This is a genomic window from Stutzerimonas sp., assembly GCF_982611455.1.
In genome coordinates this window covers 1-45,795 of sequence record NZ_CEXBBO010000035.1, presented here as the reverse complement: position 1 = coordinate 45,795, position 45,795 = coordinate 1, and the positions used below count along the sequence as shown (strand labels likewise).

Genomic DNA, 45,795 nt, shown 5'->3' with positions numbered 1-45,795 from the left:
AGCGGGTGGAATCCGGGTATTTTGCCAAAATCTGGAAGTCTTCTTCAGAGTTTCCATAGGTGCATTCCCTCCCTCTCTCGCTGAACAACAAGCCATCGTCGAAGCCCTGAGCGATACCGATGCACTGATCGAATCACTGGAGCAACTGCTGACCAAAAAGCACCAGATCAAGCAGGGCGCGATGCAAGAACTGCTCACTGGTCAGCGCCGCCTGCCGGGGTTTAGTGACGGGTGGAAGATCAAGCGGCTGGATGAGATTTGCGAAATGAAAAGTGGAGAGGCAATAACCTCTTTAGATATAGACGAGCACTCTTTATTCCCTTGTTTTGGTGGCAATGGATTGCGAGGGTTTACCTATAGATTTACGCATGAAGGCACCTATGTTCTCATAGGCAGGCAAGGCGCTTTATGCGGAAACATTCAGATTGCTGAAGGGAAATTTTTTGCTTCGGAGCATGCAATCGTTGTTTCTACAAAAGATGGCGTAGATGCGCATTGGCTTTCCGGGGTCTTGGCTCGGATGAACTTGAATAAGTACACGGAGTCATCTGCGCAGCCAGGCCTCTCCGTGTCCAAAATATTAAAGTTTACGTGCAGCGCTCCCTCTTATGCAGAGCAGATCGCCATTGCCTCCGTACTTTTTTCAATGGACAACGAAATCACCAGCCTCGAAACCCAACTCCAAAAAGCCCGCCTTATCAAACAAGGCATGATGCAGGAACTTCTCACCGGAAGGATTCGATTGGTATGAGTGAACACCAGCAGCGGGAATGGAAGGCCGCGTGGCGCGACGAGTATCTGAAATGGATATGCGGTTTCGCCAATGCCGAGGGTGGCGTGCTGGAAATTGGCCGCAGCGATGACGGCGCGCCAGTGGGCGTGGCCGATGCGGCCCGGCTACTGGAAGAGATCCCCAACAAGGTGCATGACGTGCTGGGCATCATGGTGGATGTGAGCCTGCGTGAAGAAGCAGGCAAGGCGCTGCTGGAAATCGTCGTACCGGCCTACCCCAGCCCAGTCAGCTACAAGGGCGAATATCACTACCGCAGCGGCAGTACCAAGCAGGAACTGAAGGGCGCGGCGCTGTCGCGCTTCTTGCTGCGCAAACAGGGTTTGCATTGGGATGGCGTGCCGCTGCCGGGGCTGACGCTCGAAGATTGCCGGCCCGCTGCGCTGCAAGGGTTCCGTACCCGCGCCGCCAGAAGTGGCCGGGTGGACGAAGCGGTACTCGAAGACAGCGATACCGCGCTGCTGGCCAGCCTGCAACTGGAAGAAGGCGCATATCTGAAACGCGCCACCGCGTTGCTGTTTGGCACCGAGCCGGAGCGTTATGTGCCCGGCGCCTATATCAAGCTGGGTTTTTTCGTCACCGATGATGATCTGCGCTATCAGGATGAAATCCACGGTGACCTATTCGCCCAGGTTGAAAAGGCTTTGGAGCTGCTGCATAGCAAATACCTCAAGGCGTATATCCGCTATGAAGGCATCCAGCGTGTGGAGCGTTATCTGTTCCCCTTGCAGGCCCTGCGCGAGGCGCTGCTCAACGCGGTGATCCACAAGGATTACGCCAGCGGCATTCCGATCCAGATCAGTGTCTACGAGCATCAGATCGTTATCTGGAACCCCGGCCAGTTGCCGGAGCGCTGGACGCAGCAGCAATTGCTGGCCAAACATCCGTCGCACCCGTTCAATCCGCTGCTGGCTTCGGCGTTCTTTCGTGCCGGTTATGTGGAGTCCTGGGGGCGGGGCATCGAGAAGATCCTGAGCGAGTGCCATAAGCACGACATTCCGCCGCCGCTGTTCGATACCAGCCTGTCGGGACTGATGCTGACCTTCTGCGCCGACCCGGCGCAACTGGCCGAGGCGTTGGGGGGTGCGGCGCGTCCAGTGCTGGGGGAAACGCTGGTAGAAGCGCCGGTAGAAGCGCAGGCAGAAACGCCGGTAGAAACACCCCTCAAAACTCCGGAACGTATTCTGGCGGCACTTGGCGCCAACCCGGAATGGACGCTAGAGGTTGTGGCACAAGCGATCGGTAAGTCCACCAGCGCGGTCGAGCGCGCAGCAGCCAAACTGGTCAAGGAGGGTCGTTTGAGGTTTGTCGGCCCGCGCAAAGCAGGACATTGGGAAGTACTCAAATGACCGACATAGGCAAAGCCGAACGCGTGACACAAAACCGCGTAGCCAAGCTGTTTACCGAGGAGCTGGGCTATACGCACATCGGCGACTGGTCCGAGCGGGCCAACAACAGCAATATCGAAGAGGATTCATTGCGCGGCTACCTGAGCTGTGCGGGCTATAGCTCAGGGCAGATCGGTGCCGCGCTGTACAAGCTGAAGACCGACGCAGGCCACCCTGAGCGCAGCCCGTACGGCAATAATCAGGCGGTTTATCAGTTGCTGCGCTACGGCGTGCCGGTGAAGACCGAGGCCGGAAAGGTGACCGAGACGGTACACCTGATCAACTGGGCGGAGCCGCAGAGCAACCATTTCACCATTGCCGAGGAAGTCACCCTCAAGGGCAAGTTCGAGCGCCGGCCGGATATCGTGCTGTACGTCAACGGCATCGCCATCGGTGTTCTGGAACTGAAGAACAGCCGCGTCAGCCTGGGCGACGGCATTCGTCAGAGCCTGTCCAACCAGCAGCCGGAGTTCAATGCCTGGTTCTTCAGCACCGTGCAGTTCGTTTTCGCCGGCAACGATTCCGAAGGCTTGCAATACGGCACCACCGGCACGCAGGAAAAGTACTTCCTGACCTGGAAGGAAGACGAGGCGGACAACAGCCGCTACAAGCTGGACAAGTACCTGCTGAAAATGTGTGAAAAGACTCGCCTGATCGAGCTGCTGCATGATTTCGTGCTGTTCGACGGCGGCGTGAAAAAGCTGCCGCGGGTGCATCAATACTTCGGCATCAAGGCTGCGCAGGTGCATGTCCAGCAGCGCCAGGGCGGCATCATCTGGCATACCCAGGGTGCTGGAAAAAGCATCCTGATGGTGTTGCTGGCCAAGTGGATTCTGGAAAACAACCCGAACGCCCGCGTGGCCATCATCACCGACCGTGACGAGCTAGATAAACAGATCGAACGGGTATTCAACGATGCCGGTGAAGCCATCTGTCGCACCGGCAACGGGCGGGAGCTGATGCGTCAGCTCAGCCAACCCCGGCCACGCTTGCTGTGTTCCCTGGTGCACAAGTTCGGCGGCTCGGCCAAAGGAAAGGATGACAAGGCCTTCGAGGCGTTCATCGAAGAGTTGCAGGCCCAGCCCAGTCCGACCGTGGGCGAGGTGTTCGTGTTTGTCGACGAGTGCCATCGCACGCAAAGCGGCCGGCTCAACCGGGTGATGAAAGCACTGATGCCCAACGCAGTATTCATAGGATTTACCGGCACTCCCTTGCTGAAAAAAGACAAGGCCACCAGCCTGGAGGTGTTCGGCGGCTACATCCACACCTACAAATTCAGCGAAGCGGTGGAAGATGGTGTGGTGCTCGACCTGCTCTATGAGGCGCGGGACATCGATACCCGGCTGGGCTCCTCGGACAGGATCGACCAGTGGTTCGAGAACAGCACCAAGGCCTTGAACAGCTGGCAGAAGGACGAGTTGAAGAAACAGTGGGGCACCATGCAGAACGTGCTCAGCTCCAGGTCGCGCATGGACCGTGTGGTGGCTGACATCATCTTCGACTTCAGCACCAAGCGGCGGCTCTCCAGCCAGCGCGGCAACGCGATTCTGGTAGCTTCCAGCATCTATGAAGCCTGCAAGTACTTCACTCTGTTCAACAAGACAATGTTCAAGGGCAAGTGCGCGGTCATCACCTCCTACAATCCGCTGGCCAGGGACGTGACGCTGGAGGAGACCGGCGCCAATACCGAAACCGACAAGCAGTTCATATACAACACCTACACCGAGCTGCTGGAGAACCTGCAAACCAAGCCGGGCATGTCCAAAACCGAAACTTATGAAGAGCGTGCGAAGGCGCTGTTCATCAGGGAGCCGGCCAACATGAAGCTGCTGGTGGTGGTGGACAAGCTGCTCACCGGTTTCGACGCACCGCCGTGCAGCTATCTGTATATCGACAAGTCGATGCAGGACCACGGCCTGTTCCAGGCCATCTGCCGGACCAATCGCCTGGATGGCGAAGACAAGGACTTCGGTTACATCGTCGATTACAAGGATCTGTTCAAGCGCGTCGAAAATGCCATTGCGGTTTACACCTCGGAACTCGATCTCAGCGCTGGCGGCGCTGATCCGGAGGTGCTGCTGCATGATCGCCTGAAGCAGAGCAAGGAACGCCTGGACGATGCCCTCGAAGCGCTGGAGCTGCTATGCGAGCCGGTGGCTCCGCCAAAGGATGAGTTGGCCCATATTCATTACTTTTGCGGCAATACCGAGATAGCGGACGACCTGCGGAACCGCGAGCCACAGCGCGTCGCGCTCTACAGAGCGGTGGTAGCCCTGCTACGTGCCTATGCAAACGTCGCCGACGAAATGGAAGCGGCGGGCTACAGCGCGGCACAAGTCGAGCAGATCAAACGCACGATGGAACGGTATCTGGCGCTGCGTGAGATCATCCGTAAGGCCAGCGGCGAGACGCTCGATATCAAGCCGTTCGAGGCGGACATGCGGCATTTGATCGATACCTATATCGAGGCCAGCGAGCCGCGCAAGATTTCCCCCTTCGACAACATCGGGCTGCTGGAACTGATCGTGAACACCGGAATCGCCGAGGCCATCGCTCAGAAACTGGGCGAGATGAAAGGCAATCCGGGCGCCGTTGCCGAAACCATTGAGAACAACGTGCGCAGTAAGATCATCAAGGAAAACCTGACCGATCCTGCCTACTTTGAGAAAATGTCCGCCCTGCTCGATGAGATCATCAAGCTGCGCAAGGAAAGGGCGATCGAATACGAGGAATACCTCAAACGCATCGGCGAGCTGGCGGCCAGGGTGCAGGCCGGCAAGGCCGAAGACACACCGCCATCGCTGAATACCGCTGGCAAGCTGGCGCTGTACAACAATCTCGCGCCTAACAGAGCCGCAGAAACAAGAGCGCCTTACGGTGAGCCCGCCGAGGATGCTGTGCTTGAGCTGGCGTTGAAGATCGACAGCGCAGTGAAACAGGCGCGACCGGATGGCTGGCGAGGTATTCAGGCCAAGGAAATGATGGTCAAACAAGCCATGTATCAAGTGTTGAACAGCGTGGAAGACGTCGAGCGGCTGTTCCCTGTCGTCGTTGCTCAGCAGGAATACTGATGGCCGAACATATTGATCTCGGTGGCATCCGGGTCGAGGTTCAGCGGAAGAACAACAAGCACGCGCATCTGTACGTCTACCCGCCCGAAGGCCGGGTGCATATTTCCGCGCCGATGCACATGGGGCTGGATGCACTGCGCGCATTCGCCATTTCCCGGCTGAGCTGGATCAAGGCGCAACAGCGGCAGATGCGTGCCCAGCCGCGCGAGCCGGAGCACGAGTATCTGAACCGAGAAAGCCACCAGGTGTGGGGCCGGCGGTATTTGCTAAAGGTGGTCGAAGTGGATGCTGCGCCAGCGGTCGAGCTGAAGCATTCCACCCTGATCCTGCAGCTCCGGCCGGGTAGTGACGAAGCTCGTCGACAAGCGCTGCTGGAAAGTTGGTATCGCGAACAGCTGCGGGCGAAGCTGCCGGCTCTTCTGGCCAAATGGCAGCCGCTGATGGGAGTCGAGGTCAGGCGCATTTTCGTGCAGCGCATGAAAACCCGCTGGGGTAGCTGCAACTCGGCTGCAGGCAGCATTCGGCTGAATACTGACTTAGCAAAAAAACCTCCAGAGAGTCTGGAATACATACTGGTGCATGAGCTTGCGCATCTGATCGAGCCGACTCACAACGCTCGTTTTCTGAGTTTGATGGATAGGCTCATGCCGAACTGGCGGCAGCTTAAAGACGCACTGAACCGCCTGCCTGTGCGGCATGAAGAATGGGAATGTTGAAGTGCGATGGTCGGTTAGCTTGCGCCGGTCAGCGAACTGGTAACGCTCGCCGGCTTATGAGCTAATCAATAAACGGCGCACTTCGCGCCAGCAGCGCGCTGACATCCAGCCCTCTCGGCAATGTCCCGTACACCCGGCCATGCCCTCCCAGCCGACTGGCGATAAAAGCGTCGGATACGGCCGCGTTGCCTGCTTCCAATAACAGCTTGGCCTGCAAGGTAACCGCGATGTCTTCGGTGAGCTGACGGGCGCGGTATTGGATGTCTTCGGGATCGCGGAAGACAGTTTTCAGTTTGGCTACCTGAGCCTGGAGGCGCACATCGCCATGGCCATCGCCGAGTTCGGCGAACAACACATCGAGCACGCCTGGCTCTTTCGACAGCGCACGCAGCACGTCCAGACACTGCACGTTGCCGGAACCCTCCCAGATGGAGTTGACCGGCGCTTCGCGATAGAGCCGCGGCATGATGCTGTCCTCGACATAGCCGGCGCCGCCCAGGCATTCGCTGGCCTCGGCGATCATTTCCGGCGCGCGCTTGCAGATCCAGTACTTGCCGATCGCCGTGACCAGCCGGGCGAACTTTTCTTCTTGCTCATCGAAGGGATTATCCAGCGCGCGGCCCATGCGCATGGTCAACGCCAGGGCCGCCTCGCTTTCCAGCGCCAGATCCGCCAACACGTTCTGCATCAGCGGTTGCTCAGCCAGCACGCGGCCACCGACATGGCGGTGCGCGCAGTGGTGCATGGCTTGGGTCAGTGCCTGTCGCATCAGCGAGCTGGAGCCGATCATGCAGTCGAAGCGGGTCGAGGAAACCATCTCGATGATGGTCGGCACGCCGCGCCCTTCCTCGCCGATCATCCAGGCCAGGGCACCGCGGTATTCGACCTCACTGGAGGCGTTCGACCAGTTGCCCAATTTGTTTTTCAACCGCTGAATGTAGAACTGGTTGCGGGTGCCATCAGGGCGATGCCGCGGCAGCAGGAAGCAGGACAGGCCCTTGTCGGTCTGCGCTAGGGTGAGAAAGGCATCGCACATGGGCGCCGAGCAGAACCATTTGTGCCCAACCAGCTCGTACAGCTGCCCCGGACCGCCAGCGCCCGCCGCATGCGCGCGCGTGGTGTTGGCGCGCACGTCGGTGCCGCCCTGTTTCTCGGTCATGGCCATGCCGATGGTGACGCCAGCCTTCTGCTCCATAGATACATTGCGCGGGTCGTATTCGCAGCTGAGGATCTTCGGCAACCATAGCTCGCCGACACTAGGTTGCAGGCGCAGCGCGGGCACGCTGGCATAGGTCATGGTCAATGGGCAGCTGCTGCCGGACTCGGCCTGGTTGTGCAGGTACATCAACGCCGCACGCGCCACCTGGGCGCCCGGCTGCGGGTCGGTCCAGGGCAGCGAGGGGATGCCGTGTTCGATCGCCGTGCGCATCAGCTCGTGATAGGCAGGATGAAACTCCACCAGGTCGATGCGATGACCGTAGCGGTCGTGACTCTTGAATGTCGGCTTGTTTTCGTTGGCGAGAAAGCCCGCGGTCATCAAGGGGCCGCCTGCCAGCGCGCCATAGGTATCGAGCCGCGATTCGGCCCAGCCGCCCTTATAACGCCGCACCCACTCCTGCAACGGCAGGTCGAGGCGATACAGGTTCGCATCATCGAGTGGCGGCACCTGATTCAGCACCTCATGGGTTTCGGCGTATTGATGCAGGCTCATGGCGGGTCTCCTCGGCAGGCGAAAGCGACAATCGGCCTGGCTGAAGACGCGCTGCGGTGCTACCTCGGATCGCTCCGCTCACCGCCTGGACATTGCCGGCCGACGCGGACCACCTCTCGTCACGATCCGCGAGGAGAAGTGAAGCACGCATGCTCGCATTGAAAAAGCGCGGTTTCGGCCAACCTGCGAAGCGCATACGCCTCGGCGCCCCTTGCAGCCGGGGCAATTTCCGGTCGAGCCTTCAGGGCAACTGAAACGGCAGGCGCACCTTGAAGCGACTGCCGCGGCCCGGCTCGGAATGGTAGGCAATGCTTCCGCCCTGCAATTCGATAAGCTGCCGACATAGTGAAAGGCCGATGCCGAGGCCACCGTACTGCCGGGTCATGCTGCCGTCCAATTGGCGGAAGTATTGGTAGAGCGAGTCATCGGTGGGCGCTTCGAAACCTACGCCGGTATCGATCACCTCTACCTCCAGCACGAACTGGGACTGCTCTTCTTCATGTCCAGTCATCGCCAAAGTCACGCTGCCCTGCAGCGTGAACTTGATGGCGTTGTCGAGCAGGTAGCCGAGGCTCTGCTTCAGTTTGGCAACATCACCCACCAAGGCATCGGGTAGGTGATTGCCCATCTGAAGATCGAAACTCAACCCGCGAGTCGCCGCACGGGCTCCGTAGAGCATGTACAGCTCGTCGATCATCGACCGCAGCCCGAACGGCTCCCTGCGCACCTGGAGCTTGCCGGCCTGCAGTTCGGTCAGGGCGAGTATGTCGTTGACCAGCCGCATCATGTCGCGCGCCGAACCCGTCGCGATGCGTTGGTATTGCTCCAGTTCGCTGTTCAGCTCCAAGGTTCGCATCAGGTCGAGACTGCCGAGAATGCCGTGCATCGGGGTGCGCAATTCATGGGTCACATTGGCAAGGAATTGATCCTTGAGGCGGTTGCTTTCAGCCAACTCACGGTTCATCGCCTCCAGTTTGCGGCCCGTCTCCTCCAGCATCATGGCGCGCTCTTCCTTCATCGCGTTGATCCGATCGGCCAACGCCAGCGACAGCAGTGCCACCTCGATGGCGGAGCCGATCTGCCCCGCGTACATGGTGAAAAACGTGTGCGGCAGATAACCCAGAACCATCAGGGTGTTGATTTGCCCACCGATCAGAAAAGTCGTCCAAGCGATCATGAAGTAGCGCGCAACGCGCATTCCCCGATACCAGGCAACGACGCCCGCGACGAAGATCGCCAGAATGAACCACAACGCTAAAAAGGTCGCCAGACGCAGCGCCAGGGCATAGCTGGAGATCAGCGACAACGCCATTGTCAGCACACCGAGCCCCATCAGTGCCATCAGCGTCCCGTCTATCCACGGACTGTGCGTGCGGGTGTGCAAAAAACTGCGGGCGAACTGGCACCCGAAGACGCCAGCCGCACCGATCAGAAACGGTGTGGAGGCATTGGCCCACCAAGGCGAGTCCGGCCAAAAATACTGCACACCCAGACCGTTGACCGAGACTTGGTAAAGCCCGAACGAGCCAATATAGAGAATGTAATAAAGGTAGCTGCGGTCACGGACACTGAGGTAGATGAACAGGTTGTAAACCAGCATCACCAGCAGCACGCCGTAGATGACTGCCAGTACGTAGATATGCGCCGATTGCTCTTCTAAATAGGCCAACGGCTCCCACAACGTCAGCGGCGCCTGGATCGAACCCTGGCTTTCCAGCCTCAGGTAGATGCGCTGCGGCTGATTGGGTGGCAGCTCCAGTTCGAACAAATGGTTGCGCTGCTTGATCTGCCGCTCACTGAACGGCAGTGCGTCGCCGCTTTGCTGAGCCAAGTAATAACCACCTTGGCCATCCGGCAGATACAGATCAAGGTGATCCAGCGGCGGATAAGCCAGCTCCAGCCACCAGCGGCTGCGCTCGCTGGATTGATCGGCGCGGTACTGCAGATCGACACGTAACCAGAAGGCCGAACGCGAATAGCCGGCGTTGAGCACGTCCTCATGATGGCTGACGAAGCGCCCGGCCGCATCGAGCGCGAGCACGTCCTCGATGCCGGCGTCCCGAGTGGGGTCTTCCAGCACAGCCATTACCTGCCCCAGCGGCAAACGCCGGGTGTTTTCGTCGAGCTCGACGGCGCTGACCAATGTCGGCAGCAGGCCGAGAATAAATATGAAGAAATGGCGCATAGCGATGGAAACCTGTCGAACCGCGTCAGGAAAATCCGGCTCCCCTGAAGACACGAGGCCCTAAAAAACTGGTGGCACTTTAGCATGACCCATTAGTCAACGAACCGACAGCACACTTCGTCCTGCCCAGCGGTCGAGCTTGGCCATGTGATCGACCGGTCCGTCCAAGCCGGCCAGGATGGATTGGTGATAAGCTCGCACGCCACGAAAATCTGGCTGTGCCTCGCCCCGGCCAATTCCACTACGCACACACTCGGGGAACCCTTTCGATGACCGGCCCTTGCTCACGCCCTGTCGTTCTTTGCCTTTCCGGCCACGACCCAAGTGGCGGTGCCGGGCTGCAGGCAGACATCGAGGCCCTGATCGCTCAGGGTTGTCACGCGGCCCCGACCGTCACTGCATTGACCGTGCAGGATACCGTCGATGTGAGCGATTTCCGTGTTCTCGATCGCGATTGGGTGCTCGCTCAGGCCAATGCCGTCATTACCGACCTGCCGGTTGCTGCGGTCAAGCTGGGGATGCTCGGCTCGGTGGAAATGGTCGAGACGGTACTTGAAATCATGCAGAAGCTGCCCGGCGTGCCGCTGGTTTGCGACCCGGTGTTGCGCGCTGGCGGGGGTGGTGCTCTGGGCAAAGACGAAGTCGGCTATGCCATGCGCGAGCGATTGTTTCCAGTGGCCACCATCGCCACCCCAAACCTTCCTGAAGCACGAATACTCGCGGACTTGCCTGAGGGCAGCGCCGATGAATGCGCCGAAAAGCTGCTGCCCTATATCCGCCATTTGCTGATTACCGGCGGACATGGCGACGAAACCGAGGTACACAACCGTCTCTATTCCCGCGACGGCAGCCGGCACGACTTCAGCTGCCAGCGTCTGCCGGGCAGTTATCACGGCTCCGGCTGCACCCTGGCGAGCGCCCTCGCCGGCCGCCTGGCCCTTGGCGAAGGGCTAGCAAGCGCGGTGAAATCCGCCCTCGATTACACTTGGCGCACCCTGCGCGACGCCGAAGCACCGGGCCGCGGACAGTACATACCTCGCCGGCTGCCGCTGGACTTGACCTGAGACTGCACATGAAAAACACCACCAAAATGCGCGGTCTCTACGCCATTACCGACAGCACGTTGCTCGCCGATGGCCGCCTGCTGCCATACACCGAAGCGGCCTTGAAAGGCGGCGCTTGCCTGCTGCAATACCGCGATAAGTCTGACGACGACGCCCGTCGCTTGCGCGAGGCCGAGGCGCTGCGTGAACTGTGTGAGCGATATGGCGCGCAGCTGATCATCAACGACGATGCCGAGTTGGCTGCGCGTCTTGGCGCTGGGCTGCATTTGGGGCAAGGAGACGGATCGCTTTCTGCCGCACGTGCCTTGCTCGGGAGGAAGGCGATCATCGGCGCGACCTGCCATGCGCAACTGGAACTGGCCGAACAGGCCGTTGGCGAAGGTGCCAGTTATATCGCCTTCGGCAGGTTCTTCGATTCCAACACCAAGCCCGGCGCTCCGGCCGCCACGCTGGACATGCTCGAGCAGGCACGCCAGCGTTTCAATCTGCCGATAACAGCTATCGGCGGCGTAAAACTGGAAAACGCGCCTAGCCTGATAGCCGGTGGTGCCAGTCTCGTCGCAGTGGTGCACGCCCTGTTTGCGGCCGAGTCGGCGAGCGAAGTCGAACGCCGCGCGCGCGCGTTCAGTGAGCTGTTCGTGAGGCATTGACCATTTGCCCGACTGCAATCGTCGCCCCCCAACAACCTGTATTCCCGTATTCCCGTATCGAGAGGCTCCGCATGTCCCGTTCCGAAACCCTCTTCGCCAATGCCCAGAACTACATCCCGGGCGGCGTCAATTCGCCGGTACGCGCATTCAAGAGCGTCGGCGGCACACCGCTGTTCCTCAAACACGCCGAAGGTGCCTACGTCACGGACGAGGACGACAAGCGCTATGTCGATTACGTCGGCTCCTGGGGTCCGATGATTCTCGGCCACAGCCATCCCGAGGTGCTCGACGCGGTACGCCGCCAGCTTGAGCACGGTTTGTCCTATGGCGCGCCGACCGCCATGGAAACCGAGATGGCCGAGCTGGTCTGCAGTCTGGTGCCGTCGATGGACATGATGCGCATGGTCAGCTCCGGCACCGAAGCGACCATGAGCGCAATCCGTCTGGCCCGCGGCTACACCGGGCGCGACAGCATCATCAAATTCGAAGGCTGCTATCACGGTCACTCCGACAGTCTATTGGTCAAGGCCGGCTCCGGCGCGCTGACTCAGGGCGTGCCCAGTTCCGCTGGCGTGCCGGCCGCGTTCGCCAAACACACGCTGACGCTGCCGTTCAACGATCTGGCAGCCGTCGAGCAGATGCTTGCCGAGGCTGGTAGCGATGTGGCGTGCATCATTGTCGAGCCAGTCGCCGGCAACATGAACTGCGTGCCGCCAGCGCCTGGCTTTTTGCAGGGGCTGCGCGAGCAATGCGACAAGCACGGCGTGGTGCTGATCTTCGACGAAGTTATGACAGGTTTCCGCGTCGCCCTCGGTGGCGCTCAGGCCTACTATGGCGTGACACCGGACCTGACTACCTTCGGCAAAATCATCGGCGGCGGCATGCCGGTCGGCTGCTTCGGCGGCAAGCGCGCAATCATGGAATGCATCGCTCCGCTCGGCCCGGTCTACCAGGCCGGCACCCTGTCCGGTAACCCGCTGGCGATGGCCGCTGGCCTCACCACCCTCAAGCTGATCAATCGCCCCGGCTTTCACGACGAACTCACCGATTACACCACCCGTATGCTGCAAGGGCTCAAGGAACGTGCGATGGCAGCAGGCATTGCATTCGTCACCACCCAAGTCGGCGGCATGTTCGGCCTGTATTTCAGCGAGGCAGACAATATCGTCACCTTCGACGATGTAATGACCAGCGATGCCGGTCGATTCAAGCAATTCTTCCATCTGATGCTCGAGGGCGGCGTCTACCTGGCGCCAAGCGCATTCGAGGCCGGCTTCACGTCTATTGCGCATGGCGACACGGAGCTTCAGCTGACCCTCGATGCCGCCGAGCGCGCCTTCGCCAAGCTGAAATCAGCCTGATGCCCGAGCTGTTGCAAGCGACACTGCTGACGCTGTTTGCGCTAGCCAGCGCGGTCTGGATCGGGACGTCCCGCCGCGGTTACGGCGAGCCGGACCAGCCCGCACTGTTCTGCGCCCTACTTGCCTTCAGCCTGGCAGCCGGGACCGGCGCCTGCGCTGTCGCCAGACTGGCGTTAGGCCTCGACACGCTCGAAGCAGAGCGCTGGTTGTTGCAGGCAACCCTGCTGCTCGGCCTGCCGTTGGTCGGCGTGGTCGCACTGACCCTGAGTCGCAAATGGATCTGGAGCCGGCCGACCTGGGGTCGCGCAGTGATCGGCCTGTGCGCCTTCTTCGAACTCTCTCGTCAGTTCGGCTGGAGCGTGCCCTACGCCTTTTCGCTGGGCTTGCTCAGTGCGCTGCTGGTGGTTTATGCAGGCCTGCTGCAATGGCCGGCGCGCCTGCAGCCCGCCGCTGGCGTGGCTGGCGGCGCTCTGATGCTGGCGCTGTTGCCCTGGACCGGCCTGCCGCTCGGCAGCAACCCACTCGGCCCCTATCAACAACTCTGCCTGGCGTTCGCCAGCCCGATCATCGCCTGGCTGTTGCTACATCTGCCTGGCAATCTCCGCGAGGAGACCCCTGCACCCGCATAAAAAGCTGGGCGCGGCCATCAAAGCCTTTGTAAGCCGGCGACGGCTTATCCATAATGTGATGGTCGGCTCGTTTTGCGCCGGACTTTCAGTCACCGCCCTGATCTTCGAGGCGCCTTGATTCATGACTCGCACCGGCCGCAGCCTCACCCTTGGCTGCCTGCTGCTCCTCACGCCCCTGCTGGCCATGGCGGGCGGCAATTCGTTGCTGATCCCGGCGACTTCCCGCTGCGCTCTGAATACCGCCCCGGAAGCGATGCATGAAGCCCTGCGCGCCTGTGAGCAGGCCGCCAGCGAAGGCGACCTACAGGCTGCCTATGAGCTCGGTGAGTACCATTACGACGGTCGCCGCACGCCTCGCGACCTGACCAAAGCATTGCACTGGTTCGAGCAGGCCTCGTTGCAGGGTCACGCTCTCGCCCAACACCGCCTTGGCGTGATGTTCTTTCGCGGTGAAGGCGTGCCGGCAAACAACGTACAGGCTTACGTGGTGCTGAAGATGTCGGCGGTCAACGGCGAAGAGGAAGCACTGGACACCGCTGATCGTGTCTCGGCGCAGATGCGCCGCGACGAGCTGGAAATCGCCACTCAGGTCCTCGGACAAATCTTTCGCGACTACCTGATGGACCTGCAAACGGCCGGTGAATAAAGGCTGGAGGCTGGACAGCGTTCGGCCCACCACCACTGATCCAGTCCAATCTTTTTTCTACCAACTCCAAGCCCCGGCTTCAGCTGCTTTCATCGTCCGACCTTCTAGCTTCCAGCGCTTTTAATCGTCTTTCGGCTTTTGCCGGCTTCCACTTTTATCGTCCACGTCCTGGCCGTATAATCGCCGGTCATTTTTTGCACAACGCCGGCCCGTAACATGACCCGCAAGCTCTATATCGAAACCCACGGTTGCCAGATGAACGAGTACGACAGCTCGCGCATGGTGGACCTGCTGGGCGAGCAGCAACCCCTCGAGATCACTGCAAATCCGGCAGAAGCCGACGTGATCCTGCTCAACACCTGCTCGATTCGTGAAAAGGCGCAGGAGAAGGTCTTCTCCCAGCTGGGGCGCTGGCGTGAACTGAAACTGGCAAATCCGCTATTGGTCATCGGTGTCGGCGGTTGCGTGGCGAGCCAGGAAGGCGCGGCGATTCGCGACCGTGCGCCCTACGTAGACGTGGTGTTCGGCCCGCAGACCTTGCACCGCCTGCCGGAAATGATCGACGCGGCACGCACCACAAAAAAACCGCAGGTGGACATCTCCTTCCCGGAAATCGAGAAATTCGACCACCTGCCGGAGCCACGCGTCGACGGGCCGACTGCTTTCGTCTCGGTCATGGAAGGTTGCAGCAAGTACTGCACGTTCTGCGTGGTGCCCTACACCCGCGGCGAAGAGGTCAGCCGGCCGTTCGACGACGTGCTGGCCGAGGTCATCCACCTGGCCGAAAACGGCGTCCGTGAAGTCACGCTGCTCGGCCAGAACGTCAACGGCTACCGCGGCGCCACCCATGACGGCCGCACCGCCGACCTGGCCGAACTAATTCGCGTGGTGGCAGCTGTCGATGGCATCGACCGCATCCGCTACACCACCAGCCACCCGCTGGAGTTTTCCGACGCACTGATCCAGGCCCACGCCGAGGTGCCGGAACTGGTGAAGTACCTGCACCTGCCGGTGCAAGCCGGCTCCGACCGCGTCCTCGCAGCGATGAAGCGCAACCACACGGCATTGGAATACAAGTCCCGGATTCGCAAGCTCAAGGCAGCAGTACCGGACATTCTGATCAGTTCGGACTTCATCGTGGGCTTCCCCGGCGAGACGGAGAAAGACTTCGAGCAAACCATGAAGCTGATCGAAGATATCGGCTTCGACTTCTCTTACTCCTTCGTCTACAGCTCGCGGCCCGGCACTCCGGCAGCGGACCTGATCGACGAAACGCCGGATGAGGTCAAGAAGCAGCGCCTGGCGATCCTGCAGCAGCGGATCAACCAGCAGGGCTTCGAGAACAGCCGACGGATGGTGGGCACGCAGCAGCGTATTCTGGTCACGGATTACTCTAAGAAGGACCCAGGCATGCTTCAGGGCCGTACCGAGCACAACCGTATTGTTAATTTCCGTTGTGACAACCCGCGGCTGATCGGCCAGTTCGTCGACGTGCACATCGACGACGCTCTACCGCACTCATTGCGCGGCACGTTATTGGAGTGAAGCGGCTGGAGGCTGGAGGCTGGAGGCTGGAGGCTGGAGGCTGGAGGCTGGAGGCTGGACAGTGTTCGGCCCACCACCGATTCCGTCCAATTTCTCTACCTCCAAGCTTCCGGCTTCAGCTGCCTTTCATCGTCCAGCTTTACAGCCTCCAGCGCTTTTAATCGTCTTTTGGCTTTTTTGCAGCTACTCCAGAGCGCTGCTTTTTTCGCTGCGCGGCGCTATTCTCACCAAACCCTTATGCAGAGCAGGTCAAACAAAAGCCCTTGAACGCCCCCATAGAACCTCATCGTTTCACCCTCGAACCTTTTGAAGCCAACCGCTTCGCCAATCTCTGCGGTCAGTTCGACGAGCATCTGCGTCTGATCGAACAGCGCTTGGAGCTGGAGATCCGCAACCGCGGCAATCAGTTCGAACTGGTCGGCCCGACCGATGTGGCTAAATCTGCGGAAAACCTCCTGCGCCGCCTGTACCGCGAGACCAAGAACACCGAGCTGTCGCCTGGTATGGTCCATCTGTTCCTGCAGGAATCAGGCATGGAGGAGTTGGCCAATCCGTCCACCACGCCGAACATTTCGCTGCGCACGCGCAAGGGCAATATCCGCCCGCGCGGCGCCAATCAGCAGCGCTACGTACAAGCCATCCTCGATAACGACATCAACTTCGGCATCGGCCCGGCCGGTACCGGCAAGACCTATTTGGCCGTTGCCTGCGCCGTCGACGCACTGGAGCGCGAACAGATTCGCCGCATCCTGCTAGTGCGTCCGGCCGTCGAGGCCGGCGAGAAACTCGGCTTCCTGCCCGGCGATCTGGCGCAGAAGATCGATCCCTATCTGCGTCCGCTGTACGACGCGCTCTACGAGATGCTCGGTTTCGAGCATGTGGCGCGACTGATCGAGAAGCAGGTCATCGAAATCGCCCCACTGGCCTACATGCGCGGTCGCACGCTGAACAACAGCTTCATCATCCTCGACGAAAGCCAGAACACTACGCTGGAACAAATGAAGATGTTTCTGACCCGCATCGGCTTCGGCTCGACCGCGGTGATCACCGGCGACATCACTCAGGTCGACCTGCCGCGCGGCACCAAGAGCGGGCTGGCGCATGTGATCGAAGTGCTCAAGGACGTCAACGGCATCAGCTTCACTCACTTCAAACCCAAGGACGTGGTGCGTCACCCGCTGGTGCAGCGCATCGTCGAGGCGTACGAGGCATTCGAAGGTAAAGAAGCCCAAACCAACAAGCGGGCGACTCAGGAAAACACCGGTGATTGAGCTCGATCTGCAATGCGCCAGCAACGGCGCAAGGCCTGACGAAGCAGAGCTACGCCGCTGGTGCGAACTGGCCCTGCGCCAGCGCGCCGCGGATTCGGAGCTGACCATCCGCCTGGTCGACGAAGCCGAAGGTCGCGAGCTGAACCACACCTGGCGGCAGAAGGATTACGCCACCAACGTGCTGTCCTTCCCGGCCGATGTGCCGGACGATTTGTTAGATATCCCGCTGCTCGGCGATCTGGTGATCTGCGTACCGGTGGTCGAGCGTGAAGCCGCCGAACAGGGCAAGGCGCTGCAGGCGCATTGGGCGCATCTGGTCATTCACGGCTGCCTACACCTGCTCGGCTACGATCACCTCGACGACGACGAAGCCGAAGAAATGGAAAGCCTCGAACGTCAACTGCTGGCGGAGCTGGGTCATCCTGACCCCTACGCCGACGAATAGCCCGAACGGGCAACTGCAAGGACCATTGAGTCAAAGACATGAGCGAAGACCGATCGAGCAACGGGCAAAAGTCCTGGTTTGGGAAAATCACCCAGGCTTTTGCCCATGAGCCGAAAAACCGTGAGGAGCTGCTGGAAGTATTGCGTAGCGCCCACCAAAACAAACTGTTGGACAACGAAGCCCTGGCGATCGTCGAGGGCGCCATCCAGGTCGCGGACCTGCAGGTGCGCGACATCATGGTGCCGCGCTCGCAGGTGATGAGCATCAGGGCCGATCAGTCACCGAAAGAGTTTCTACCAGCGATCATTTCCGCCGCGCATTCGCGCTACCCGGTTGTCGGCGACAGCCTCGACGAAGTGATCGGCGTGTTGCTGGCCAAGGATCTGCTGCCGCTGATTCTGCAAGATGAACAGCACAACTTCGATATCAAGGATCTGCTGCGTCCGGCCACTTTCGTGCCTGAATCCAAGCGCCTCAACGTGCTGCTGCGCGAGTTCCGCGCCAACCACAGCCACATGGCCATCGTCATCGACGAGTACGGCGGTGTTGCAGGTCTGGTGACCATCGAAGACGTGCTCGAACAGATCGTCGGCGATATCGAAGACGAGCATGACATCGAGGAAGACAGCTATATCCGCCCATTGCCCAGCGGCGACTTTCTGGTCAAGGCGCTGACGCCGATCGACAGCTTCAACGAGTTCTTCCAGAGCGAATTTCCCGACGAAGAATTCGACACCGTCGCCGGTCTGGTCATGAGTACATTCGGCCATCTGCCCAAGCGTAACGAGGTCACCGAGATAGACGGCTTCCGCTTCCGCGTACTGAACGCCGATAGCCGCCGCGTGCACATGTTGCGCCTGACCCGCACCGAACGCGAAAGCCGCTAGGCTGGAGGCTGGAGGCTGGAGGCTGGAGGCTGGAGGCTGGAGGCTGGAGGCTGGACAGCGTTCGGCCCACCACTGATCCAGTCCAATCTTTTTTCAACCAACTCCAAACCCCGGCTTCAGCTGCTTTCATCGTCCAGCTTTCCAGCCTCCAGCGCTTTTAATCGTCTTTCAGCTTTTTGTCGCCTTTAAGGATTTTTCCGATGCAGTGGATCACCCGCTCCGGCTGGCCGGGCAACCTGCTGGCGCTCGCCGCAGGGGCTTTGACTACGTTGTCACTCGCACCTTTCGACATCTGGCCACTGGCCTTGCTGTCGATCGGGCTGATCTATTTCGGTCTACGCGAACTGGCTCCGAAGCAGGCGGCTGGCCGCGGCTGGTGCTACGGGTTCGGCCTGTTCGCCTCAGGCGTCAGCTGGGTCTACGTCAGCATCCACGACTTCGGTGCTGCGCCGCCATTGCTCGCTGGCGCGCTCACGCTGGGGTTCGTCGCAGGTTTGGCGTTGTTCTTCGCCCTGCTGGGGTGGATCTGGTCACGCTGGTTGAGACAGACAGCGTCGCCCCTGCTCAACGCGCTGGTATTCGCTGCGCTGTGGCTCGTGCTGGATGCCTTACGCGGATGGGTGTTGACCGGCTTTCCTTGGCTGTATGCCGGCTACAGCCAGCTCGACGGGCCACTGGCTGGGCTCGCTGCCCTTGGCGGCGTCTGGCTGCTGAGCTTTGCGGTTGCGCTGACCGCGACCCTGCTGGTCGAACTGCCACGATTGCTGGCGCATAAAGGCGCGCTGATCGGCGCGTTGGTTCTGCTGCTTGCCCTTTGGGGCGGCGCACTGGGCATCCGACAGCATGCCTGGACAACCGCTAAAGCGGAGCCGATCACGGTCGCCGCGATGCAGGGCAACGTGGCACAGAGCATCAAATGGGACCCGAAGAAGCTCGAGATGCAGCTGTTGCTCTACCGCGACATGACCTTTCGCAGCCGCCCCGTCGACCTCATCGTCTGGCCGGAAACTGCCGTACCGATCCTCAAGGAGCACGCCGAAGGCTATTTGACGATGATGAGCCGCTTCGCCGAGGAGCGACAGTCGGCGCTGATCACCGGAGTGCCGGTACGCCAACCCAACGCTGATGGCGAGCTACGTTATTACAACGGCCTGACCACCGCTGGAGATGCCCAGGGCACCTATCTCAAGCAGAAACTGGTGCCTTTTGGGGAATACGTGCCGTTGCAGGATCTGCTGCGCGGCCTGATCGCCTTCTTCGATCTGCCGATGTCCGACTTTGCCCGCGGTGAGCGGGGGCAGGCTCTGCTGCAGGCTAAGGGCTACCTGATAGCGCCCTTCATCTGCTACGAGGTGGTTTATCCAGAGTTCGCCGCCAGCCTTGCGGCGCAGAGCGACATTCTGCTCACGGTCAGCAACGACGCATGGTTCGGTCATTCCATCGGGCCGCTACAGCATCTGCAAATGGCCCAGATGCGCGCGCTGGAAGCGGGGCGCTGGATGATCCGCGCCACCAACAATGGCGTCACGGTGTTGATCGATCCATATGGTCGCATCGTCGAGCAGATCCCGGCGTTCGAAGAAGCCGTACTCTACGGCGAGGTCACGCCCATGCAGGGACTGACGCCATTCCTGCAGTGGCGCTCATGGCCGTTGATCATCGTTTGCGTGTTGCTGTTGAGCTGCGCGGTTCTCAGGCGAAAAAGCCGATAACAGCACTAGAGGCTGGACAGAGTCGTAGGGCGGGTGGAAACCCGCCAGATTACGAGCAACCAGCGCCTCGGTGGGCAGCACCCACTTTGCGGCCAGCGCGACCTCTTCGTCCGGCCTCCAGCCTCCAGCGCTTTTAATCGACATTTCCTTCGTAAAGAATCGGATACACCAGCATCCCCACCGCCTCATTGAGCAGCAAGCCGTTCTGCCAGACGGCTTTCGACTCGGGCAGCCAGCCGCCGAACGGGCGCCCGTTGGGTACGCCCAGAAAGCCCATAGGCGCGGCGATCACTTGCAGACCGTTCTGCTCGAAACACCAGCGCGACCGCGGCATGTGCGAGGCCGAAGTCACCAGCACGATCCGCTCGACCCCGGCGGTCTTGAGTATTTCGGCGCTGTACAGCGCGTTTTCCCAAGTGGTACGGCTGCGCTCTTCCAACCAGCGTGTCGGCGTGGCGAAGTCGCGCTGCAACGCCTCGGCTGCCAACAGGGCTTCGCTCGGTGGCTGACCATAGTGCAGCCCGCCGCTGGCAAGAATCGGCAGGCCAGAAGCCTTGGCCAGCCGCGATGCGTAACGCAGCCGCTCCAGGGCAATATGGCTGGGCTGATCAGATCCCCAGCCAGGGTCGGCCTGCTCACGCCCGGCACCGAGCACCACGATGGCCTGCGCTGTCCGGTCCAGATCGCGCCAATCTGCCCGATCCAATGCCGCCTCGCTTTCCAGCGCGCGCGCCGCCCACTCCACGGTAATCGGCAAGCTCATCAGCCACAGCCCGCCGAATCCCAGCACAAAGCAGAGCGCCGCCAACCGCGGCGAGCGTCGCCGCAGCCACCAGGCGGCGAGCAACAGCAGTAACAGGCCGCCCGGCGGTAGCAGCAATTGTTTGAAGAAATAGCGAATCGGCATGCCCAGCTCCAGCGTGTCGGGGCTGCCACTCTACCTGCCGAAACGCGTGTTGTCGGGGCGAATAGGTCAGTGTTTGGGATAGGTATGCAGACGTTGCCGGGCACGAAGCAATTGCGAACCACAGACTGAACACCCTACCGCGCCGGCGCCTTCGGGCCAGTTGACGCTAGCGCCGCAAAGCGCACAACTCATTGCCTGCTGGAGCGACAGAGGAGCCTGTTTGCTCCTTTTAACCGGGTGATGGCGCAATACATTGCGCAAGGCTGGCCGCGTCGCCTGACGCACCAGCTGCGCCTGCTCTTCCGCGGCCGCGTGCCAGCCCGAAAGCCATTGCGAATCCTGCTGCAAATAGGCGCGGATCAGATCGAACTCCGCAGGCGTCAACCCGGCGACTTCCAATTCGGTCGCCGCGCTATCGTTTGCGTCGGTTGCTCGTTCTGCTTCTTCCAGAGCCAACGTCAGCCGCTGCAGCACACGTCCGTACAGGTTGCCCTCATTCGCTTGGCGCTCTCTACCCATGGTTCACCTCTTTGTTCGTCCCACCCCCAGTACAAGCGTAGCTCAGACTTGAACACTCACGCCGCCCGCGACCAACGGGGCCGCGCAGCGCCGGTAAATCAGGTTTCCCTCGGTCGCGGGGGGTCATGTATGCTACGGCGCTTCCATGCTTTCGCATCCAGCCCGTTGCGCCGCCGTCTTTGCCAGGTTTCGACTTGGCATTACCGCAGCCCGTCGCTGCTCTGCGAACAGCCAGTCTCTTTTTCAATGCCAGTAGCCATGCACGAACAGTATCAGCCCCGTGAAATCGAAGCCGCCGCGCAATCCCACTGGGACTCGCAGAAATCCTTTGAAGTGAGCGAACAGCCAGGCAAAGACACCTTCTATTGCCTGTCGATGTTCCCCTACCCCAGCGGCAAGCTGCACATGGGCCACGTGCGCAACTACACCATTGGTGACGTGATCGCCCGCTACCAGCGCATGCAGGGCAAGAACGTGTTGCAGCCCATGGGCTGGGATGCATTCGGCATGCCGGCCGAGAACGCGGCGATGAAGAACAAGGTCGCGCCGGCCAAGTGGACCTACGAGAACATCGATTACATGCGCACCCAGCTGAAAAGCCTGGGCCTGGCGGTCGACTGGACGCGCGAAGTCACCACTTGCAAGCCCGACTACTACCGCTGGGAGCAGTGGCTGTTCACCCGTCTGTATGAAAAAGGCGTGATCTACCGCAAGAACGGCACCGTCAACTGGGACCCGGTCGATCAGACAGTACTGGCCAACGAACAGGTCATCGACGGCCGCGGCTGGCGTTCCGGCGCGCTGATCGAGAAGCGCGAAATCCCGATGTACTACTTCAAGATCACCGCCTACGCGGATGAGCTGCTGGAGAGCCTGGACGAGCTGGACGGCTGGCCGGAACAGGTCAAGACCATGCAGCGCAATTGGATCGGCAAGTCGCGCGGAATGGAGATCAGCTTCCCTTACGACGTCGCCAGTATCGGCAGCGAAGGCGTGATGAAGGTATTCACCACCCGTCCGGATACGCTGATGGGCGCCACCTATGTTGCGGTGGCAGCTGAGCATCCGCTGGCTACCCTCGCCGCCCAGAATGATCCCGAGCTGCAAGCCTTCATTGACGAATGCAAGCGCGGCGGCGTTGCCGAAGCCGACATCGCCACCCAGGAAAAGAAAGGCCTCGCCACGTCCTTTCGCGTGCAGCATCCATTGACCGGCGAACTGCTGCCGGTGTGGGTCGCCAACTACGTGTTGATGAATTACGGCGAAGGCGCGGTGATGGCCGTGCCGGCCCATGACGAGCGCGACTTCGCCTTCGCCACCAAATACGATCTATCGATCAAACCGGTCGTACGCACCAGTGCCGGTGACGAGACGCCTGCACCGTGGAGCGACGCCTATGGCGAACATGGCGAGCTGATCAATTCAGGCGTGTTCGATGGCTTGGACTTCGACGGCGCGTTCGACGCCATGGAAGTCGTCCTGCAGAAAAAAGGCCTCGGCCAGGCCCGCACCCAGTTCCGCCTGCGTGACTGGGGCATCAGCCGTCAGCGCTATTGGGGTTGTCCGATCCCGATCATCCATTGCGAAGCCTGCGGCGACGTGCCGGTGCCGGAAGACCAACTGCCGGTGGTGCTGCCCGAAGACGTGGTCCCGGATGGCGCCGGCTCGCCGCTGGCGCGCATGCCGGAATTCTATGATTGCAGCTGCCCCAGATGTGGCACCGCAGCCAAGCGTGAAACCGACACCATGGACACCTTCGTCGAGTCGTCCTGGTATTTTGCGCGTTACGCATCGCCCCATTACGACCAGGGCATGGTCGACCCCGCTGCGGCCAACCATTGGCTACCTGTGGACCAATACATCGGCGGTATCGAGCACGCCATCCTGCACCTGCTCTACGCGCGCTTCTTTCACAAGCTGATGCGCGACGAGGGGCTGGTAAGTTCCAACGAGCCGTTCAAGAACCTGCTCACCCAGGGCATGGTCATCGCCGACACCTACTACCGCACCCTGGAAAACGGTGGCAAGGACTGGTTCAACCCGGCCGACGTCATCGTCGAGCGCGACGCCAAGGCCAAGGTCATCGGTGCCAAGCTCGCCAGTGACGGGCTGCCGGTGGAAATCGGCGGCACCGAGAAGATGTCCAAATCGAAGAACAACGGTGTCGATCCGCAAGCGATGATTGACACCTACGGCGCCGATACCTGCCGCCTGTTCATGATGTTCGCCTCGCCGCCGGACATGAGCCTGGAGTGGTCCGATTCCGGCGTCGAGGGCGCGAGCCGCTTCCTGCGCCGCGTCTGGCGTTTGGCTCACGCCCATGTCAGCGCCGGTGCGGTCGGCAAGCTGGACGTCACCAGTCTCGATGACGAGCAGAAGGCCGTACGCCGCGCCATTCACCTGGCGATCAAGCAGGCGAGCCAGGATGTTGGTCAGCACCACAAATTCAACACCGCCATCGCCCAGGTCATGACTCTCATGAACGTGCTGGAGAAGGCCGCAACGATCAGCGAACACGATCGTGCATTGATGCAGGAAGGACTGGAGGCTGTCGCCCTTTTGCTGGCGCCGATCACGCCGCACATCTGCCATGAGCTCTGGCGCAACCTGGGCCATGCCGGCGCGGTCATCGACGCACGCTGGCCGATGGTCGACGAGACGGCGCTGGTGCAAGACAACCTGACCCTGGTGGTGCAGGTGAACGGCAAACTGCGCGGGCAAATCGAGGTTCCAGCCAGCGCCTCGCGGGAAGAGGTCGAGGCTAGCGCGCGAGCCAACGAAAACGTAGTGCGCTTCACCGAGGGCCTGACGATTCGCAAGGTCATCGTAGTGCCGGGCAAACTGGTCAATATCGTCGCTAACTGATTTCGCCTGGCGCGCTGCGCCAAGGCTGGCAAGGGGATAACAAGATGATCAAACGCAATCTCATGGTGGCTGGCCTGGCCCTGCTGTTGAGTGCCTGTGGCTTCCAGCTACGCGGAACCGGCGACACCAGCTTCGCCCTCGAGGAGCTCAATCTGCAGGCACGCAACAGCTATGGAGAAACCGCCAAACAGCTCGAGGAGCTGCTCAAGGATAACGGCGTACGCGTCTACCCTGGTGCTCGTTACACCCTGGATTTGGTCCGCGAACAGAGTCGTCAGCGCACGGCCAGTTACACCAGCTCGGCGCGCAGTGCCGAATACGAACTGACCAGTATTCTCGATTATGAATTCCGCGGCCCGCAGAATACCGTTCTGCTGCAAGACAGCGTCGAAGTACAGAAGGTTTACGTACACGACAGCAGCAACCTGATCGGCTCCGACCAGGAAGCCAATCAGCTGCGCCAGGAGATGCGCCGTGAGCTCTTGCAACAGTTGAGCATGCGCATCCGCGGCATTACGCCTGCGCAGCTCGACCAGTTGCAGCAGACAGCCGAGGCGAAAAAACGCGCCGAAGCCGAGGCCATCGAAGCGCAGATACGCGAGCAGAGCTCGCAACCGCAGCAATCCCCAGTCGAACTGCCGATTCAGTGACGAACCGGGAGCTACCTTTGGTGGCTCTCGGTCTTCCGATGCCATGAAGCTCTCCCCTGCCCAACTCGCCAAGCATCTGCAAGGCTCGCTCGCGCCGGTCTATGTGGTCAGCGGTGACGAGCATTTGCTTTGCCAGGAAGCCTGCGATGCTATTCGCAGCGCCTGCCGGCAGCAGGACTTCAGCGAGCGCCAAGTGCTCAACGTCGAGGCCAGCTTCGATTGGGGACAACTCATCGAGGCCGGCTCCAGCCTTTCGCTATTTGCAGAGAAGCGCCTGCTGGAGCTGCGCATCCCTAATGGCAAGCCCGGCGACAAGGGTGCTTCGGCAATCATCAATTACCTCGCGCGGCCTGCCGAAGATACCGTGCTGCTGATCAGCCTGCCCAAGCTCGACGGCAACACGCAGAAGACCAAATGGGCCAAGGCGCTGATCGACGGCAAGCAGGTACAGTTCCTGCAGATCTGGCCGGTGGATGCCCAGCAGCTCCCGCAGTGGATTCGCCAACGTCTGTCCCAGGCCGGACTGGCCGCCGACCAGGAAGCCGTGGAGCTCATTGCCGCGCGCGTCGAGGGCAATCTGCTGGCCGCAGCGCAGGAAATCGAAAAACTCAAACTCCTTGCCGAAGGTGGCCAGGTGACTGCCGAGACCGTGCAGGCCGCCGTCGCCGATAGCGCCCGCTACGATGTCTTCGGCCTGATCGATGCCGCATTGCTGGGCCAACCCGAGCACATTCTGAGGATGCTCACCGGCTTGCGCGGCGAAGGTATCGAAGCGCCTGTGATTCTCTGGGCCGTGGCCCGGGAGGTCCGCCAACTGGCCAACATCGCCCAGCAGTACAGCCAGGGCATCCCGCTCGACCGCGCCTTCAGCCAGGCCCGCCCGCCCGTTTGGGACAAGCGCAAGCCGCTGGTCAGTAAGGCGTTACAGCGACACGACTCGGCAGGCTGGCAGCGCCTGCTGATGGATGCGCAACGCATCGACGAGCAGATCAAGGGGCAGGCCGAGGGTGATCCCTGGATCGGCTTGACCAAGCTCTGCCTGCAGCTGAGCGGTCAGCGCATCGGTATTTAATTACGTTGCGAGCGACAAGCGAATCTGCCCCGGAACTAATGTCGTCATGAGTCTGCTGGACATTTTTTGAGCAGCGCCTATGATGCGCCGTGCTGATCCATAGGCATGAGGGCGACAACCATGGCAAAGAATCGTAAGCGGCCGAACAAGGCCAAATCGCTGGTGGCACAACCTCTGTTCCGTAGCCGCCAGGAACAACCACAAAAAGGCAAAGGCAGCTACCGCCGCGGAGCCTCCCAGTCCACCAACTGGGAGGCTTCGGTCCTTCTGGCGGCTTAAAAAGCCAAGCAATTCAAAGCGTGTTAAGGTCACGTGCCGATGACTTGCCGAGTGTGGTGCATGCTTTACACCTTCGTTCCCGTACTGCTGCTGCGTACCTTGATTGCCGGATCAGCCCTGAGCATCATGGTTGCTTGCGCCGCCGAACGTCCAACCCAAACCACACCGAACCTGCCGCAGCAACAGGCAGCGTCGACCGGCACCGCGCTCGCTATATCCAACGAGCCGGACATTGCGGTTCCGCAGCAGAGCTTTGACGAATGGCGCGACAGTTTCAGGCTCGAAGCGCTGCAGGCTGGCATATCGGCGGAGTTGTTCGACCGCGCGCTTGCCGGCGTCACTCCTGACCCAAGCATCATTGCCGCCGATCGAAGCCAGCCGGAGTTCACTCGGCCCGTCTGGCAGTACCTGGACGGCGCTCTCTCGGAGCAGCGGGTAAATGGCGGGAAACAATTGCTGAATCAACACGCTGCGACACTGGACGGGGTGGAAACGCACTACGGCGTCGACCGCAATACGCTGGTAGCGATCTGGGGACTAGAGAGCAGCTTCGGGCAGATAATGGGCGACAAGTCAGTAATTCGCTCACTGGCCACACTGGCTCACGAAGGCCGGCGCCCGGGCTTCGCCAAAAGTCAGTTGTTGGCAGCATTGGAAATTCTTGAGCACGGCGACATCGTAGCCGATCAGCTGCGTGGGTCCTGGGCCGGCGCTATGGGCCAGACCCAGTTCATCCCAACCACCTATAACACCCATGCGGTGGATTTCGACGGTGACGGCCGCCGGGACATCTGGAACAGCTCAGCCGATGCCCTGGCGTCAGCTGCCCATTACTTGCACGCGTCCGGCTGGAAAGCCGGGCAGCCGTGGGGCTTCGAGGTCACGCTGCCAGCAGAATTCGATTACGCCCTGGCTGATAGCAGCATACGCAAGCCGTTGGCCGAGTGGCGCCGTCTCGGCCTGAGCGGGCTGCCAGCGGACTCTGACGAGGCGAATGCCAGCCTGCTGTTGCCCGCCGGTTATCGCGGTCCTGCATTCCTGGTCCTCGACAACTTCCGCGCAATTCTGCGTTACAACAATTCATCGTCCTATGCGCTGGCTATCGGTCTGTTATCCGAACGCTTCGACGGCGCCGGCAAGATCCAGGCAAGCTGGCCCCAGGGTGAGCAGCCCTTGAGCCGTTCCGAGCGTCTCGAACTGCAGGAGCGGCTATCGAACCAGGGCTTTGATCCAGGCGCTGCAGACGGCATCATCGGCGCCAACACTCGCAGCGCTATCCGCAGCTTCCAGCAACAGTTGGGCTGGCCTGCAGATGGTCATCCGACGCAGGAATTGCTGGGCCGGCTGCGGGCGGAGCCTTAGCGAGTATGGCCGAACCATTCGGCCATGCTCTGCCCGTCCCTTCTCTGCAGGCAGGTCACGTAGCTTCGGCAGCCCATATCGGCAGTACCGCCGCCTATTAATACATGTGAAGCGCTGGCCGGCAGGTCAGCTACGGGGGCATCGACCAGCCCATTGCCGGGTGGCGGGTGCGCCGCGCTCACTGTAGGTGCTGTTCCTGAAGCAGTTCGCCAGCCAGTTGCAAGAATGAACCCGCGTACGCTCGGCGGCTGGCCGCCGACCTGGACCGCACGAAGCTAGACGGACTGAACGGTCACAGTGCCTGTGATAAACTGCGTGGCGGCCAAGAGCCGCCTCGTCCACGGAGCCTCTAGCGGAGCCCAGATTGCCGATGTCCGATACCTCCCAGCCCAAAACCGTTGCCAGCGGCGAAAAATTCCGCACCATTCAGGGCATCACCGCGATCAAGGACGGGCAGAAGCGCCGCGCCTCAAGCGAACCCCAGGTGTTCGAACCCAAGCCCAAGTGGCTGCGGGTCAAGGCACCCAGCGGCAGCCGCTTCGAAGCGGTCAAGCGCAATGTCGGCGAACACCGCCTGAGCACCGTATGCCAGGAATCCCACTGCCCGAATATAGGCGAATGCTGGTCCAACGGTACCGCCACTATCATGTTGATGGGCTCGGTGTGTACCCGCGCGTGCCGCTTCTGCGCGGTGGATACAGGCAATCCCAACGGCTGGCTGGATCAGGAGGAGCCACAGAACACCGCCAAGTCGGTGGAGCTGATGGCGCTGCGCTATATCGTGCTGACCTCGGTGGACCGCGATGATCTGGAAGACGGCGGTGCCGCACACTACGCCGCCTGTGTGCGCGCCATCAAGGAGCGCACCCCGCAGGTGGTAGTCGAGGCCCTGACGCCGGACTTCGACGGCGACCTGCAAGCCATCGAACGCGTAGCGGACTCTGGCCTGGAAGTATTCGCGCAGAACGTCGAGACGGTCAAACGCCTGACCCATGAAGTGCGCGACCCCCGCGCCGGCTACGAGAAGACCCTGCGCGTGTTGGAACACGCCAAGCGCCATCGTCCAGAGATGCTCACCAAGACCAGCCTGATGCTGGGCCTGGGCGAAAGCGACGAGGAAGTGCTGCAGACCATGGATGACCTGCGCGCCATCGGCGTGGACATCCTCACCCTCGGCCAGTATTTGCAGCCGACCCGCCACCATCTGCCGGTCAAACGCTGGGTCAGCCCGGAGGAATTCAATCGTTTTCGCGATATCGGTTTAGGGAAGGGCTTTATGGAAGTCGCTGCCGGCCCGCTGGTGCGCTCCAGCTACCGAGCCGACCGGGTGTTCGAGAAGAACAACCTGGGCTTGTCCGCCCCGGTGCCGGTGCCGGGCCAGCCGTTCGACAGCAGCCTGATCCCGGCGCTCAATCTGACCTAATCTGGCGGAACAACGCCTGCCCTAGGCTTCACCTGGGAGCAGGCGTTTTATATCCGCCATGCCCCACGCCCACACTGGATAAGCAAGCGCCCGGCTTAGCCGTCTATTGCGCCCGTTAGCGCCTGCTGCTGCGCGTAGCCGAGGTGGTTGACCAGCTGTTCACGCAGGCGGGCACTGACCTCGGAGAACGTCATCGGCCCAGCGACCAAATCGGCCATCTGGGTCATGGTCATGCCGGCGTAGCCACAAGGATTGATCCGTCGAAACGGCTCTAGATCCATATCCACGTTAAGCGCCAATCCGTGGAAAGAGCGGCCATTACGAATACGCAGGCCAAGCGATGCGATTTTCGCGCCGTCGACATAAACCCCCGGCGCGTCAGGCTTGGCCAATGCCTGCACATCGTAGCTGGCAAGCAGATCGATCAAGCTCTGTTCGATACGGCTGACCAACTCGCGCACTCCGATGCCCAGCCGCCGAACGTCCAGCATCAGATAACACACCAACTGCCCGGGACCATGGTAGGTAACCTGTCCGCCGCGATCGGCCTGCACCACCGGAATATCGCCAGGTAATAACAGATGCTCGGCCTTGCCCGCCTGTCCCTGAGTAAACACCGGTAGATGCTGCAGCAACCAGATTTCATCATCAGTAGCCGGGCCGCGGCCATTGGTGAAGCGCTGCATGGCCTGCCAGACGGGCTGGTATTCGACCAATCCGAGCTCCCGTACGCCGAGCATAACCGCACTCATCGATGCATACCCAAGACGCACGAATTGTATACATGCCGCAATGTGATCGCGCGAAACTCAAATAAGGAAGCACTCATCAGAGCACCATATGCACGCGCCCAGTAGCCCGTAGATCGACGTGAATCGCCTGCAGCTGCTCGACGCTGGTAGCCGTGATCAGCACCTGCACGGAAAGGAAACGACCGTTGCGACTATCGCGAGTTACCAGCGTTGTTTCGTCAAAATCCGGCGCATATCGACGCATCACTTCTACGACCGCCTCGCTGAAGCCCTCACCAGCGTCACCAATCACCTTGATTGGATAGCGCTCGCAGGGAAACTCTATTTTGGGCGGTTGTGTTTCGCTTTTACTTTCGGTCATGGGGAACGGACTCGTGATCCGCAAGCGCGCCCGGCCGGATAGCCAGGGCGCACGCAAGAAGTTATTAGTTGAACAGATTGAAGAAGAACAGCTGAATGCTATCCCAAAAGCGCCGGAACAGCCCACCTTCTTCCACGGCTTGCAGGGCAATCAGATCAGTGCTCTGCAGCACCTGACCATCGAGGCTGACCTCGACCTTGCCAATCACATCGCCCTGCTGGATCGGTGCTATCAGCTCAGGATTGAACGTCATGCCCGCCTGGAGCTTGTCCATCTGCTCGCGCGGCAAGGTCATGGTCAGGTCGTTCGCAAGCCCGGCGCTGACTTGATTCTGCTGGCCTTTCCAGACTCGGGAGGTCGCCAGTTCGATGCCCTTCTGGTAGAAGGTGCGCGTCTCGAAGAAGCGGAAGCCGTAGGTCAGCAGTTTCTGCGTCTCGGCCGCGCGCGCCTGCTCGCTATTGGTACCGAACACGACGCTGATCAGCCGCATGCCGTCGCGCACTGCCGATGCCACCAGGCAATAGCCAGCTTCTTCCGTATGGCCGGTTTTCAGACCATCGACGGTCTTGTCACGCCACAAAAGCAGGTTGCGGTTCGGCTGCTTGATGTTGTTCCAGAAGAACTCTTTTTGCGCGTAGATGCCATAGTGCGCCGGATCCTCATGGATAATCGCGCGGGCCAGCTTGGCCATGTCGGCTGCAGAGGAGTAATGCTCCGGGTGCGGAAGTCCCGTGGAGTTCATGAAGTGGGAGTTGGTCATACCCAGCCGCTGAGCAGTGCTGTTCATCAGGTCGGCGAAGGCTTCCTCGCTGCCGGCAATATGCTCGGCCATGGCCACACTGGCGTCATTGCCGGACTGAATGATGATGCCGTGCAGCAGATCCTCGACGGAAACCTGAGTGTTGACCTGAATGAACATCCGCGAACCGCCTGTACGCCAGGCCTTTTCGCTGACGGTAACCATGTCGCTCTCAGAGATCTGACCTTTTTTGATCTCCAGCGTGGCGATATAGGCGGTCATTAGTTTAGTCAGACTGGCCGGTGGCAGGCGCTCATCGCCCTCGTTCTCGACCAGCACCTTGCCGCTAGCGGCGTCCATCAGAACGTATGATTTCGCCGCCAACTGCGGCGCTGACGGGATGATCGGCTCGGCCCAGGTTACCGGCGCTACCGCCAGCAAAGTGAGAAGAAACAGGCGGTGCACGAAGGTGGTGATAGTCATTGCTCTCTCAGAAATTGGTGTGGGCAAAACAGTTCTTGTGAATCAGCTCATCCCGAGCATGGCGCGACATCAATCGGCACGCACCCGCCGAGGATTTCCCAGATTGGCGAGCCGCACGCTTTGTTCAAGTTGCGCTGCCTCATCCAGGGAGTCGATCGGCCCAAGGCGGACCCGGTGCAGAATCTGTTCCTGATGAACCACTGAACTGACGAATACCGGCGCAGCAGTCAAATTGCTGAGCTTGTCACGCAGCAGCTGGGCGGCGTCCGGATTGGCGAACGCACCGACTTGCAGGAACACTCCGGCAGCGGCAACCCTATCGGCGCCGCTGACCTGGACCGGCACCGTCGCCCCCGCATGCTGTGCTGGCGGCGGCGTGTATTGCTCGACGGGCTGTGAAAGCAAGGTGCCAGCGGGCTTGCTGGCAACTTTCTGCGGTTGGGCCAAAACCATTGGTGCCGGACGGCCTCGTTCGGCCCACCACTGTTCGGGATCGATACCCTCGACCTTGACCCGGGCAGTTCCCGTCTCGGCGTACCCCAGTTTTTTTGCCGCAGCGAATGACAGGTCGATAATCCGATCCGAGTAGAACGGGCCGCGATCATTGACCCGCAGCACGACCGCCTTGCCATTGTCGAGATTGGTCACTCGAACATAGCTGGGCAGCGGCAGTGTCTTGTGCGCTGCGCTCATACCGTACAGATCGTATTTCTCGCCGTTAGCGGTAGGCTGGCCATGAAACTTGGTGCCGTACCAGGAGGCAGTGCCTGTCGCTTGGTAGTTGCGTCCGTCGCCGATCGGATAGTAGGTCTTGCCCAGTACCGTATAGGGGTTGGCCTTGAACGGGCCGGTATGCGGGGTCGGCGTCGCGTCAGGGATGCGCGAGACGTCGACGTCCCACCAGGGCGCACCATCCTTGTGCGGGCGGGAGTAGCCATCGGGGCCGCTGATGCCACCGCTTTCAGCAGGCGCAGGCGATTGCGGAGTCGGTGACGAAGAGCAACCTGCGATCAACGCAACGGCGGCTGCCATTGCAAGCAAACGGACCATCATTTTGCGCCCCGTGCTTCGGCAAGCTGCGCGGCAAGCTGGTGTACGGCCATGGCGTACATCACGCTGCGGTTGTAACGCGTAATGACATAGAAATTAGGCAGCCCCACCCAGTATTCATCACCTTCGGCACCGTCCAGGCGGAAGGCTGTCACCGCAGTGTCATCCGCGATTTCCGCCTCTGTCTGCCAGCCCAGCTCACGCAACTGCGCGGCATTCTTGACCGGCTCCAGGCCCTCGGTAAGGCCTTGTTCATGCTGCTCACCCTTGACCGTGGCCCGTGCGACGACCGGCTCGCCGGCTACCCAGCCATGTTGCTTGAAATAATTAGCGGCACTGCCAATGGCATCGACTGGGTTCTTCCAAATGTCGATATGACCGTCGTTGTCGAAATCAACCGCGTAGGCGCGGAAACTGCTCGGCATGAACTGCGGGAGGCCCATGGCTCCGGCGTAAGAACCGGTAAGTTTCAGCGGGTCGACCTGCTCTTCGCGGGCCAGCAGCAGGAACTCCTTGAGCTGCTGGCGGAAGAACGGCTGGCGCGGTGGATAATCAAAACCCAACGTCGACAGCGCATCGATGACCCGGTAGCTGCCGGTATTGCGCCCGTAAAAGGTCTCGACACCAATGATCGCAACGACCACCTCGGCCGGCACGCCATACTCTTTCTCGGCGCGCGCCAGCGCAGCCTCGTTCTCGCGCCAGAAATCGACGCCCTGCGCTACTCGCGAGTCGGTGATGAAGATCGGCCGATATTCCTTCCACGGTTTGACGCGCTCTGCAGGTCGCGAGATTGCTTCGAGGATCACCTGCTTGCGCTCTGCCTGAGCCAGCAGCTCGACCAACTGCTCACTGGCAAACCCGTAATCCTGAGTCATCTCGCGAACGAACTCAGCCACCTTTTCGCCCTGGTAATCGGCAGCGAGAGCCGCCTGAGTACCGATGAATGCACCGAACAGACCCGCTCCGCAGAACGCTCGCGCCAACCAGCTATGCCGTAATGGGTTCAAGAAATTCACTCTGTAATCAAACCTGTGCGATCCACTTACGATGGGTGTGGATCGACATCAAAACCCCGAACCCTGATAGCAGGGTCACCAATGAAGTTCCACCAAAACTGATAAAGGGTAACGGTACCCCCACTACCGGCAGCAACCCACTGACCATGCCGATGTTGATGAAAACATAAACGAAGAACGTCATAGTAAGCGCGCCGGCGAGCAGCTTGCCAAATAAGGTCTGTGCTTGAACCGTAATCGCCAGACCACGCGCGATCAACAGCAGATAAATCAGCAACAGCAAACAGACGCCGACCAGGCCGAACTCCTCGGCCAAGACCGCAATGATAAAGTCCGTATGGCTTTCGGGCAAAAAATCCAGGTGCGACTGAGTGCCGAGCAACCAGCCCTTGCCGAACACCCCGCCCGAGCCGATCGCAGCTTTGGACTGGATGATGTTCCAACCAGTGCCCAGCGGATCGCTTTCGGGATCGAGAAATGTGTGCACGCGCTGTTTCTGATAGTTGTGCAGGACGAAATACCACATGGCTACAGCGATAGGTACGAGCGCAGCAATCGCACCCAGAATCCAGCGCCAGCGCAGACCCGCAATGAAAAGCACGAAGGCACCGGAAACCAGTACCAGGAGGGAGGTGCCCAAATCCGGCTGTTTTAGAATCAGCACGAAGGGCACCACGATCAGGCCCAGGCTGACCATGGTGTGCTTGATACCCGGCGGCAACGCACGAGCGGACAGGTACCAGGCGACGGTCATCGGCATGATGATCTTCATGAACTCCGACGGCTGAAAGCGGATTATCCCAGGGATGCTGATCCAGCGGGTCGCGCCCATCGCGGTGTAACCAACGAAATCCACGGCGATCAGTAGCGCCACGACGGCCAGGTAGCCGAGCGGAACCCAGCGCGCCATGAATCGCGGTTCAAGCTGCGCGATGACCAACATCGCGCCCAGGCCGATCCCGTACGAGGTCGCCTGTTTGATCAGCAAGTCCCAGTTCTTGCCCCCGGCCGAATAGAGAACGAACAAACTGCCTGCCGCCAGCAAAAGCAAAAGCAGAAGCAGCACACCGTCGATATGCATGCGCTGCAGCAGCGTTGCGCGGCGGCGCATCACATCGGTAGTAGAAAGCGTGCGATCGAATGTCCCGCTCATGGCTTGCGCACCTCCGCTGCTAGCGGCGGCGCATATTCGGCTTTCAGCTCGCCTTGCTCGTTCAACAACCAGGCATCCATGATTTGCTTGGCAACTGGGGCCGCGACACCGGAGCCGGATTCGCCATTCTCGACCATCACCGCCACTGCGATCTGTGGGTCATGCACCGGCGCGAAGGCAATGAACAATGCGTGATCGCGATGTCGTTCGGCAAGTTTGTCACTGTCATAACGCTCGCCCTGCTTGATGGCCACGACCTGTGCGGTGCCGCTCTTGCCGGCAATGCGATAGCTTGCCGCATCGCCAATCTTCTTCGCAGTGCCGCGAGGCCCGTGCACGACCTGCTCCATGCCGTTGATGGCGGCATCCCAGTAACGAGGATCGCGCAGCTGGATATCCGGCATCGGCTCCGGATCGACCGGTGAAACGCCGTCGATACTGCGCGCCAGGTGCGGTCGAATCCATTCGCCATGATTCGCCATCAGCGCCGTCGCCTGGGCCAGCTGGAGCGGGGTAGCCTGCATGTAACCCTGCCCGATACCCAAAATGACCGTCTCACCCGGATACCAGGGCTGGCGGTAACGTGCACGTTTCCACTCCCGGGATGGCATCAGACCGGCGGTTTCCTCGAACATATCCAGCGACACACGCTGACCGATACCGAAGCGCGTCATGTAATCGTGCATCCGATCGATACCCATCTTGTGGGCCAGATCGTAAAAATAGGTGTCGTTGGAGCGCATGATCGCCTTCTCCAGATCTACCCAGCCGTCGCCACCCCGGTTCCAGTTGCGGTATTTGTGTTTCACGTTCGGCAACTGGAAGAATCCAGGATCGAACACCTTGCTCTCTTCGGTGACGACACCGGCATCGAGACCGGCCACCGCCATCATCGGCTTGATGGTCGACCCTGGCGGGTACAAGCCGCGCAGAACGCGGTTGAACAGCGGCTGGTCGATCGAGTCTCGCAGCTCACCATAAGCCTTGAAGCTGATACCGGTGACAAACGAATTGGGATCGAAACTCGGCTGACTGACCATTGCCAGCACCTCACCGGTCGCTGGCTGTAACGCGACGACAGCGCCGCGCCGGCCTGCCAGTGCTGCTTCGGCCGCTTTCTGCAGCTCCAGATCAAGGGTCAGGGTGATGTCCTTTCCCGGTATCGGATCGGTGCGTTTGAGCACTCGCAACACCCGGCCCCGAGCATTGGTCTCGACTTCTTCGTATCCCACCTGCCCGTGCAGCACGTCTTCGTAGAATCGCTCGATGCCGGTCTTGCCGATGTGGTGCGTGCCGCTGTAATTAACCGGGTCGAGCTGTTTGAGTTCCGCCTCATTAATCCGGCCGACATAGCCGACCGAATGCGCGAAATGCTCGCCCTGAGGGTAATGCCGGACCAACTGCGCCGCGACCTCTACACCAGGCAGGCGGAACTGATCCACGGCGATGCGAGCGATCTGATCCTCGGATAGCTCGTACATGATCGGCACCGGCTCGAACGGCCGCCGCCCCTGCAGTACGCGCTTCTCGAACAGCTCGCGCTCCTCGGCCGACAAATCCAGCACCTCGACCACCGTATCAAGCGTCTTGCGCCAATCCTCGGCGCGTTCGCGTGTGACGGTGAGACTGAAGCTCGGGCGATTGTCGGCGATGATCTTGCCGGTGCGATCGAAGATAAGCCCCCGATTGGGCGGAATGGGCTGGACGTGGACGCGGTTGTTCTCGGAGAGCGTCGAGTGGTGTTCGTACTGCACGACCTGAAGGTAGTAAAGGCGCGCAATCAGTACCCCGATCAGCAGCAACACCAAGGCGCCGCCCACCAGCACGCGCTGACGCACCAGGCGGGCATCCTTTTCATGGTCCTTGAGGGGAATCGGCTGGGACATCTTGGGCTTTGGCTGTACTACTTGTGATAAGGGTGACCCGACAGCAACGTCCAGGCGCGATAGATCTGCTCGCCGATGAGAATGCGCACCAGCGGATGCGGCAGCGTCAGCGGCGACAGCGACCAGCGCTGCTCGCTACGCGCACAGACCTCCGGTGCCAGTCCTTCGGGACCGCCAACCATCAGGTTGATGTTACGCGCATCGAGCCGCCAACGTTCCAGCTCGACGGCCAACTGCTCGGTGCTCCACGGCCGCCCCGCCACTTCCAGCGTGACGATGCGCTCGCCGGGCTGCACCTTGGCCAGCATGGCCTCGCCTTCCTGGCGAATCAATCGCGCCACGTCGGCATTCTTGCCGCGAGTGTTGAGCGATATTTCGTGCAGCTCCAAGGGCAGCTCGGACGGCAGACGCTTGGCATATTCGTGCCAACCATCCTCGACCCAGAGTGGCATCTTCGAACCCACTGCAATCAGCTTGATCCGCACGGATCGACCTTATTCCTGCTCGCCAGCGTGCTGTGCACGGCTCTGCTCGGCGCCCTGCCAGAGACGCTCGAGGTCATAGAACTGGCGCGTCGGGACCTGCATCACATGCACCACTACATCGCCCAAATCGAGCAACGCCCACTCGCCGCCGTCCAGGCCTTCGCTGCCCAGCGGACGGACGCCTTGCTCCTTGACCTTTTCGAGTACGTTATCGGCCAGCGACTTCACGTGACGGCTGGAGGTGCCGCTGGCGATCACCATGAAATCGGTGACGCTGGTCTTGCCGCGCACATCGATGGTGGTGATGTCGGCGCCTTTCAGATCTTCCAGGGCGCTGATGGCCAGCTGGACTAAAGAATCATTTTGCATAGCTTGAAACAACCTCAGTTCGACGCCCGGTAGAGTCCGTGCGCGTTGATATAAGCCAGTACGGCGTCGGGCACCAGGAAACGGACCGACCGGCCGCTGGCCAGAAATTGACGAATTCGGGTTGCAGACACCCCGAGAGGAGCCTGCCAGACGAAGGCGATTTGCCCACCACTGCCGGCAAGAGCCTGCGGGTCGTGCGCGCTGCGTGCCGCCAGCAAGTCCCGCAGCGCTTCCGGCGCCTCGCTATCGGCATCCGGTCGCTGCATGACGAGGATATGGCAATAATCGAGCAGCTCGTCCCAACGATGCCAACTGGGCAGCCCGCAGAAGGCGTCCCAGCCTACTATCAGGAAAACCTGATCATCGCCGGCCAGCTCGCTACGCAGCGATTCCAGGGTGTCGATGGTGTATGACGGTTTGTCGCGCTCCAGCTCGCGGGCATCGACCGCCAACGACGGCAGGTCCTGCACCGCCAACCGGACCATCGCCAAGCGGTCCTGTGCGGAGCTGTTGGGCGTCTCACGGTGTGGCGGGCGGAAATTGGGGACCAGGCGAACCTCACCGAGCCCAACCATCTCCGCCACTTCCAGCGCGCCTCGCAGATGGCCGATATGCACCGGATCGAAGGTGCCGCCGAGAACGCCGATGCGTCTTGGAGTACGAGTCGAACTCATCAAGTACGCACGTGGCCGTCGCCGAAGACCACGTACTTCTCGCTGGTCAGACCTTCCAGGCCAACCGGTCCGCGTGCATGCAGCTTGTCGGTGGAAATGCCGATCTCCGCGCCCAGGCCGTACTCGAATCCATCGGCGAAACGGGTGGAAGCGTTGACCATCACCGACGCGGAGTCGACCTCGGTGATAAAGCGACGGGCATCGGTGAAATTCTCGGTAACGATCGCATCGGTGTGCTGCGAGCCGTAGCGGTTGATGTGCTCTATGGCCGCGTCCAGCGAGTCGACTATGCGAATCGACAAAATCGGCGCGTTGTATTCGGTCGCCCAATCCTCTTCGCTGGCTGCCAACACCTCATTACCCAGCAGCTCACGGGTGCGCAGACAACCGCGTAATTCGACGCCTTTGTCGCGATAGATGGCAGTCAGCGGTGGCAGTACGCGCCCAGCGATGGCGGCATGCACCAGCAGCGTTTCCATCGTATTGCACGGCGCATAGCGTTGGGTCTTGGCGTTGTCGGCGACACGGATGGCCTTGTCGATATCCGCCGCTTGGTCGATGAACACATGGCAGATGCCGTCCAGATGCTTGATCACAGGCACCTTTGCGTCGCGACTGATGCGCTCGATCAGGCCCTTGCCACCGCGCGGCACGATCACATCGACGAACTCCGGCATGCTGATCAGCGCGCCGACCGCGGCACGGTCTGTGGTTTCCACGACTTGCACCGCAGCGGCCGGCAGTCCGGCCTCCGCCAGTCCCAGTTGGATGCAGCGGGCAATCGCCTGGTTCGAGTGGATCGCTTCGGAGCCGCCGCGCAGGATGGTGGCATTACCGGATTTGAGGCAAAGGGCGGCAGCGTCGATGGTCACGTTGGGTCGCGACTCGTAAATAATGCCGACTACGCCGAGCGGTACGCGCATCTTGCCGACCTGGATACCCGACGGCAGGTAACGCATGTTGCGAATCTCGCCGATGGGATCGGGCAGGGTCGCGACCTGTCGCAGCCCTTCTATCATGTCGTCGATGCGCGCCGGGGTCAGCGCCAGGCGGTCGAGCATGGCCTCGTCCAGACCACTCGCACGCCCTGCCGCAAGGTCCTGCTGGTTGGCATCGGCCAGATCGCTACGCGCTGCGTCGAGCGCTGCCGCAGCAGCCTGCAGCGCTCGATTCTTCTGTGCGGTGGTGGCACGCGCGAGCACGCGCGACGCCTCGCGCGCGGCGCGACCGAGGCGGGTCATGTAATCGAGAACGGACTCGGTCATGGGCTGGCTGGCCTGGCTGAAGGGAAAGCGGCTGATTATAGCCACCCACAAGCCTCGCGCACAGCGGCACCGGGCGAATGGCTGAAAAGCGCATCGGCTGCGGATGCGCAGCGATCGTCGTGCGACGAAGCGCTCAGCCGATCGCCCAGGCTATCGATCAACATTCTGTCGCAAATGCTTCCAGCGTTATTATCGCGGCCATTGAAACCGGCGCGCTTGTCGCCGAGTCGAAAGCCGTCTCGATTCAAGGAAAGCACCATGCCCGAATGGCTCGTCGCGCTCACCAGCTGGCTCGCTGAAAACCCGCGGTGGCTGGGCCTGAGCCTGTTTCTGGTGGCCTGCCTGGAATGTCTGGCCGTGATCGGATTGCTGATGCCCGGTACCGTGCTGGTGTTCGCGATCGCCGTGCTCGCCGGCAGTGGCGTCTTGAGCCTCGGCGAGACGCTGCTGCTCGGCTACCTCGGAGGCCTGCTCGGCGATCTGTTGTCCTACGGGCTGGGGCGACGCTATCACCAGAACATTCGCAGCATGCGCGGCTTGCGCGATCATCCCGAATGGCTGACTCGGGCTGAGCTGTACGTCGATCGTTACGGCATCGCGAGCCTGCTTGTGGGCCGCTTCATCGGCCCTTTGCGACCCATGCTGCCGCTTACCGCTGGCATGCTCGACATGCCGTTCGGGCGTTTTCTGTTGGTCAGTCTGGTGGCTGCAGCTGGCTGGTCGATGGCCTACCTGCTGCCGGGCTGGACCGCAGGCGCCGCCGTGCGGCTGCCGCTACCGGAGGGCTTCTGGGGTGAGGCGGGAATCGTTCTTGTCGCATTGTTGCTGCTCGTCGGTGGCGTCGTGCATTGCAGCCTGCGCCAGCTGCGTTGGGTCACGCCGCTGGCGGCAGGCCTCAGCGCGGCCATTCTGCTTGGCCTGTTCTTCGGCTGGCCTTATCTGGTGGAGTTCGACGAAGGGCTGATGAAAGTGGTCCAAGGCGAGCGCAGCCCGATCTTCGACCACTTCATGGTCGTGGTGACGCGTACCGGAGATTTCCATACGCAGCTGTGGGCCGCAGTCCTGTTGAGCCTGTTGCTGATTGTCCTGAAGCAGATGCGCGCGGCAGTCTTCGCCATTCTCACGCTGCTGGGTACGGCGCTGGCCAATGGCGCGCTGAAAGCGACGTTTGGACGAATCCGGCCGGAGATTCTTCTCGAACCCTTGCACAGCTTCAGCTTCCCCAGCGGCCATAGCTCGGCGGCGTTCGCCTTCTTCCTCACCCTCGGGGTCCTCGCTGGACGAGGACAGCCGCCGCGCCTGCGCCTGGCCTGGGTGCTGCTGGCAGGACTGCCGGCGACTGCCATTGCGCTGTCGCGGGTCTATCTCGGAGTGCACTGGCCCACCGATGTGATCGCCGGCGCAGTGCTGGCGAGCACGATATGCGCAGCGAGCCTGACCATCGTGCAATGGCGCACACCGATGCAGGCGCTGTCACCCAAAGTGTGGTGGTTGACTCTGCCTGCCACCCTGGGACTGATCGGCGCTTTCGCGATCTGGGCGTTGCCGGGCGCTACCCTGCTGTATCGCTATCAGTAGCTATCCAACCGTAACTGTTGCGCAGATGGTTATTCCAGTGCATCGCCCTGCAACTGTTCAAGCCAGCGTTGAATGCGCTCAAGCTGCAACTGCGGATCGTCCAGCTGCAGCAACTCGACCTTCTGCTCCGGCTGAAATGGCAGCAGATAGGCCAACCGATGGGCCAGCGAGCGCTGCCCCTGCGCTGCGCCACCCATCCCCAGCGTCTCGACCATCGGGTGCTGCCCAAGCGCTTCCAGCAAGATCGCCAGCTCGGCATGCTCGTCCGCCAACAGCCGATCTTCGCCTTCGTCACGCCAACTGACCTCCGCAACGGTCAGCTGATCACGCTGCACCTCCGCTGACAGCACGTCGAAGCGACGACCGCCCTCGACGCGAATTCCCAGTAAGCCGTTGGGGCGCTGCTGCCAGTCACGTATCAGCGCTTCGCAACCGATCAAGGCATATTCGCTTGCCGCCAGCCCCACCTCGCTGCCTTCGATAATGCGCACAACACCAAAGCCATGGCCCGCCTTCAGGCAGCCGCTGACCATATCCAAGTAGCGGGCCTCGAATATCTGCAAATCGAGCATACATCCTGGGAACAATACGGTATCGAGCGGAAACAACGGCAGCTTCATTCAGGCTCCTTATGACAACATCGTCACGGCGAGCGGCAGCAGCACCGCCGTCATCACGCCCATCAGGCTCATCGCCAGCGCCGCGAAAGCGCCGCATTCGTCATTCTCCTGCAGCGCCTGCGCGGTGCCTACGGCGTGAGCGGTCAGACCCAGCGCCATGCCCCGAGCCGCAGGATGCTGAACGCCAAACCGACGCAACAGTTCCGGACCGATGATCGCCCCGATAATGCCAGTGATCATCACGAACACCGCTGCTAGCGCCACCACCCCGCCGATCTGCTCGGCCACCAGCATGGCGATGGGCGACGTCACGGACTTCGGCGCCAGGGTCATCAGAATCATCGGATCGGCATTAAAGGCCCAGGCCAGCGCCATACCCAACGCCGTAGCGCCGATGCCGGCAAACAGCAGGGTGAGCATGATCGGCCCGAACAGTTCGCGAATCCGTCGCAAATTGAGATACAGCGGCACGGCCAGTGCCACGGTGGCCGGCCCGAGAAGAACGGTGAGCATCTCTGCGCTGCCGCGGTATTCGTTATAGCTGATGCTACAAGCCAGCAGGATGCCGACGACCATCAGCATCGACACCAACACCGGCTGCAAGAACACCCAACGCGTTTTTTCGTAAGCGGCGAAGGCCAGCTGGAAAGCCGCCAGGGTAATCGCCACGCCGAACAACGGGTGGTGAATCACCGCATCCCAAGCCGCCTGCCATTGCACCGCAATCATGCCTGCCCCACCTTGCGCTGCTGGCGGCGAATCAGCGTCTGCATCAGCCAGCCGGTGAATACCAACGACACCACCAGCGAAAGCACCAACACTCCAACGATTGCCCAGAAATCTCGGAGAATCGCCTCGCTGTAGGCCATCACGCCCACAGCTGGCGGAACCAGCAGCAGAGGCAGATAACGCAACAGACTCCTGGCCGCCAACTGCAGCGATTCGCTGGCCTGGCCGCACACCAATAGCGCCACGAACAGCAGCAGAAGTCCGATGATCGGCCCCGGCAGTATGGGCAGAACCATCACGTTGATCGCGGTGCCAAGCAATTGGAACAGCACCAGCCAGGTTAACCCGCGTAGCAGCATGGAAGCCTCCGAAGCAAAGAAGCGCAATTATAAGCATCCTCCCGCGACGAAACCCGAGGTACGCGCCGACCCGGCCTATGTCCCACCATTCGCGGCAGCATGCTTGGTTGATTCGTCCCCGGCCGCATGCTGATCTAGGGTCTGACCGTCCGCGCTTGCATTTGAATAAAACAATAATCTTCCGGAGGACATATGCCGCAGGTACCCGTAGCAGAACTCAAGGACTACATTGGCAAGGAGCTCGGCCGCTCCGAATGGTTCACCGTCGACCAGCAGCGAGTCGACCAGTTCGCCGATTGCACCGGCGACCATCAGTTCATCCACATCGACCCGGAAAAGGCCGCACAGACGCCCTTCGGCGGCACCATCGCGCATGGCTTCCTGTCGTTGTCGCTGCTGCCAATGCTGATGGGCGACCTGATGGTCAGACCCGAAGGCACCAAGATGGGCGTCAATTACGGACTCGACAGCCTGCGCTTCATCCAGCCGGTGCGGGTCGGATCAAGGGTGCGCCTGGCCGCGACGCTACTCGACGCGTACGAAAAAAATCCTGGTCAGTGGCTGCTTAAGTGTCGCGCGGTGATGGAGATCGAAGGCGTGGAGAAACCCGCCTACATTGCCGAAACCCTGGCGCTCTGCATCGTCTGAATCGACGGGGTTCGCCGTTGCCGCACTCCGCCGCGTTTGCGGCATACTGCGGGGCACCGCGTTGTTTGGATAGCCGCATGCGCCGCCTCTTTCCATTGTCGTTCTGCTGCCTGCTTGCCGCCTGCGGTGATGGCGAGCCGCTGATACCCGCCGATGCCGTCCTGCCGGACGGCGGTCGCTACCGAGGCGAGGTGGTCGACGGACTGTTGCAGGGCGAAGGGCGTATCGACTACCCCAACGGCAGCAGCTACCGCGGCTCGTTCAGGGACGGCCAATGGAATGGTCATGGCGTCTGGCAAGGCGCCAATGGCGACCGCTACGAAGGTGAGTTCAAGCAGGGTCTGTTCGATGGTCATGGGCGTTTCAGCTATGCCACTGGCGGCGTCTATGAAGGACATTTCCTAGACGGCAGCCTCAACGGCAAAGGCCGCTATTCCGAGCAGGGCATGAGCTACGAGGGTGAGTTCAAGGACGATCTCTACCACGGCACCGGCAAGCTGCAGGGCGCCGGCGGCGTGACCTACGAGGGAGAATTCGTCGCCGGACAGCCCGATGGCGAGGGCATTCGCAGCGATGAGAGCGGTGAATTCAACGGCTCGTTCGTCGACGGCAGCCTGAACGGCGAAGGCCTATATCGAGGTAGCAACGGCGAGCACTATCTGGGCAATTTCAAGGACGATCTATTTCATGGCCAGGGTCGCTACGAAGATGCCATCGGCAATGCCTGGAAGGGTTCGTTCAAGCACGGCGAACTGAGCGGCGCAGGCGCATATGACGGAGCCGACGGCACCCGCTACAGCGGAGGGTTCCAGCGCTGGCAGTATTACGGCGAGGGCCATCTGCAATTGCCCGATGGCAGCCAATACAGAGGCGCCTTTAGCGCGGGCCGCTTCGATGGTCCGGGCACCCTCACCCTCGCCGACGGCACCGAGCAGAGCGGCACCTGGCACGCCGGCCGACTCAGCCATGACCGCACTGGCAAGCGGCTGGCCGACCCTCTGGAGATTGGCCTGCTGCGCCAGGGACAGCTGCTCGCCGAAGCCCTCGACGCGGTCCCGGCTTCGACCCAGGCTCGGGAGCTCTATAGTCTGACCTTCGCCGGCGATGGGCAGCAGAGCGTGTTTCTGCGCGAAGCCGACTATGTCGACAAGCTGTTGGCCGACCGCTTCGCCGCCCACGGCCAGATCAGCCTGGTCAACCACCGTGATCACCTTGCCGATCGACCACTGGCGACCCGTGAGAACCTGTCACGCGCCGTTCAGACACTGGCCGAGCGCAGCGGACCTGAAGATTTGGTCTTCATCTATCTCACCAGCCACGGCTCGGCCAATCATCAATTGGCGCTGACACAGCCACGGCTGGAGCTGGAGGACTTGCCCGCGGCGGATCTGAAGACGCTGATGGAGCCGCTCGCCGAGCGCAACAAGGTAATAGTGATTTCGGCCTGCTATTCCGGTGGCTTCATCGAGCCGCTGAAAAGCCCGAACACGTTGGTCATGACCGCAGCTCGCGCCGACCGGGTGTCGTTCGGCTGTTCCGAGGAAAGCGATTTCACTTACTTCGGCCGCGCGCTGTTCGCCGAGGCGCTACAGGAAACCAACGATATTGTGCAGGCCTTCACGCTGGCGCAGGCGAGGGTTGCCGAACGGGAGCAGTCCGACCACTATCAAGCTTCGGAGCCCCAACTTTGGGCGCCGGACCAGGTTGTCGAACACTGGCGAACGCTGTACGAACCACAGCCGACGCCAACCGACTGATCGTCACAGGAAGCCAAACCATGTATCTGACGCCACAGCGCATTTTGCTTGCCGGCGCCACCGGGCTGACCGGCGAGCACCTGCTCGACCGCCTGCTCAACGAACCCACCGTGGAATGCGTTCTGGCGCCCACTCGCAAGCCCCTGGCCGAACACCCGCGGCTCGAAAACCCGGTCGGCCAGCTGCAGGCTCTGCTGCCGCAGCTATCAGCAGACATCGACACCGCGTTCTGTTGCCTGGGCAGCACGATCAAGGAAGCGGGAAGCCAGGAGGCCTTCCGTGCCATCGATCATGACCTGGTCGTGGACTTTGCCAAACGGGCCCGTGAGCTGGGTGCGCGACATTTACTGGTGATCAGCGCGCTGGGCGCCAACCCGGACAGCTCGATCTTCTACTGCCGCGTCAAAGGCGAGATGGAAGAGGCGCTGCGCGCTCAGGACTGGCCGCAACTGACCATCGCGCGCCCTTCGCAGCTACTGGGACCGCGCATGGAGGTGCGACCGGTGGAGCGCCTGACCGCCCCGCTCTCATACCTTTTGCCAGGCAAATACCGCGGCATCTCGGCCTGCATCCTCGCTCGCGCGCTCTGGCGCCTGGCGCTGGAAGAAGACGACGGCACGCGGGTGGTCGAATCGGACGAATTGAGACGATTGGGGCGGTAAAGCGGCTGGAGGCTGGAGGCTGGAGGCTGGAGGCTGGAGGCTGGAGGCTGGAGGCTGG

The 45,795-nt window shown here is 61.1% G+C and carries 43 protein-coding genes; 25 read left to right on the top strand and 18 right to left on the bottom strand.

Going from position 1 to position 45,795, the window contains the following annotated elements:
• The 4 genes from AC2LD7_RS18255 to AC2LD7_RS18240 form a co-directional block, all read left to right on the top strand.
• On the top strand, positions 1-751 hold a 751-nt coding region (locus AC2LD7_RS18255), incomplete at its 5' end, for a restriction endonuclease subunit S (protein WP_484599130.1).
• Positions 748-2,139, top strand: coding sequence for an ATP-binding protein (locus AC2LD7_RS18250; protein WP_484599129.1), 1,392 nt, complete (start codon positions 748-750; stop codon positions 2,137-2,139). The genes AC2LD7_RS18255 and AC2LD7_RS18250, both read left to right, overlap by 4 nt.
• Positions 2,136-5,249, top strand: a complete 3,114-nt coding sequence (locus AC2LD7_RS18245) for a type I restriction endonuclease subunit R (RefSeq protein ID WP_484599128.1) — start codon at positions 2,136-2,138, stop codon at positions 5,247-5,249. The genes AC2LD7_RS18250 and AC2LD7_RS18245 overlap by 4 nt, the downstream gene beginning before the upstream one ends.
• Entirely contained in the window at positions 5,249-5,965 is a 717-nt protein-coding gene (locus tag AC2LD7_RS18240; protein ID WP_484599127.1) for a M48 family metallopeptidase, read from the top strand. The genes AC2LD7_RS18245 and AC2LD7_RS18240 overlap by 1 nt, the downstream gene beginning before the upstream one ends.
• A gap of 61 nt (positions 5,966-6,026) precedes the next feature.
• On the opposite strand, the gene AC2LD7_RS18235 is transcribed toward AC2LD7_RS18240, so the two are convergent.
• Positions 6,027-7,676, bottom strand: a complete 1,650-nt coding sequence (locus tag AC2LD7_RS18235) for an acyl-CoA dehydrogenase family protein (protein WP_484599126.1) — start codon at positions 7,674-7,676, stop codon at positions 6,027-6,029.
• Between the two features lie 241 nt (positions 7,677-7,917).
• Entirely contained in the window at positions 7,918-9,861 is a 1,944-nt protein-coding gene (locus tag AC2LD7_RS18230; protein WP_484599125.1) for a sensor histidine kinase, read from the bottom strand.
• 269 nt (positions 9,862-10,130) lie between these two features.
• Between AC2LD7_RS18230 and AC2LD7_RS18225 the strand changes: the two genes are divergently transcribed.
• The 10 genes from AC2LD7_RS18225 (at position 10,131) to lnt (ending at position 20,071) form a co-directional block, all read left to right on the top strand.
• Positions 10,131-10,925, top strand: a complete 795-nt coding sequence (locus AC2LD7_RS18225; RefSeq protein WP_484599124.1) for a hydroxymethylpyrimidine/phosphomethylpyrimidine kinase — start codon at positions 10,131-10,133, stop codon at positions 10,923-10,925.
• 8 nt (positions 10,926-10,933) lie between these two features.
• Entirely contained in the window at positions 10,934-11,575 is a 642-nt protein-coding gene (thiE, locus tag AC2LD7_RS18220) for a thiamine phosphate synthase (protein ID WP_484599123.1), read from the top strand.
• Between the two features lie 71 nt (positions 11,576-11,646).
• Positions 11,647-12,936 carry a glutamate-1-semialdehyde 2,1-aminomutase gene (gene hemL, locus AC2LD7_RS18215; RefSeq protein ID WP_484599122.1) on the top strand — a complete coding sequence of 430 codons (1,290 nt, stop codon included), beginning with the start codon at positions 11,647-11,649 and terminating at the stop codon, positions 12,934-12,936.
• Positions 12,936-13,565, top strand: a complete 630-nt coding sequence (locus AC2LD7_RS18210; RefSeq protein WP_484599121.1) for a hypothetical protein — start codon at positions 12,936-12,938, stop codon at positions 13,563-13,565. The genes hemL and AC2LD7_RS18210 overlap by 1 nt, the downstream gene beginning before the upstream one ends.
• Before the next feature lie 121 nt (positions 13,566-13,686).
• Entirely contained in the window at positions 13,687-14,211 is a 525-nt protein-coding gene (locus AC2LD7_RS18205; protein WP_484599120.1) for a tetratricopeptide repeat protein, read from the top strand.
• A 216-nt stretch (positions 14,212-14,427) separates the two neighbouring features.
• Positions 14,428-15,756, top strand: a complete 1,329-nt coding sequence (gene miaB, locus AC2LD7_RS18200) for a tRNA (N6-isopentenyl adenosine(37)-C2)-methylthiotransferase MiaB (protein WP_484599119.1) — start codon at positions 14,428-14,430, stop codon at positions 15,754-15,756.
• Between the two features lie 263 nt (positions 15,757-16,019).
• Positions 16,020-17,027 carry a PhoH family protein gene (locus tag AC2LD7_RS18195; RefSeq protein WP_484599118.1) on the top strand — a complete coding sequence of 336 codons (1,008 nt, stop codon included), beginning with the start codon at positions 16,020-16,022 and terminating at the stop codon, positions 17,025-17,027.
• On the top strand, positions 17,020-17,472 hold the full coding sequence (gene ybeY, locus AC2LD7_RS18190; protein WP_484599117.1) for an rRNA maturation RNase YbeY: 453 nt from the start codon (positions 17,020-17,022) through the stop codon (positions 17,470-17,472). Before AC2LD7_RS18195 ends, ybeY begins: the two co-directional genes overlap by 8 nt.
• A 38-nt stretch (positions 17,473-17,510) precedes the next feature.
• On the top strand, positions 17,511-18,359 hold the full coding sequence (locus AC2LD7_RS18185; protein WP_484599116.1) for an HlyC/CorC family transporter: 849 nt from the start codon (positions 17,511-17,513) through the stop codon (positions 18,357-18,359).
• A 200-nt stretch (positions 18,360-18,559) separates the two neighbouring features.
• Positions 18,560-20,071 carry an apolipoprotein N-acyltransferase gene (gene lnt / locus AC2LD7_RS18180; protein WP_484599115.1) on the top strand — a complete coding sequence of 504 codons (1,512 nt, stop codon included), beginning with the start codon at positions 18,560-18,562 and terminating at the stop codon, positions 20,069-20,071.
• A gap of 133 nt (positions 20,072-20,204) precedes the next feature.
• Here the strand turns inward: lnt and AC2LD7_RS18175 are convergent, their stop codons facing one another.
• Together AC2LD7_RS18175 and AC2LD7_RS18170 are read right to left on the bottom strand one after the other, a co-directional pair.
• The gene (locus AC2LD7_RS18175) at positions 20,205-20,978 is read right to left on the bottom strand and encodes a YdcF family protein (protein ID WP_484599114.1); all 774 of its coding nucleotides are present in this window, start codon (positions 20,976-20,978) and stop codon (positions 20,205-20,207) included.
• A 66-nt stretch (positions 20,979-21,044) separates the two neighbouring features.
• A complete protein-coding gene (locus tag AC2LD7_RS18170; RefSeq protein ID WP_484599113.1) occupies positions 21,045-21,497 on the bottom strand; it encodes a hypothetical protein in 453 nt (150 codons plus the stop codon).
• A gap of 258 nt (positions 21,498-21,755) precedes the next feature.
• On the opposite strand from AC2LD7_RS18170, the gene leuS reads away from it, so the two are divergent.
• The 6 genes from leuS (at position 21,756) to lipA (ending at position 29,148) form a co-directional block, all read left to right on the top strand.
• Positions 21,756-24,362, top strand: a complete 2,607-nt coding sequence (gene leuS, locus AC2LD7_RS18165) for a leucine--tRNA ligase (RefSeq protein ID WP_484599112.1) — start codon at positions 21,756-21,758, stop codon at positions 24,360-24,362.
• A 44-nt stretch (positions 24,363-24,406) separates the two neighbouring features.
• Positions 24,407-25,012 (top strand): LPS-assembly lipoprotein LptE, encoded by a 606-nt coding sequence (locus AC2LD7_RS18160; RefSeq protein WP_484599111.1) that lies wholly within the window; start codon positions 24,407-24,409, stop codon positions 25,010-25,012.
• A 43-nt stretch (positions 25,013-25,055) separates the two neighbouring features.
• Positions 25,056-26,084, top strand: a complete 1,029-nt coding sequence (gene holA, locus AC2LD7_RS18155; RefSeq protein ID WP_484599110.1) for a DNA polymerase III subunit delta — start codon at positions 25,056-25,058, stop codon at positions 26,082-26,084.
• 120 nt (positions 26,085-26,204) lie between these two features.
• The gene (gene arfA, locus AC2LD7_RS18150) at positions 26,205-26,363 is read left to right on the top strand and encodes an alternative ribosome rescue factor ArfA (protein ID WP_484599109.1); all 159 of its coding nucleotides are present in this window, start codon (positions 26,205-26,207) and stop codon (positions 26,361-26,363) included.
• 60 nt (positions 26,364-26,423) lie between these two features.
• Positions 26,424-27,725 carry a lytic murein transglycosylase gene (locus AC2LD7_RS18145; RefSeq protein ID WP_484599108.1) on the top strand — a complete coding sequence of 434 codons (1,302 nt, stop codon included), beginning with the start codon at positions 26,424-26,426 and terminating at the stop codon, positions 27,723-27,725.
• A 370-nt stretch (positions 27,726-28,095) separates the two neighbouring features.
• Positions 28,096-29,148 (top strand): lipoyl synthase, encoded by a 1,053-nt coding sequence (lipA, locus tag AC2LD7_RS18140; protein ID WP_484599107.1) that lies wholly within the window; start codon positions 28,096-28,098, stop codon positions 29,146-29,148.
• A 95-nt stretch (positions 29,149-29,243) separates the two neighbouring features.
• Here lipA and lipB read toward each other — a convergent pair whose 3' ends face one another.
• The 11 genes from lipB to AC2LD7_RS18085 form a co-directional block, all read right to left on the bottom strand.
• Complete coding sequence (gene lipB / locus AC2LD7_RS18135; RefSeq protein ID WP_484599106.1) at positions 29,244-29,900, bottom strand: lipoyl(octanoyl) transferase LipB; 657 nt, start codon at positions 29,898-29,900, stop codon at positions 29,244-29,246.
• Positions 29,901-29,976: 76 nt separating this feature from the next.
• Positions 29,977-30,261 (bottom strand): DUF493 domain-containing protein, encoded by a 285-nt coding sequence (locus tag AC2LD7_RS18130; protein WP_484599105.1) that lies wholly within the window; start codon positions 30,259-30,261, stop codon positions 29,977-29,979.
• A gap of 64 nt (positions 30,262-30,325) precedes the next feature.
• Positions 30,326-31,483, bottom strand: coding sequence for a D-alanyl-D-alanine carboxypeptidase family protein (locus tag AC2LD7_RS18125; RefSeq protein WP_484599104.1), 1,158 nt, complete (start codon positions 31,481-31,483; stop codon positions 30,326-30,328).
• Between the two features lie 69 nt (positions 31,484-31,552).
• Positions 31,553-32,536, bottom strand: a complete 984-nt coding sequence (locus tag AC2LD7_RS18120) for a septal ring lytic transglycosylase RlpA family protein (protein WP_484599103.1) — start codon at positions 32,534-32,536, stop codon at positions 31,553-31,555.
• Positions 32,533-33,552: a lytic murein transglycosylase B gene (gene mltB / locus AC2LD7_RS18115; RefSeq protein ID WP_484599102.1), complete on the bottom strand. Its 1,020-nt coding sequence runs from the start codon at positions 33,550-33,552 to the stop codon at positions 32,533-32,535. The genes AC2LD7_RS18120 and mltB overlap by 4 nt, the downstream gene beginning before the upstream one ends.
• 7 nt (positions 33,553-33,559) lie before the next feature.
• Entirely contained in the window at positions 33,560-34,705 is a 1,146-nt protein-coding gene (rodA, locus tag AC2LD7_RS18110) for a rod shape-determining protein RodA (RefSeq protein ID WP_484599101.1), read from the bottom strand.
• Positions 34,702-36,591, bottom strand: coding sequence for a penicillin-binding protein 2 (gene mrdA, locus AC2LD7_RS18105; RefSeq protein WP_484599100.1), 1,890 nt, complete (start codon positions 36,589-36,591; stop codon positions 34,702-34,704). Before mrdA ends, rodA begins: the two co-directional genes overlap by 4 nt.
• A 17-nt stretch (positions 36,592-36,608) precedes the next feature.
• Positions 36,609-37,076: a 23S rRNA (pseudouridine(1915)-N(3))-methyltransferase RlmH gene (gene rlmH, locus AC2LD7_RS18100; protein ID WP_484599099.1), complete on the bottom strand. Its 468-nt coding sequence runs from the start codon at positions 37,074-37,076 to the stop codon at positions 36,609-36,611.
• 9 nt (positions 37,077-37,085) lie between these two features.
• Positions 37,086-37,445 (bottom strand): ribosome silencing factor, encoded by a 360-nt coding sequence (gene rsfS, locus AC2LD7_RS18095; RefSeq protein ID WP_484599098.1) that lies wholly within the window; start codon positions 37,443-37,445, stop codon positions 37,086-37,088.
• Between the two features lie 14 nt (positions 37,446-37,459).
• Entirely contained in the window at positions 37,460-38,119 is a 660-nt protein-coding gene (gene nadD, locus AC2LD7_RS18090; RefSeq protein WP_484599097.1) for a nicotinate-nucleotide adenylyltransferase, read from the bottom strand.
• A complete protein-coding gene (locus AC2LD7_RS18085; protein WP_484599131.1) occupies positions 38,119-39,384 on the bottom strand; it encodes a glutamate-5-semialdehyde dehydrogenase in 1,266 nt (421 codons plus the stop codon). Before AC2LD7_RS18085 ends, nadD begins: the two co-directional genes overlap by 1 nt.
• A gap of 77 nt (positions 39,385-39,461) precedes the next feature.
• Between AC2LD7_RS18085 and AC2LD7_RS18080 the strand changes: the two genes are divergently transcribed.
• Positions 39,462-39,683, top strand: coding sequence for a hypothetical protein (locus tag AC2LD7_RS18080; protein ID WP_484599096.1), 222 nt, complete (start codon positions 39,462-39,464; stop codon positions 39,681-39,683).
• Complete coding sequence (locus AC2LD7_RS18075) at positions 39,643-40,962, top strand: bifunctional DedA family/phosphatase PAP2 family protein (RefSeq protein ID WP_484599095.1); 1,320 nt, start codon at positions 39,643-39,645, stop codon at positions 40,960-40,962. Before AC2LD7_RS18080 ends, AC2LD7_RS18075 begins: the two co-directional genes overlap by 41 nt.
• 29 nt (positions 40,963-40,991) lie before the next feature.
• Here AC2LD7_RS18075 and AC2LD7_RS18070 read toward each other — a convergent pair whose 3' ends face one another.
• From AC2LD7_RS18070 to AC2LD7_RS18060, 3 genes are read right to left on the bottom strand one after another with little or no spacing between them, the layout of a single operon-like run.
• Positions 40,992-41,582, bottom strand: coding sequence for an LON peptidase substrate-binding domain-containing protein (locus AC2LD7_RS18070; protein ID WP_484599094.1), 591 nt, complete (start codon positions 41,580-41,582; stop codon positions 40,992-40,994).
• A 9-nt stretch (positions 41,583-41,591) separates the two neighbouring features.
• Positions 41,592-42,311: an LrgB family protein gene (locus AC2LD7_RS18065; RefSeq protein WP_484599093.1), complete on the bottom strand. Its 720-nt coding sequence runs from the start codon at positions 42,309-42,311 to the stop codon at positions 41,592-41,594.
• Positions 42,308-42,670, bottom strand: a complete 363-nt coding sequence (locus tag AC2LD7_RS18060; protein WP_484599092.1) for a CidA/LrgA family protein — start codon at positions 42,668-42,670, stop codon at positions 42,308-42,310. Before AC2LD7_RS18060 ends, AC2LD7_RS18065 begins: the two co-directional genes overlap by 4 nt.
• A gap of 192 nt (positions 42,671-42,862) precedes the next feature.
• Between AC2LD7_RS18060 and AC2LD7_RS18055 the strand changes: the two genes are divergently transcribed.
• The 3 genes from AC2LD7_RS18055 (at position 42,863) to AC2LD7_RS18045 (ending at position 45,737) form a co-directional block, all read left to right on the top strand.
• Positions 42,863-43,318: a MaoC family dehydratase gene (locus AC2LD7_RS18055; protein WP_484599091.1), complete on the top strand. Its 456-nt coding sequence runs from the start codon at positions 42,863-42,865 to the stop codon at positions 43,316-43,318.
• 77 nt (positions 43,319-43,395) lie between these two features.
• Positions 43,396-45,075 carry a C13 family peptidase gene (locus AC2LD7_RS18050; RefSeq protein ID WP_484599090.1) on the top strand — a complete coding sequence of 560 codons (1,680 nt, stop codon included), beginning with the start codon at positions 43,396-43,398 and terminating at the stop codon, positions 45,073-45,075.
• 20 nt (positions 45,076-45,095) lie between these two features.
• Positions 45,096-45,737, top strand: coding sequence for an oxidoreductase (locus tag AC2LD7_RS18045; RefSeq protein WP_484599089.1), 642 nt, complete (start codon positions 45,096-45,098; stop codon positions 45,735-45,737).
• Positions 45,738-45,795 lie beyond the last annotated feature (58 nt).

Coding starts and splice junctions, on each gene's coding strand:
- lipB (WP_484599106.1), bottom strand. CDS start 29,900: ATGAGTGCGGTTATGCTCGGCGTACGGGAGCTCGGATTGGTCGAATAC.
- lipA (WP_484599107.1), top strand. CDS start 28,096: ATGTCCGATACCTCCCAGCCCAAAACCGTTGCCAGCGGCGAAAAATTC.
- AC2LD7_RS18230 (WP_484599125.1), bottom strand. CDS start 9,861: ATGCGCCATTTCTTCATATTTATTCTCGGCCTGCTGCCGACATTGGTC.
- AC2LD7_RS18055 (WP_484599091.1), top strand. CDS start 42,863: ATGCCGCAGGTACCCGTAGCAGAACTCAAGGACTACATTGGCAAGGAG.
- lnt (WP_484599115.1), top strand. CDS start 18,560: ATGCAGTGGATCACCCGCTCCGGCTGGCCGGGCAACCTGCTGGCGCTC.
- AC2LD7_RS18185 (WP_484599116.1), top strand. CDS start 17,511: ATGAGCGAAGACCGATCGAGCAACGGGCAAAAGTCCTGGTTTGGGAAA.
- AC2LD7_RS18160 (WP_484599111.1), top strand. CDS start 24,407: ATGATCAAACGCAATCTCATGGTGGCTGGCCTGGCCCTGCTGTTGAGT.
- arfA (WP_484599109.1), top strand. CDS start 26,205: ATGGCAAAGAATCGTAAGCGGCCGAACAAGGCCAAATCGCTGGTGGCA.
- AC2LD7_RS18130 (WP_484599105.1), bottom strand. CDS start 30,261: ATGACCGAAAGTAAAAGCGAAACACAACCGCCCAAAATAGAGTTTCCC.
- rodA (WP_484599101.1), bottom strand. CDS start 34,705: ATGAGCGGGACATTCGATCGCACGCTTTCTACTACCGATGTGATGCGC.
- AC2LD7_RS18250 (WP_484599129.1), top strand. CDS start 748: ATGAGTGAACACCAGCAGCGGGAATGGAAGGCCGCGTGGCGCGACGAG.
- AC2LD7_RS18045 (WP_484599089.1), top strand. CDS start 45,096: ATGTATCTGACGCCACAGCGCATTTTGCTTGCCGGCGCCACCGGGCTG.
- AC2LD7_RS18065 (WP_484599093.1), bottom strand. CDS start 42,311: ATGATTGCGGTGCAATGGCAGGCGGCTTGGGATGCGGTGATTCACCAC.
- AC2LD7_RS18145 (WP_484599108.1), top strand. CDS start 26,424: ATGCTTTACACCTTCGTTCCCGTACTGCTGCTGCGTACCTTGATTGCC.
- thiE (WP_484599123.1), top strand. CDS start 10,934: ATGAAAAACACCACCAAAATGCGCGGTCTCTACGCCATTACCGACAGC.
- AC2LD7_RS18205 (WP_484599120.1), top strand. CDS start 13,687: ATGACTCGCACCGGCCGCAGCCTCACCCTTGGCTGCCTGCTGCTCCTC.
- mrdA (WP_484599100.1), bottom strand. CDS start 36,591: ATGTCCCAGCCGATTCCCCTCAAGGACCATGAAAAGGATGCCCGCCTG.
- AC2LD7_RS18245 (WP_484599128.1), top strand. CDS start 2,136: ATGACCGACATAGGCAAAGCCGAACGCGTGACACAAAACCGCGTAGCC.
- AC2LD7_RS18235 (WP_484599126.1), bottom strand. CDS start 7,676: ATGAGCCTGCATCAATACGCCGAAACCCATGAGGTGCTGAATCAGGTG.
- holA (WP_484599110.1), top strand. CDS start 25,056: ATGAAGCTCTCCCCTGCCCAACTCGCCAAGCATCTGCAAGGCTCGCTC.
- miaB (WP_484599119.1), top strand. CDS start 14,428: ATGACCCGCAAGCTCTATATCGAAACCCACGGTTGCCAGATGAACGAG.
- AC2LD7_RS18170 (WP_484599113.1), bottom strand. CDS start 21,497: ATGGGTAGAGAGCGCCAAGCGAATGAGGGCAACCTGTACGGACGTGTG.
- AC2LD7_RS18225 (WP_484599124.1), top strand. CDS start 10,131: ATGACCGGCCCTTGCTCACGCCCTGTCGTTCTTTGCCTTTCCGGCCAC.
- nadD (WP_484599097.1), bottom strand. CDS start 38,119: ATGAGTTCGACTCGTACTCCAAGACGCATCGGCGTTCTCGGCGGCACC.
- AC2LD7_RS18085 (WP_484599131.1), bottom strand. CDS start 39,384: ATGACCGAGTCCGTTCTCGATTACATGACCCGCCTCGGTCGCGCCGCG.
- hemL (WP_484599122.1), top strand. CDS start 11,647: ATGTCCCGTTCCGAAACCCTCTTCGCCAATGCCCAGAACTACATCCCG.
- AC2LD7_RS18060 (WP_484599092.1), bottom strand. CDS start 42,670: ATGCTGCTACGCGGGTTAACCTGGCTGGTGCTGTTCCAATTGCTTGGC.
- AC2LD7_RS18210 (WP_484599121.1), top strand. CDS start 12,936: ATGCCCGAGCTGTTGCAAGCGACACTGCTGACGCTGTTTGCGCTAGCC.
- AC2LD7_RS18070 (WP_484599094.1), bottom strand. CDS start 41,582: ATGAAGCTGCCGTTGTTTCCGCTCGATACCGTATTGTTCCCAGGATGT.
- AC2LD7_RS18120 (WP_484599103.1), bottom strand. CDS start 32,536: ATGATGGTCCGTTTGCTTGCAATGGCAGCCGCCGTTGCGTTGATCGCA.
- AC2LD7_RS18240 (WP_484599127.1), top strand. CDS start 5,249: ATGGCCGAACATATTGATCTCGGTGGCATCCGGGTCGAGGTTCAGCGG.
- AC2LD7_RS18080 (WP_484599096.1), top strand. CDS start 39,462: ATGGCTGAAAAGCGCATCGGCTGCGGATGCGCAGCGATCGTCGTGCGA.
- AC2LD7_RS18125 (WP_484599104.1), bottom strand. CDS start 31,483: ATGACTATCACCACCTTCGTGCACCGCCTGTTTCTTCTCACTTTGCTG.
- AC2LD7_RS18075 (WP_484599095.1), top strand. CDS start 39,643: ATGCCCGAATGGCTCGTCGCGCTCACCAGCTGGCTCGCTGAAAACCCG.
- rsfS (WP_484599098.1), bottom strand. CDS start 37,445: ATGCAAAATGATTCTTTAGTCCAGCTGGCCATCAGCGCCCTGGAAGAT.
- leuS (WP_484599112.1), top strand. CDS start 21,756: ATGCACGAACAGTATCAGCCCCGTGAAATCGAAGCCGCCGCGCAATCC.
- AC2LD7_RS18050 (WP_484599090.1), top strand. CDS start 43,396: ATGCGCCGCCTCTTTCCATTGTCGTTCTGCTGCCTGCTTGCCGCCTGC.
- AC2LD7_RS18175 (WP_484599114.1), bottom strand. CDS start 20,978: ATGCCGATTCGCTATTTCTTCAAACAATTGCTGCTACCGCCGGGCGGC.